The sequence below is a fragment of the Pseudonocardia yuanmonensis genome (assembly GCF_039542425.1).
Lineage (GTDB): Bacteria > Actinomycetota > Actinomycetes > Mycobacteriales > Pseudonocardiaceae > Pseudonocardia > Pseudonocardia yuanmonensis.
Window position 1 is genome coordinate 57,075 of the sequence record NZ_BAABIC010000003.1, and the last position, 48,755, is coordinate 105,829.

General features: G+C 73.8%; 49 protein-coding genes (1 of these 49 only partly in view). 16 read left to right on the top strand and 33 right to left on the bottom strand.

Going from position 1 to position 48,755, the window contains the following annotated elements; all coding sequences use genetic code 11:
* The 3 genes in view from ABD990_RS04935 to ABD990_RS04945 are tightly spaced (at most 36 nt apart) and all read right to left on the bottom strand, a layout consistent with a single transcriptional unit that may run on beyond the window.
* A protein-coding gene (locus ABD990_RS04935; RefSeq protein ID WP_345378638.1) for an ATP-binding cassette domain-containing protein crosses the window boundary here: on the bottom strand, nt 1–844 show its 5' end (the start). The gene continues 1,559 nt to the left of window position 1, outside the view; the window shows 844 of its 2,403 coding nt (coding positions 1–844); the start codon lies at nt 842–844; the stop codon falls past the left edge of the window.
* A gap of 36 nt (nt 845–880) precedes the next feature.
* Nucleotides 881–1,291, bottom strand: a complete 411-nt coding sequence (locus ABD990_RS04940) for a VOC family protein (RefSeq protein WP_345378639.1) — start codon at nt 1,289–1,291, stop codon at nt 881–883.
* Nucleotides 1,292–1,296: 5 nt separating this feature from the next.
* A complete protein-coding gene (locus ABD990_RS04945; protein ID WP_425569482.1) occupies nt 1,297–1,755 on the bottom strand; it encodes a helix-turn-helix transcriptional regulator in 459 nt (152 codons plus the stop codon).
* Nucleotides 1,756–1,835: 80 nt separating this feature from the next.
* Between ABD990_RS04945 and ABD990_RS04950 the strand changes: the two genes are divergently transcribed.
* A complete protein-coding gene (locus ABD990_RS04950; protein WP_345378643.1) occupies nt 1,836–2,201 on the top strand; it encodes a nitroreductase/quinone reductase family protein in 366 nt (121 codons plus the stop codon).
* Nucleotides 2,202–2,250: 49 nt separating this feature from the next.
* Here the strand turns inward: ABD990_RS04950 and ABD990_RS04955 are convergent, their stop codons facing one another.
* The 4 genes from ABD990_RS04955 to ABD990_RS04970 form a co-directional block, all read right to left on the bottom strand.
* Nucleotides 2,251–2,472, bottom strand: coding sequence for a DUF3072 domain-containing protein (locus tag ABD990_RS04955; RefSeq protein WP_345378644.1), 222 nt, complete (start codon nt 2,470–2,472; stop codon nt 2,251–2,253).
* Between the two features lie 61 nt (nt 2,473–2,533).
* Nucleotides 2,534–3,217, bottom strand: a complete 684-nt coding sequence (locus ABD990_RS04960; protein WP_345378645.1) for an HdeD family acid-resistance protein — start codon at nt 3,215–3,217, stop codon at nt 2,534–2,536.
* 72 nt (nt 3,218–3,289) lie between these two features.
* A complete protein-coding gene (gene bfr, locus ABD990_RS04965; RefSeq protein ID WP_345378646.1) occupies nt 3,290–3,775 on the bottom strand; it encodes a bacterioferritin in 486 nt (161 codons plus the stop codon).
* A gap of 129 nt (nt 3,776–3,904) precedes the next feature.
* Nucleotides 3,905–4,102, bottom strand: coding sequence for a (2Fe-2S)-binding protein (locus ABD990_RS04970; protein ID WP_345378648.1), 198 nt, complete (start codon nt 4,100–4,102; stop codon nt 3,905–3,907).
* A gap of 84 nt (nt 4,103–4,186) precedes the next feature.
* On the opposite strand from ABD990_RS04970, the gene ligD reads away from it, so the two are divergent.
* The 5 genes from ligD to ABD990_RS04995 all read left to right on the top strand — a co-directional run bounded on the left by ligD (nt 4,187) and on the right by ABD990_RS04995 (nt 10,698).
* On the top strand, nt 4,187–6,088 hold the full coding sequence (gene ligD / locus ABD990_RS04975; RefSeq protein ID WP_345378649.1) for a non-homologous end-joining DNA ligase: 1,902 nt from the start codon (nt 4,187–4,189) through the stop codon (nt 6,086–6,088).
* Between the two features lie 27 nt (nt 6,089–6,115).
* Nucleotides 6,116–6,889 carry a glycerophosphodiester phosphodiesterase family protein gene (locus tag ABD990_RS04980; protein WP_345378650.1) on the top strand — a complete coding sequence of 258 codons (774 nt, stop codon included), beginning with the start codon at nt 6,116–6,118 and terminating at the stop codon, nt 6,887–6,889.
* A gap of 26 nt (nt 6,890–6,915) precedes the next feature.
* Nucleotides 6,916–8,244 (top strand): MFS transporter, encoded by a 1,329-nt coding sequence (locus tag ABD990_RS04985; protein WP_345378651.1) that lies wholly within the window; start codon nt 6,916–6,918, stop codon nt 8,242–8,244.
* Between the two features lie 357 nt (nt 8,245–8,601).
* On the top strand, nt 8,602–8,943 hold the full coding sequence (locus ABD990_RS04990) for an RNA polymerase-binding protein RbpA (protein ID WP_345378652.1): 342 nt from the start codon (nt 8,602–8,604) through the stop codon (nt 8,941–8,943).
* A gap of 114 nt (nt 8,944–9,057) precedes the next feature.
* Nucleotides 9,058–10,698 carry a DUF885 domain-containing protein gene (locus tag ABD990_RS04995; RefSeq protein WP_345378653.1) on the top strand — a complete coding sequence of 547 codons (1,641 nt, stop codon included), beginning with the start codon at nt 9,058–9,060 and terminating at the stop codon, nt 10,696–10,698.
* Nucleotides 10,699–10,704: 6 nt separating this feature from the next.
* Here the strand turns inward: ABD990_RS04995 and ABD990_RS05000 are convergent, their stop codons facing one another.
* From ABD990_RS05000 to ABD990_RS05025, 6 genes are all read right to left on the bottom strand, one after another.
* The gene (locus tag ABD990_RS05000; protein ID WP_345378655.1) at nt 10,705–11,211 is read right to left on the bottom strand and encodes a phosphoribosyltransferase; all 507 of its coding nucleotides are present in this window, start codon (nt 11,209–11,211) and stop codon (nt 10,705–10,707) included.
* A gap of 24 nt (nt 11,212–11,235) precedes the next feature.
* Nucleotides 11,236–12,027, bottom strand: coding sequence for a polyprenol monophosphomannose synthase (locus tag ABD990_RS05005; RefSeq protein ID WP_345378656.1), 792 nt, complete (start codon nt 12,025–12,027; stop codon nt 11,236–11,238).
* The gene (gene lnt, locus ABD990_RS05010; protein ID WP_345378657.1) at nt 12,020–13,672 is read right to left on the bottom strand and encodes an apolipoprotein N-acyltransferase; all 1,653 of its coding nucleotides are present in this window, start codon (nt 13,670–13,672) and stop codon (nt 12,020–12,022) included. The genes ABD990_RS05005 and lnt overlap by 8 nt, the downstream gene beginning before the upstream one ends.
* A 34-nt stretch (nt 13,673–13,706) precedes the next feature.
* The gene (locus ABD990_RS05015) at nt 13,707–14,528 is read right to left on the bottom strand and encodes a PIG-L deacetylase family protein (RefSeq protein WP_345378658.1); all 822 of its coding nucleotides are present in this window, start codon (nt 14,526–14,528) and stop codon (nt 13,707–13,709) included.
* 185 nt (nt 14,529–14,713) lie between these two features.
* Nucleotides 14,714–16,210, bottom strand: coding sequence for an amidohydrolase (locus ABD990_RS05020; protein WP_345378659.1), 1,497 nt, complete (start codon nt 16,208–16,210; stop codon nt 14,714–14,716).
* A gap of 34 nt (nt 16,211–16,244) precedes the next feature.
* On the bottom strand, nt 16,245–16,433 hold the full coding sequence (locus ABD990_RS05025) for a PspC domain-containing protein (RefSeq protein WP_232868634.1): 189 nt from the start codon (nt 16,431–16,433) through the stop codon (nt 16,245–16,247).
* Nucleotides 16,434–16,725: 292 nt separating this feature from the next.
* Here ABD990_RS05025 and ABD990_RS05030 point away from each other — a divergent pair, with 292 nt between their 5' ends.
* Complete coding sequence (locus ABD990_RS05030; RefSeq protein WP_345378662.1) at nt 16,726–17,838, top strand: GDSL-type esterase/lipase family protein; 1,113 nt, start codon at nt 16,726–16,728, stop codon at nt 17,836–17,838.
* 20 nt (nt 17,839–17,858) lie between these two features.
* Here the strand turns inward: ABD990_RS05030 and ABD990_RS05035 are convergent, their stop codons facing one another.
* A complete protein-coding gene (locus ABD990_RS05035; protein ID WP_345378664.1) occupies nt 17,859–18,986 on the bottom strand; it encodes a M24 family metallopeptidase in 1,128 nt (375 codons plus the stop codon).
* A gap of 106 nt (nt 18,987–19,092) precedes the next feature.
* Between ABD990_RS05035 and ABD990_RS05040 the strand changes: the two genes are divergently transcribed.
* Nucleotides 19,093–20,043, top strand: a complete 951-nt coding sequence (locus tag ABD990_RS05040) for a 5'-3' exonuclease (RefSeq protein WP_345379035.1) — start codon at nt 19,093–19,095, stop codon at nt 20,041–20,043.
* A 57-nt stretch (nt 20,044–20,100) separates the two neighbouring features.
* Here ABD990_RS05040 and ABD990_RS05045 read toward each other — a convergent pair whose 3' ends face one another.
* The 8 genes from ABD990_RS05045 to ABD990_RS05080 all read right to left on the bottom strand — a co-directional run bounded on the left by ABD990_RS05045 (nt 20,101) and on the right by ABD990_RS05080 (nt 29,763).
* Nucleotides 20,101–21,426 (bottom strand): GNAT family N-acetyltransferase, encoded by a 1,326-nt coding sequence (locus tag ABD990_RS05045; protein ID WP_345378665.1) that lies wholly within the window; start codon nt 21,424–21,426, stop codon nt 20,101–20,103.
* Nucleotides 21,427–21,511: 85 nt separating this feature from the next.
* Nucleotides 21,512–22,456: a DUF4333 domain-containing protein gene (locus ABD990_RS05050; protein ID WP_345378666.1), complete on the bottom strand. Its 945-nt coding sequence runs from the start codon at nt 22,454–22,456 to the stop codon at nt 21,512–21,514.
* A 799-nt stretch (nt 22,457–23,255) separates the two neighbouring features.
* Nucleotides 23,256–26,021: a DEAD/DEAH box helicase gene (locus tag ABD990_RS05055; protein ID WP_345378668.1), complete on the bottom strand. Its 2,766-nt coding sequence runs from the start codon at nt 26,019–26,021 to the stop codon at nt 23,256–23,258.
* A gap of 101 nt (nt 26,022–26,122) precedes the next feature.
* Nucleotides 26,123–27,070: a twin-arginine translocase subunit TatC gene (gene tatC / locus ABD990_RS05060; RefSeq protein ID WP_345378669.1), complete on the bottom strand. Its 948-nt coding sequence runs from the start codon at nt 27,068–27,070 to the stop codon at nt 26,123–26,125.
* Between the two features lie 61 nt (nt 27,071–27,131).
* On the bottom strand, nt 27,132–27,443 hold the full coding sequence (tatA, locus tag ABD990_RS05065) for a Sec-independent protein translocase subunit TatA (protein ID WP_345378671.1): 312 nt from the start codon (nt 27,441–27,443) through the stop codon (nt 27,132–27,134).
* A 121-nt stretch (nt 27,444–27,564) separates the two neighbouring features.
* Nucleotides 27,565–27,750 carry a hypothetical protein gene (locus ABD990_RS05070; protein WP_345378673.1) on the bottom strand — a complete coding sequence of 62 codons (186 nt, stop codon included), beginning with the start codon at nt 27,748–27,750 and terminating at the stop codon, nt 27,565–27,567.
* Nucleotides 27,750–28,745 (bottom strand): helix-turn-helix transcriptional regulator, encoded by a 996-nt coding sequence (locus ABD990_RS05075; protein WP_345378674.1) that lies wholly within the window; start codon nt 28,743–28,745, stop codon nt 27,750–27,752. The genes ABD990_RS05070 and ABD990_RS05075 overlap by 1 nt, the downstream gene beginning before the upstream one ends.
* Nucleotides 28,746–28,773: 28 nt before the next feature.
* On the bottom strand, nt 28,774–29,763 hold the full coding sequence (locus tag ABD990_RS05080) for a helix-turn-helix transcriptional regulator (protein ID WP_345378675.1): 990 nt from the start codon (nt 29,761–29,763) through the stop codon (nt 28,774–28,776).
* Between the two features lie 182 nt (nt 29,764–29,945).
* Here ABD990_RS05080 and ABD990_RS05085 point away from each other — a divergent pair, with 182 nt between their 5' ends.
* Nucleotides 29,946–30,194 carry a hypothetical protein gene (locus tag ABD990_RS05085; protein WP_345378677.1) on the top strand — a complete coding sequence of 83 codons (249 nt, stop codon included), beginning with the start codon at nt 29,946–29,948 and terminating at the stop codon, nt 30,192–30,194.
* Between the two features lie 78 nt (nt 30,195–30,272).
* On the opposite strand, the gene pafA is transcribed toward ABD990_RS05085, so the two are convergent.
* Nucleotides 30,273–31,634: a Pup--protein ligase gene (gene pafA / locus ABD990_RS05090; protein WP_345378678.1), complete on the bottom strand. Its 1,362-nt coding sequence runs from the start codon at nt 31,632–31,634 to the stop codon at nt 30,273–30,275.
* Nucleotides 31,635–31,808: 174 nt separating this feature from the next.
* Here pafA and ABD990_RS05095 point away from each other — a divergent pair, with 174 nt between their 5' ends.
* From ABD990_RS05095 to ABD990_RS05110, 4 genes are all read left to right on the top strand, one after another.
* Nucleotides 31,809–33,254, top strand: a complete 1,446-nt coding sequence (locus ABD990_RS05095; protein WP_425569483.1) for a bifunctional phosphatase PAP2/diacylglycerol kinase family protein — start codon at nt 31,809–31,811, stop codon at nt 33,252–33,254.
* Nucleotides 33,255–33,352: 98 nt separating this feature from the next.
* The gene (locus ABD990_RS05100) at nt 33,353–34,120 is read left to right on the top strand and encodes a methyltransferase domain-containing protein (protein ID WP_345378681.1); all 768 of its coding nucleotides are present in this window, start codon (nt 33,353–33,355) and stop codon (nt 34,118–34,120) included.
* A gap of 77 nt (nt 34,121–34,197) precedes the next feature.
* Nucleotides 34,198–35,025, top strand: coding sequence for a formate dehydrogenase accessory sulfurtransferase FdhD (gene fdhD, locus ABD990_RS05105; RefSeq protein ID WP_345378682.1), 828 nt, complete (start codon nt 34,198–34,200; stop codon nt 35,023–35,025).
* Between the two features lie 26 nt (nt 35,026–35,051).
* Complete coding sequence (locus tag ABD990_RS05110) at nt 35,052–35,414, top strand: VOC family protein (RefSeq protein ID WP_345378683.1); 363 nt, start codon at nt 35,052–35,054, stop codon at nt 35,412–35,414.
* Nucleotides 35,415–35,463: 49 nt separating this feature from the next.
* Here the strand turns inward: ABD990_RS05110 and prcA are convergent, their stop codons facing one another.
* From prcA to fdhA, 5 genes are all read right to left on the bottom strand, one after another.
* Complete coding sequence (gene prcA / locus ABD990_RS05115; protein WP_345378685.1) at nt 35,464–36,294, bottom strand: proteasome subunit alpha; 831 nt, start codon at nt 36,292–36,294, stop codon at nt 35,464–35,466.
* A gap of 52 nt (nt 36,295–36,346) precedes the next feature.
* Complete coding sequence (prcB, locus tag ABD990_RS05120; RefSeq protein WP_345378686.1) at nt 36,347–37,285, bottom strand: proteasome subunit beta; 939 nt, start codon at nt 37,283–37,285, stop codon at nt 36,347–36,349.
* Nucleotides 37,286–37,396: 111 nt separating this feature from the next.
* Nucleotides 37,397–37,594 (bottom strand): ubiquitin-like protein Pup, encoded by a 198-nt coding sequence (locus ABD990_RS05125; protein WP_345378688.1) that lies wholly within the window; start codon nt 37,592–37,594, stop codon nt 37,397–37,399.
* A 168-nt stretch (nt 37,595–37,762) separates the two neighbouring features.
* Nucleotides 37,763–39,265 carry a depupylase/deamidase Dop gene (dop, locus tag ABD990_RS05130; protein ID WP_345379036.1) on the bottom strand — a complete coding sequence of 501 codons (1,503 nt, stop codon included), beginning with the start codon at nt 39,263–39,265 and terminating at the stop codon, nt 37,763–37,765.
* A 144-nt stretch (nt 39,266–39,409) separates the two neighbouring features.
* Nucleotides 39,410–40,624: a formaldehyde dehydrogenase, glutathione-independent gene (fdhA, locus tag ABD990_RS05135; RefSeq protein ID WP_345378690.1), complete on the bottom strand. Its 1,215-nt coding sequence runs from the start codon at nt 40,622–40,624 to the stop codon at nt 39,410–39,412.
* Nucleotides 40,625–40,676: 52 nt separating this feature from the next.
* Between fdhA and ABD990_RS05140 the strand changes: the two genes are divergently transcribed.
* Nucleotides 40,677–41,213, top strand: coding sequence for an NUDIX domain-containing protein (locus tag ABD990_RS05140; RefSeq protein ID WP_345378692.1), 537 nt, complete (start codon nt 40,677–40,679; stop codon nt 41,211–41,213).
* Between the two features lie 72 nt (nt 41,214–41,285).
* On the opposite strand, the gene lpdA is transcribed toward ABD990_RS05140, so the two are convergent.
* Both lpdA and ABD990_RS05150 read right to left on the bottom strand, forming a co-directional pair.
* Nucleotides 41,286–42,689 (bottom strand): dihydrolipoyl dehydrogenase, encoded by a 1,404-nt coding sequence (gene lpdA, locus ABD990_RS05145; RefSeq protein ID WP_345378693.1) that lies wholly within the window; start codon nt 42,687–42,689, stop codon nt 41,286–41,288.
* 88 nt (nt 42,690–42,777) lie between these two features.
* Nucleotides 42,778–43,314, bottom strand: a complete 537-nt coding sequence (locus tag ABD990_RS05150; protein WP_345378695.1) for a MarR family winged helix-turn-helix transcriptional regulator — start codon at nt 43,312–43,314, stop codon at nt 42,778–42,780.
* 92 nt (nt 43,315–43,406) lie between these two features.
* Between ABD990_RS05150 and ABD990_RS05155 the strand changes: the two genes are divergently transcribed.
* Entirely contained in the window at nt 43,407–43,967 is a 561-nt protein-coding gene (locus tag ABD990_RS05155) for a YceI family protein (protein WP_345378696.1), read from the top strand.
* 97 nt (nt 43,968–44,064) lie between these two features.
* Nucleotides 44,065–44,805: a helix-turn-helix domain-containing protein gene (locus ABD990_RS05160; protein ID WP_345378698.1), complete on the top strand. Its 741-nt coding sequence runs from the start codon at nt 44,065–44,067 to the stop codon at nt 44,803–44,805.
* Between the two features lie 111 nt (nt 44,806–44,916).
* On the opposite strand, the gene ABD990_RS05165 is transcribed toward ABD990_RS05160, so the two are convergent.
* The 3 genes from ABD990_RS05165 to ABD990_RS05175 form a co-directional block, all read right to left on the bottom strand.
* Nucleotides 44,917–45,333: a VOC family protein gene (locus ABD990_RS05165; RefSeq protein ID WP_345378700.1), complete on the bottom strand. Its 417-nt coding sequence runs from the start codon at nt 45,331–45,333 to the stop codon at nt 44,917–44,919.
* A gap of 191 nt (nt 45,334–45,524) precedes the next feature.
* A complete protein-coding gene (gene arc / locus ABD990_RS05170) occupies nt 45,525–47,282 on the bottom strand; it encodes a proteasome ATPase (protein WP_345379037.1) in 1,758 nt (585 codons plus the stop codon).
* A 215-nt stretch (nt 47,283–47,497) separates the two neighbouring features.
* Nucleotides 47,498–48,388 (bottom strand): tRNA (adenine-N1)-methyltransferase, encoded by an 891-nt coding sequence (locus ABD990_RS05175; protein WP_345379038.1) that lies wholly within the window; start codon nt 48,386–48,388, stop codon nt 47,498–47,500.
* Nucleotides 48,389–48,755 lie beyond the last annotated feature (367 nt).

Here is a 48,755-nt window from a genome sequence, read left to right on the forward strand (position 1 = left end):
TGGACAGGTACGACTTCTGGATCTGCGGGACCAGCCCCGCGTAGGTCAGGTTGATGCCCTCGACCTTGATCTTCGTGGGCTCCTTGTAGACCAGGTCGTGCAGCTCGCGCCTGCTGAACGTGTTGATCGGCTTGTCCGGGTCGAAGAAGCCGCAGCCGCGGTAGATGCGGCCGTACCAGCCCTCCATGCTGTAGCCCGGGATGGTGATGGCGCCCTCGTTGAGCGACTTGGTCTCGTCGTAGAGCGCCGTGAGGTCGATGTCGTTGACGGCGCCCCGGCCCTCGCAGCGCGGGCACATGCCGCCGGTGATGCTGAACTCGCGACGCTCCTTCACCTTCTGGCCGGCCTTCTCGACGGTCACCGCGCCCGCGCCGCTGATCGACGCGACGTTGAAGGAGAAGGCCTGGGGGGAGCCGATGTGCGGGTCGCCGAGCCGGCTGAACAGGATCCGCAGCATCGCGTTCGCGTCCGTGACCGTGCCGACCGTGGAGCGCGGGTTCGCCCCCATGCGCTCCTGGTCGACGATGATCGCGGTGGTCAGGCCCTCGAGGACGTCGACGTCCGGGCGCCCCAGCGTCGGCATGAAGCCCTGCACGAACGCGCTGTAGGTCTCGTTGATCAGCCGCTGCGACTCGGCGGCGATCGTGCCGAACACCAGCGAGCTCTTGCCCGATCCCGAGACGCCGGTGAACACCGTCAACCGGCGCTTCGGGATCTCGACGCTGACGTCCTTGAGGTTGTTCTCCCGCGCACCGTGCACGCGGATCAGGTCGTGGCTGTCGGCGGCGTGCAGCGCCGCCGGGAGTGACCCGGTGTCGCTGTCCGAGGTCGTGGTGATGCTCATCGTCGTCCCCCTGTGGCCGTCGGTCGATCGCCGAGGTCACTGCACCTCGAAGATGCGGATCATGTTGCCCGCGGGGTCGCGCAGGGCACAGTCCCGGACTCCCCACGGCTGGGCGGTCGGCTCCTGCACGACCTCCGCGTCGCCGGCCTGCAGCCGCTCGAAGGTGCCGTCGAGGTCCTTCGTGGCGAAGTTGATGGAGGCGTAGGTGCCCTTCGCCATCATCTCGGCGATGGTGCGGCGCTCCTCGTCGGTGACCCCGGGGTCGGCGGCCGGCGGGTGCAGCACGATGGAGGTGCCGGGCTGGTCCTTCGGGCCGACCGTCAGCCAGTGCAGCCCCTCGTACTCGACGTCGTTGCGGACCTCGAAGCCGAGCGTGTCGCGGTAGAAGGCCAGCGAGGCCTCGTGGTCGTCGTGCGGGAGGAAGGCCTGGTAGATCGTGATGTCCATGGCGATCACGCTAGGTGCGGCTCGGGGCTGCGTGCTTCTCGATTCCTGACCGGTCTGCTCACCTGCCGCGCCACGCACGGCGACATGCCCGCCAGCTCGCCCGTCGCCTCGCGCCGGTACACGCTGGGCGGCATCCCGACGAGCTCGGCGAAGCGGGTGCTGAAGGTGCCCAGCGACGAGCAGCCGACCGCGAAGCACACCTCGGTCACACTGAGGTCGCCGCGCCGCAGCAGCGCCATCGCCCGCTCGATGCGCCGGGTCATGAGGTAGGAGTACGGCGACTCGCCGTAGGCGCGCCGGAACTCCCGGCTGAGGTGCCCCGAGGACATGTGCACGCCGCGGGCCAGCGCCTCGACGTCCAGGGGCTGCGCGTACTCGCGGTCGATCCGGTCGCGGACACGGCGCAGCCGCGCGAGGTCGCGCAGGCGCTGGGCCTCGGAGGTGGTGCCTGCCACGCCGGTGATCGTGCCACGGGTCCCGACCGAAGTGCATCGACGTTCCCCGGCCTGGAAGGACCTCAGCTCCGCGGGCCTACGGTGATCGCGTGCGCGCTCCGCTGTTCACCCGTAAGGCCGTCCACTGCGTCAACGCCGGGGTCGCGGCACTGGCGGCCTCGCCGTGCCTGGGCCGCGTCGTGGGCCGCGGCATCGTGATGATCAGCTACGTCGGGCGCCGCTCCGGCCGGACCTTCCGCACCCCCGTGAGCTACCGGCGCTCCGGCGACGAGCTCGTCGTCGGCGTCCAGTTCCCGGACGCCAAGACGTGGTGGCGCAACTTCGTCGGCGACGGGGGCCGGATCACCCTCGAGCTCGACGGCGGCGAGCGGACCGGGCACGCGGTCGCCACCCGGGACGGCCGCCGCGTGACCGTGCGGGTCCGGCTCGACCCGCCCGGGAACGGGCCGAGCTGAGCCGGGCCGAGGCCCCGGCCGGCCCGGGCGCTGCCGGGTTGCGGCCGGGTTACTGCCCGCGGCCCGTGGCGGCCTGCAGCTCGTCGATGCGCTTCGAGGCCTCGGCCTTGGTCAGGCCGTCCAGGTCCGGCAGCTCCTGGCCGGCCTGCTGAGCCAGCGTCTCCAGGTAGGAGCGCTGCGGACCGGTGATCGGCTCGTCGCCGGTCGTCCAGTCCTCCGGGTCCTTCGCCGCCGGGGTGGTGGTCTGGTCCAGGGTGTCGCGATCGGTCATGCTTCGAACATATCTTCGATCCCGCTCCCCCGCGACTCGGGACGGGACGGGTGCTCCGGCGCTACGCCAGGCCCGCCGAGGAGCGGGTACCCGGCGCACCCTTGGCGATCGCACGGATGCGGAAGGCCCACCCGATCAGGATCACGCCGCCGATCAGCGCGAAGATGCCCACGAGCCAGATCAGCGCGAGGATCCCCGTGGCCGGCCAGACGAGCAGCGCGAGACCGAAGAGGATGTTCACGATGCCGGCGACGAGCGTCCAGCCCCAGGCGTGCGCCCCCGCCCGTCGCGCCGTCAAGGCCTCGGCGATCTCCGCGACGCCCATGACGATCGCCCAGAAGGCGATGACGAACAGCAGCGCCAGCGCCGTGACGCCCGGCCAGACGAGCGCGACCAGGCCGGCCAGCACGGACAGGACGCCCTGCACGACCGGCCACACCCAGTGCGCCGCCGTCCTCCGGGCGCGGATCCCCATCACCACGGCCACGACGCCGTCGAGGATCGCGTAGAAGCCGAACAGGAACACCAGGGTCAGCAGGGCGATCCCCGGACTCACCAGCGCGATGATCCCGAACAGCGCGATCAGGACGCCGCGCAGCAGCACCATCCACCAGACGGCGCCGGCGAAGGCCCGGACCGCGTCGGCCGGGCGCTGCCCGGGACCGCCCGCCCGGGGTTCCGCGCGATGCCCGGCCCGGTCCGCGGCCCTGTCGTCGGCACTGTCGGCGCTGAGGTTCTCGGTCATGACACGGTCCCCCTCGGTGTCGCGGGTGGACACCCCCGCGACCTTCGTACTCCTCGCGAGGGGAACGCGGAATCAGCCGGGTGTCGGAGGCTGGTCGACCAGCTGGGCGAGGTAGAGCTGCTCGCCGAGGCGGTCCATGAGCTCGAGGTTCGTCTCGATGTAGTCGATGTGGTGCTCCTCGTCGGCGAGGATCTCCTCGAACAGGTTCGCCGTGGTGATGTCGCCCTTGGAGCGGCACATCGCGATGCCCGGCCGGAGCCGCTGCACGACCTCCAGCTCGATGGACAGGTCCGACTGCAGCATCTCGCGGACGTTCGTGCCGATGCGCAGCTGGAACAGCCGCTGGTAGTTCGGCAGGCCCTCGAGGAACAGGATCCGGTCGGTGATCCGCTCGGCGTGCCGCATCTCGTCGATGGACTCGCTGCGGGTGTAGGCGGCGAGCTTGGTCAGACCCCAGTTCTGCTGCATCTTCGCGTGCAGGAAGTACTGGTTGATCGCGGTCAGCTCGCTGGTCAGCTGCTCGTTGAGCAGCGAGATGATCTCCGGGTCGCCGCGCATGGCATCGTCCTGTCGTCCGGCGTGATGGGCGCCACGAAAGGTAGTGCGTCCGGGACCCACGGAGCCACGAAGGACGGACTGTGCGACGGCAAGGCTTACCTGGGCGAACGTCCCTGCGGGACCCGCTGGTCAGGCGGTGAGCGGCAGCTCCGACATCACCGACGGGGCGAGCTCGGCGGCGAGCAGGACGTCGATCGTGTCGAGGCACGTGCCACAGCCCGTGCCCGCCTCGCAGGCGTCGCCGATCTCGTCGACCGTGCGGGCGCCCTCGCCGATGCAGTTGCGCAGCTCGACGTCCGTCACGGCGTAGCAGATGCAGACGTACATTCAGCCCAGCCTTCCGTCAGGTAAGGCTATGCTCGCAAATCGTCGCACCCCGTGACAAGGCCTGCACAGGACTAACCTGACGCCGTGCCGCTCGACGAGTACCGCCGCAAGCGCGATCGCGGGCGCACCCCGGAGCCCGTACCGGAGAGCGACCCCGCGCGGACGGGGCCGGGCGACCGCTTCGTGATCCAGGAGCACCACGCCCGCGCCCTGCACTGGGACCTGCGCCTGGAGCGGGACGGGGTCCTCGCCTCGTGGGCCGTGCCGAAGGGCCTGCCGGTCGACACCGAGACCCTGCGGCTGGCCGTGCGCACCGAGGACCACCCGCTGGAGTACCTGGAGTTCTCCGGTGAGATCCCGCGCGGCGAGTACGGCGGCGGGTCCATGACGATCTGGGACCACGGCCGCTACGAGGCCGAGAAGTGGTCCGACCGCGAGGTCGCGTTCACCCTGCACGGCGAGCGCGCCCGTGGGAAGTACGTGCTGGTCAAGAGCAACCGGGAGCGCCGGGACGGGTGGCTGCTGAAGCGGTCCGACCGCACCGACCGCACTCCCCTCCCCCATGACACCGCGCCGATGCACGGGCAGCCGGGCGAGTTGCCGTCCGATCCCGAGGACTGGCTGCTGCAGGTCCGGTTCGGCGGTCGCCGGGTGATCGTCGAGATCGACGGCGGGCGGGTCCGGCCGACCGCGGACGGCGAGGAGGTCCCGGCGAAGACGCTCGGCGAGCTCGGCCCGGCCGTGGGGGCCACGGCGCTGCTGCTCGACGCCGAGCTGACCCGCGGCGGCGAGCTGTGGATCTCCGACCTGCTCTTCCTCGACGGCCGGGACACCTGCGGACTGGGCTTCGCGGACCGGCACGCCCTGCTCGAGGAGCTGCCGGCGCTGTCCGGCCCGCACTGGCGGCTCGCCCCGGTCTACCCCGCCGACACCGGTCGCGCCGTGCTCGACGCCGTGCGCGGGCAGGGGCTGCCGGGTGTCGTCGCCAAGCGGAAGGACTCGCCCTACCTGCCCGGGAAGCGGTCCGGCACCTGGGTGGAGGTGGGTGAGGTGGGCGAGTCCGACGAGCAGAAGCCGCGGCGCACGCACGGGAAGGCCGGCGTCGGCCGCGCGAAGCTCACCAACCCCCACAAGATCCTCTACCCCCTCACCGGCACCACGAAGGCCGACGTCCTGGCGCACTACCGCGCGGTCGCGCCGGTGATGCTGCCCCACCTCGCGGGCCGCCCGGTCACGCTGGTCCGCTGGCCCGACGGCGTCGAGAAGCCGTCGTTCTTCGAGAAGGACGTGTCGCGGCACGCGCCGGACTGGATCCGCACCGAGCGGGTCGGGACGCCCGGCGGGCGCTCGGAGTCCGCCGACTTCCCCGTCCTCGAGAGCGAGGAGGGGCTGGCCTGGGCGGCGAACCTGGCCGCCCTCGAGCTGCACGTGCCGCAGTGGCGGGTCGGGCCGCGCGGCGGCCGGCAGACCCCGGACCTGGTCGTCTTCGACCTCGACCCCGGCGAGGGGACCACGATCGTCGAGTGCTGCCGGGTCGCGCTGCGGATCGCCGAGGTCCTCGCCGAGGACGCCCTCGAGGCGTGGCCCCGGACGTCGGGCGGCAAGGGACTGCAGCTCTACCTGCCGGTCACGGTCAGCCGCGCGGAGCAGACGATCGAGTTCGCCAAGGCCGTGGCCGAGCGGCTGGCCGACGAGTCCCCCCGCACCGTCACGTCGGTGATGGCGAAGGCGCGCCGGCGCGGCAAGGTCTTCGTGGACTGGAGCCAGAACAACACCGCCAAGACCACGATCGGCAGCTACTCGCTGCGCGGCCGGGCCCGCCCCACGGTCGCCACCCCGGTCACCTGGGACGAGGTGCGGGCCTGCCGGAGGCCGGACGATCTCGTCTTCACCCTCGACGACCTGCCGGCCCGCCTCGACGAGCACGGTGACCTGCTCGAACCACTCCTGTTCACCGAACGGCAACGCCTTCCGCGTCGCGCGTGATCGCGTCCGGATGAGAGGGTGCCGGGCGTGACGGACCGGCACCCGTACCTCGACGGGCCCTACCCGCGCCGGTACGCCCACCGCGGCTGGCACATCGGCGAGCTCGCGGGTTGCGAGAACACCCTCGCCGGCTTCGAGCTCGCGGTCGCGATGGGCTTCTCCTACATCGAGATGGACGTGCACGCCTCCGTGGACGGGGTGCCGATGGTCCACCACGACCTCAGGCTCGACCGCACCACGGACGGCAACGGCCTGCTCTCCCGCCTGCCCGCGGCGGTGATCGAGGACGCCCGGGTGGCGGGACGCGAGCCGGTGCCGCGGCTGGAGGCGGTGCTGTCGGCGCTGCCGGAGACGCGGTTCACGATCGAGCTCAAGTCCGACGCCGTCGTGCTGCCCACCCTCGCCGTTCTGGAGCGGCTCGACGCCTGGGACCGGGTGTGCCTGGGCGCCTACCACGAGGGCCGGCTCCGGAGGGCCCGCGCGGCCGGGCCCCGGCTGTTCACGTCGATGGGGTTCGAGGCGGTCCTCGGCCTGCGGGCCCGGGCCTGGCTCGACGCCACGCCGTCCGCCCGGTCGACCCTCGAGCCGGTCCTCCCCCGGGTCCGCGGGAGCCTCGCCCAGATCCCGCGGCAATTCGGTCCGCTCACGGTGGTGGACGACCGGCTGCTCGCCCGCGCCCACGGGGCCGGTCTCGAGGTGCACGTCTGGACGGTCGACGACCCGGCGGAGATGCGCGAGCTGCTCGGCATGGGCGTCGACGGGCTGCTCTCCGACCGGCCGGACCTCCTGATCGCCCTGTGACCCGCGGCGGGCTCTAGGCTGCCGCGGTGAGCAGCGAGGCCGCCCCCGCGGACCGGACCGGAGACGGGCGGGCGGGAGGTCCACCGGCGCGCAGGCAGGTCCTCGCCTGGGCGTTCTGGGACTGGGGCTCGTCGGCCTACAACACGATCACGCTCACCTTCGTCTTCTCCGTGTACCTGACGGACACGGTGGGCCGGGACCTGCCCGGCGACGTCGACGCCAACAGCTGGCTCGGCTACGCCATCGGCGCCGCCGGCCTGGTGATCGCGCTGCTGGCGCCGGTGGTCGGGCAGAGCGCCGACCGGGCCGGCCGACGCCTGCGCTCCACGGCGATCTGGACCGCCGCCACCGTCGCGTCGATGGCGCTGCTGTTCCTGGTGCGGGACGACTGGCACTACCTCTGGCTGGGTCTGCTGCTGCTCGCCCTCGGCTCGATCTTCTTCGAGCTCGCCGAGGTCTCCTACAACGCCGTGCTCCGGCAGATCTCCACACCCGCCACGATCGGCCGCGTCTCCGGCTTCGGCTGGTCCATGGGGTACTTCGGCGGGATCGTGCTGCTCCTGGCGGTGTACGTGCTGTTCATCGCCGGCGAGGGCGGCGCGCTCGGGGTGAGCACCGAGGGCGGGCTCAACGTCCGGGTCGTCGCGCTCGTCGCCGCGGCCTGGTTCGCGCTGTCCGCGATCCCGCTGTTCCTCGCGGTGCCCGAGGCGCCGCCCGCCGTCGACCGCCCGGCCCGGCTCGGGGTCGCCGCGAGCTACCGCAAGCTCGTCACCGACCTTCGGGATCTACACCGCACGAGCCCGCACACCGTCTACTTCCTGGGCGCCAGCGCGCTCTTCCGGGACGGCCTCGCCGCGGTGTTCACGTTCGGCGCGGTCATCGCGGTGAGCGTGTACGGGCTGAGCTCGGGCGACGTGCTGATCTTCGGCGTGGCCGCGAACGTCGTGTCCGCGCTGGGCGCGCTCGCCGGCGGGTCGCTCGACGACCGGATCGGGCCGAAGGCGGTGATCGCCGGCTCGCTGATCGGGCTGCTCGCGTGCGGCGTGGTGCTGCTGTTCCTGTCCGGCCCGACGGCGTTCTGGGTGTGCGGACTGGGGCTGTGCCTGTTCGTGGGCCCCGCGCAGTCCTCGTCGCGCACCTACCTGGCCCGGCTCACGCCGCCCGGCCAGGAGGGCCAGATGTTCGGCCTCTACGCCACCACGGGACGCGCGGTGTCCTTCCTTGCGCCCACCCTGGTCGGCTTCTTCACCTACGCGTTCGGCTCCGACCGGGCCGGCACGGTCGGGATCCTCGTGGTGCTCGCGGCCGGACTGCTCGCGCTCTGGCCGGTCCGCCGGCCCGAGACCTCCGCCTGAACCGGCGGAATCCTCGGACGCCCGACCGTTCGTGCTGCAAGCACCCCCACCTGCGCATATTCTGATGCATGAGGTGGCCGGGTAACGGGAAGCCACCCTTGTGTAAACACTCAGCGCCGTGCCGGTGAGCTAAGTCACAGAAGGCTGACACGTCACATTCGCGTGTGGCAGCGCGCCTGATGGGCCACACTCTGAGTCCGGGACAGGAGCGGGTGGCCGACGGTCTGGTGACGGTCGGCGCGGCCCGCGGAATGCTTCCCCCCGGGAATGCAGGTCTGCATCGCAGACGTTACACCGGGTGGCGACGACGTGACCGTCGAGGGGTGCCCCCCTCGGCCGAAGACGGGAGGATGACGCATGGCCGACCGCGTGCTCCGTGGCAGCCGGCTCGGGGCTGTCAGCTACGAGACCGACCGGAATCACGACCTGGCGCCGCGGCAGCTGGTCCGCTACGTGTCTCCCTCGGGCCACGAGTTCGAGGTGCCCTTCGCGAACGACGCCGAGGCCCCGGCGACCTGGGAGTCGCCGCAGGGTGGCGTCGGCCGCCGGGTCGACGGCGCCCAGCCGGAGCAGAAGAAGACCAAGCCGCCGCGCACCCACTGGGACATGCTGCTGGAGCGCCGCTCCATCCCGGAGCTGGAGGAGCTGCTCAACGAGCGCCTCGACCTGCTCCGCGAGCGCCGCGCCGAGATCGCCTGACCCTCCCGAACGGGTCATCCGCGAACGGCGGACGCGCCGCAGCAACCACGAAGCCGGGCCACCTCCCGTGGGGCCCGGCTTCGTCGCGTCCGGGGGCGGGCAGATGATGACCTCATGTCCGACCGCACGATCCGGGACCTGGCCGACTCCCACGTCGCCGCGCACGCCGAGCTCGACCCGCTGCTCGCGACCTCACTGGGCCTGCCCACCGGCCAGGACCGCCTCCCCGACCTCTCCCCCGCCGGCGAGGAGGCGCTCGACGCCCTCGACCGGGACACCCGCGCCCGCCTCGACGCCGCCGGCGAGCCGGAGACCGACACCGAACGCCGCTGCGCCCGGCTGCTCCGCGAACGCCTCAACGCCGCGCAGGCCACCCGGGCCCTCGGCGAACACCTCCGCAACGTCCAGATCCTCTTCGGGCCGGTCCAGCACCTGCGCACCACGCTCACCCTGATGCCCAGCGGCACGGCCGAGGAGCGCTCGGACCTCGCCGCGCGCCTCGCCGCCGTCCCCGCCGCGTTCGCGGGCTACGCCGAGAGCCTGCGTGCCGGTGCCGCCCGCGGGCTGACGGCCGCGCCCCGCCAGGTCGATGCCGTCGTCGACCAGTTCGGCGACTGGCTCGCGGCCGACTGGTTCACCGCCTTCGCGGCGGACGCCGGCCTCCCGGAGGTCAGCGCGGACCCCGCCACCGCCGCCCTCGCCACGCTGCGGGAGTTCCTCGTCCGCGACTACCGCCCGCGCACCGAGGGCGTGCCCGACGCCGTCGGCGAGGAGCGCTACCGGGCCGCCGTGCGCCGCTGGACCGGCGCCGACCTCGACCCCCGCGAGGCCTACGACTGGGCGTGGTCGGAGTTCCACCGGATCCTCGACGAGCAGCGGGTCGAGGCCGCGAGGATCCTGCCCGGCGCCACGCCGCGCGCGGCGATGGCGCACCTCGAGACGCACGGCGAGATCGTCGAGGGCGTCGAGGCGGTCCGCACCCGGCTGCAGGGGATCATGGACGACACGATGGCCGCCCTGCAGGGCACGCACGTCGACCTCGCGCCCGAGCTGCTGCGGGTCGAGGCCATGATCGCGCCCGCGGGCAGCGCCGCCGCGCCGTACTACACGCAGCCCTCGCTCGACTTCGCCCGGCCCGGCCGCACCTGGCTGCCCACCCTCGGCCGCGACCGCTTCCCGATGTGGGACCTGGTGAGCACCTGGTACCACGAGGGCGTGCCGGGCCATCACCTGCAGCTCGGCCAGTGGGCCCTCTGCGCGGGCAAGCTATCCACCTTCCAGGCCTCGGCCGGGATGATCAGCGGGAACCTCGAGGGCTGGGCGCTCTACGCCGAGCGGCTGATGGACGAGCTGGGCTTCCTCACCGATCCCGGCGAGCGGCTCGGCTATCTCGACGCCCAGATGATGCGCGCCATCCGGGTGATCATCGACATCGGCATGCACCTCGAGCTGACGGTGCCCGCGGACTCCCCGCTCCACGCGGGACTGACCTGGACCCCGGAGCTCGCCCGCGACTTCTTCGGCACCTACTGCGGGCGGGACTCCGCGTTCCTCGACAGCGAGCTGCTGCGCTACCTCGGCGGGCCGGGGCAGGCGATCAGCTACAAGCTCGGCGAGCGGGCGTGGCTGGCCGGGCGGGACGCAGCGAGGCGAGCGCGGGGTGCGGACTTCGACCTCAAGGCCTGGCACATGGCCGCGCTGTCGCAGGGCTCGCTGGGCCTCGACGACCTGGAGCAGGAGCTGGCCGCCCTCTAGGCACCCTCAGGCGTCGAGCACGTCGGCCTGGACGACCGGGGGCAGTGTCGACCAGGGGAAGTTGATCCAGAGCGGGGTGCGCCGCCAGACGTACTCGCAGCGCACCTCGCTCTGCGGCTTCTCGTAGACGACCGCGCACCGGACGTCCGCGACGTGCTCGCCGCAGAAGTCCCGGACCAGCTTCAGGGTGGCGCCGGTGTCGGCCACGTCGTCCGCCACCAGGACCCGCGCCCCGGACAGGTCGACGACGTTGGGCACCGGTGGCAGCATGACCGGCAGCGCCAGCCGCTCCCCCACCCCGGTGTAGAACTCCACGTTCATCACGTGCAGGTTCTTGACGTTCAGCGCGTAGCCGAGCGCCCCCGCCACGAACAGGCCCCCGCGCGCGATGGACAGGATGATGTCCGGCCGATAGCCGCTCTCGGCGACCTGCTCGGCCAGCTCGCGGGAGGCCGTGCCGAACAGCTCCCAGGTCAGCGTCTCGCGCTCGGCGTTCGTCACGGCCTCGGTCATGCCGCGCAGCCTAACGAGCGATGATCAGGCGCGAACCGACCCGTCGCCCGCGGCGGTGTCCCGCCCGCCCCGGGCCGGGAGCAGCCGGCGGAACCGGTGCTCGAAGCCCCACCGCGCGACGTTCACGAACGCCTCGACCATCACGGCGGCGTCCATCTTCGACGAGCCGATCTGCCGCTCGGTGAAGGTGATCGGCACCTCGACCACGCGGAACCCGGCCTGCAGCGCCCGCCACGCAAGGTCGATCTGGAAGCAGTAGCCCTGCGAGATCACCGAGTCGAGGTCGAGCTGCTCGAGCACCTGCCGCCGGTACACCCGGTAGCCGGCGGTGATGTCGCGGACATGCGCGCCGAGCGCGATCCGCGCGTACAGGTTGGCGCCGCGGGAGAGCCACTCCCGGTGGGCCGGCCAGTTCACGACCTCGCCGCCGGGCACGTAGCGGGAGCCGAGGACCAGGTCGGCGCCCGGGCCCTCCTCCAGCGCGGCCAGCAGGGCGGGCAGGTCCTCGGGGGCGTGCGAGCCGTCCGCGTCCATCTCGACGACGACCTGGTGCTCGCCGCTGAGCGCGTGCCGGAAGCCGGCGAGGTAGGCGGCACCGAGCCCGTTCTTGCCCTCGCGGTGCAGCACGCGCACCCGCGGGTCCTTGGCCGCCATCTCCTCGGCGAGCTCGCCCGTGCCGTCCGGGCTGGCGTCGTCGACGACCAGGATGTCCGCGTCGGGCACGGCCGCGTTGAGCCGCGCGACGACCCGGCCGAGGTTCTCCCGCTCCTCGTAGGTCGGGATGACCACCAGGACCGGTCCCGGGGGCTCAGCCATCGACGTCCTCTCCTGCCCGGGGGGCGTCCGCGGGCCCCGTGCGGGGCCCCGCCCCCTCCTGCGCGGCGGCCGCACCCCGGCGTGCCCGCCTCCCGGTGAGCAGCGCGGCGCCGATCGCCATGACTCCCACTGCGGTCAGCACCCACTCCGGCACGGACCGCAGCCGAGTGGCCAGCGTAGTCGTGTCCTCCAGCGACTCGACAGCGACCAGGGTGCCGGGCACGAACTGCCCGGTACTGCCGGTCACGGCGCCCTCCGGGGTGATCGTCGCGCTGACGCCCGAGGTCGTCGCGACGACGACCGGGCGGTCGTGCTCGACGGCCCGGACCCGGGACATCGCGAGCTGCTGGTAGGTCATCTCCGACAGGCCGAAGGTGGCGTTGTTGCTGGGGACGGCGAGCATCGTGGCACCCGCCGAGACGCTCTCCGCCACCAGGTCGTCGAAGGCGATCTCCCAGCAGATCGCGATGCCGATGTCGGCGCCACCAGCCTCCAGCACGCCCGGGCCGGGACCGGGCACGAAATTGCCCGCCCGGTCGACGTAGCTGGAGAAGAGCCGGAAGAACGACCGCCACGGCATGTACTCGCCGAAGGGCTGGATGCGCCGCTTGTCGTTGCGCGCGACCGGGCCCCGCACCGGGTCCCAGACCAGGATCGTGTTGCTCGCCGTCCGGTCCTGGTTCACCAGCACGGAGCCGACCAGGATCGGCGCCTTGACGGCGGCGGCGGCCTCGGAGATCACGGCGGCGGCGTCGGCGTTGCGGAAAGGGTCGATGTCCGAGGAGTTCTCCGGCCAGATCACGACGTCCGGCTGCGGCTGCCGGCCGGCCGCGACCTCCGCGGCGAGCTGCTCGGTGACCCGCACGTGGTTGTCCAGCACGGCGCGGCGCTGGGCGTTGAAGTCCAGCCCGAGCCGCGGCACGTTGCCCTGGACCGCGGCGACGGTGACGGACCTCGACGGGCCGTTCACGGTGGGCGGGACCGATCCGGCGACCGGGCCGGCCATCAGGGCGACCACGAGCAGGACGGCCGGGACGAGCGCCGCGCGCAGCTCGCGGCGGGCCAGCCGGCGGACCGTCTCGCCGAGCGCGAGCCCGGCCAGCACGGTCACGAACGACAGCAACGGCACGCCACCGACGGACGCCGCGGGCAGGAAGAGACCCTCGGGCTGGCCGAACCCGACCCGCCCCCAGGGCAGCCCGCCGAACGGGACCCGGCTGCGCAGCGCCTCGGCCGCGACCCACACGGCGGCGCCCCAGAGCGGCGCGGCCGGCAGCCGGGAGGTCACCGCGACGCCCGCGCCGGCCAGGCCGAACGCGAGCGCCTCGAACAGGCACAGGGCCAGCCACGGCAGCGCCCCGACGAAGCTGCCGGTCCAGCTCAGCAGCGGGACCAGGAAGCCGAGGCCGAACAGGAAGCCGAGCAGGAACCCGCGGCGGGCGCGGACGCCGCGCAGCACCACCCCGAGCACCGCGAACACCGGCGGCGCGAGCCACCACAGCTCACGCGGCGGGAAGCTCAGGTAGAGCACCACACCGGCGGCGACCGCCGGCAGCGCCCGGGCCAGCAACCGCAGCCACCGGGCGGACCGCGGACCCCGGGAGGCGGACCCCGCCTGCGCGGGGTCGAGGGTCGGTGCGGCCACGGGGAGAGCCTACGGCGCGCCCTCGCCGGAGCTGCTAGAGGAGGTCGAGGACGCCGGGCCGGGCCGCGGGACCGGTGCGGCGGAACCACTCGCGGCCGTAGGCGGCGGCGAAGTCCTGCTCCGGGAGCTCGGCCGGATCGACCTGGCTGGCGTGCGCGAGGATCGCGGCCCGCTTGACCGCGAGATGCCGCGCGTCGCCGGCGACCGTCAGGGCGATCTCGCCGCCCTCCCGGCCGAAGGGCACCGCCGCGGCGCGGGCGGCGCCGTGGACGAGGTGGCCGTCCGGGCCGAGACCCTGCCGGTCGACCGTCGCGAGGTAGGCGTCGGCGCCGGTCAGCTCGGCGGCGATGGTGCCGACCACGCCGGCCATCCGGTGGTCGGGGTGGCCGTAGACGCCCAGCTCGTCGTCGGCGAGCAGGGTGCCGGCGCCCTCGTCGTCGACGATCTCGGCGAGGCGGCTGGCCAGGGCGAGCGGCTCGGCGCCGGCGAGCGCGCGGGCGTGGCTGCTGTCCGGGCCGCCGGGCAGCCCGGAGTCGCGGCGGCCGAGCAGCACCAGGCGCGCGACGCCGAGGAGCTCGGCGGCGTGCTCGAGCTCGGCCAGCCGGCGCTGCCGCACGGTCTCGCCGGGGCGCAGCGGGAGCCGGGACCCGCCCAGCTCACCCCCGGTGGCCATGACGAGCACGACGCGGGCGCCGGCGTCGGCCAGCCGGCGCAGCGTGATGCCGGTGAAGATCGCCTCGTCGTCCGGGTGCGGGTGCAGGGCGACGACGGTGTGTCCCCGCAGGTCGGGCTCGGGGAGCGCCGGGACGGCGGAGACGAGGGGCGTGGCGGGAGCAGGGGCCGCGGGAGCGGTCATGGAGGTGATCGCAGTCTGTGCGGGCCGCGGGGGTGCGGCGGGCGGACGGTACCGGGGGTGTCAGCGGCAACAGCGACAACACCCCGGACAGCAGCGACCCACGAGGGGGCGGCGGCCGGTCCGGTCGATCACGCGGAACAGGATGCCAGAGCGGTCCGCCCGGGGGGAAGCGGGGGCGCCCCACGTCACTCCGCGGGGTCGCCCCCGGCGTCGTGCAGGACGTGCCCCTCGCGCACGGTCCGCAGGCAGCGGGTGCCGTCCCAGAGCGCGTAGGAGGCGGGGCCGCCGCTCTCAGGCACCGGGGTGCCCGCGCCGCCGGCCGCGTGCCGGCCGCCCGCGGTGTGGGCGGCCAGGGCGGTGGCCTCGTCGACCGACGACGAGGGGGTGCGGTGGGCGGCCGCGGCCCGGACCGTGGCCCACGGGTCCAGCGGCGTGACCGGCGAGTCGGAGCCGAGGGCGAGCACGACACCGGCCTCGTCGAGCGTGCGGAAGGGGTTCATCCCGCGGGCCCGGTCGGCCCCGAGCCGCGCCGCGTACATGCCGTCGGGGCCGCCCCAGGCCGCGTCGAACAGGGGCTGGACGCTGGCGACCACGCCGAGCGCGGCCAGCCGGGCCGCCTGCCCGGCGTCGACCATCTCCAGGTGCTCCAGCCGGTGCCGGGCGGCCCGGACCGCGGCCGGCGAGGTCCGGCGGGCGGCCTCCTCGAGCGCGGCGACGGCGTCCTCGACGGCGGCCTCGCCGATCACGTGGAAGCCCCCCTGGATCCCGGCGCGGGTGCAGGCGGCGAGGTGCGCGGCCAGGACGTCGGGATCGAGGTAGCGGTTGCCTGTCCAGCCCGGGGCGTCGCGGTACGGGGTGTGCAGGGCGGCCGTGCGGGAGCCCAGCGAGCCATCGACGAACAGGTCCCCGGCCAGGCCGCGCGCGCCGGTCTCGGCCCGCAGCGCGCGGGCGGCGTCCCGGGTGTCGACGGCCTCGCCCCAGTAGCCGACGACGTGCACGCCGTGCCCGCCCGCGAGCAGGTCCGCGAGATCCGCCCGGCCGGAGATCTCCGGGCCGGCACACTCGTGCACCTCCGCCACGCCGCGGGACGCCGCGTGGTCGAGGAAGGCGCGCTGGGCCGAGCGGCGCTGCGCGGGGTCCAGGGCGGCCAGCGCGGCGCGACGGACGTGGTGGTGGGCGTCGGCGCTCAGCGGACCCGTCGGGCTCCACCCCGCGGTTCCCACGGCGCCCGGTGCCCGGTCGACCAGGGCGGTGGAGGCCAGGGCGGAGTGGACGTCGATGCGGCTCAGGTAGACGGCCCGGCCGGCGGCGGCGCGATCGAGCTCCGCCCGGCTCGGCGGTGGGCCGGACCAGCGGTCCTCCTCCCAGCCGTGACCCCACACGACGCCGGCGGACGGGGTCGTGCCCGCGGCCGCCGCCACGGCGGCCAGGACCCCGGCCGCGGTCGCGCAGCGGGTGAGGTCCAGGCCGTCGAGCAGCAGACCGGACGCCGTGGTGTGCACGTGCGCGTCGACGAACGGCGAGGTCAGCAGGACCCCGTCGAGATCCTCGACACGCGCGTCGCCTCGGCCGCGGGCCCGCTCGGCCGCGCCGGTCCAGGTGACCCGCCCGGCCTCGGTCTCGATGGCGACGGGACCGGGCCGGCCGGGCAGCCGTAGGCCGGTGAGCAGGGTGCGGGACACGGTCCGGGTGTCTACCGCACCCCGGGCCGGTCGATCAGTACGGGGCCTTCGGCATCAGGATCCACAGCACGATGTAGATCACGAACTGCGGGCCCGGGAGCAGGCAGGACAGCAGGAAGATCAGCCGGACCACGAACGGGCTGAGGCCGAAGCGCTGCGCCAGGCCGGCGCAGACGCCGGCGATGACGGCGCCGTTGCGGGGGCGGGTGAGGGTGGTTGCCATGGTGTCGTCGAGCTCCTCGATCCGTCGGCGGCGGTTCTCGCCGCCCTGCACCTCACGATGCCGCGTCCGCGGGGTGGGTGCGTCCGGACAACGCCCGGAGAAGGACCGGGGTTCCCCCCGAGGGGCGACCTAGCAGACCTCCCCGACACTTCCGGCCCTCCGCGCGCGGCTGTCCACACGGGTGCTCCCCGCCCGGCCCGGGGCCGCGGTGGGGCGTGCCGGAAAGCGGAGTTGTCCACAGCGGAGCGGCGACGGCCCCTGGGGCGGGGCCTGCGCTCCTACCGTCCGCCGCGTGCCGACTCGCCTGCTCCCCGCCCCGTCCCGCCGCCGTGCCCTCCCGGTCGCCTTCCCGGTCGCGCTCGCCCTCCCGGTCGCCTTCCCGGTCGCGCTCGCCCTCCTGGTCGTGCTCGCCTCGATCGGGTCGGCTCCCCCGGCCGTCGCCGGGGTGCCACCCGGTCCCCCGCCCGACCCGCGGCCGACCGCCGTCGTCGCGCTGGGCGACAGCGCGGCCTCCGGAGAGGGTGCCGGCGGTTACGAGGCGGGGACGCGCGGCGAGGGCGGGAACTGGTGCCACCGCTCCCCCGCCGCCTACGTGCACCGCAGCGCGCTGGCCGAGGTCGGCGTGAACCTCGCGTGCTCGGGGGCCGGTGCCGGCCACGTCGCGTTCGGCGCGGCGGTGCACCACACCGAGGGGTCGCAGGCCCGGCGGCTGGTGGAGGTCGCACGACGGCACCGCGTGCTCGCGGTGACCCTGCAGGTCGGGGCGAACGACGAGCCGGACCTGTCCGGCGTCGCCGTCGCCTGCATCCGGGCCTTCCTCGACCTGCGCGAGCCGGGGTGCCGCACGACCCTCGGCCCCGGCTGGGCCGGCCGGCTCGCGGCGGTCGAGCCCCGGATCGAGGCGGCGGCCCGGGACGTCCGGAGCGCGATGACCGAGGCGGGTTACGCGCCGGCCGACTACGCGTTCGTCCTGCTCTCCTACGCCGCGCCGGGCAGCGAGGCCATGCCCGTGTGGCACGGCGTCCAGGGGTGCCCCTACTCACGGCCCGACGCCGGGTGGGCGCGCACCGTCGCGTTCCCCCGGCTCGCCGCCACCATCGCCGCGGTGGCCGAGCGGGTGGGTGCGCGCTTCCTGGACCTCACCCGGCTCGCCGAGGGCCGGGAGGCGTGCACGGGCCCGTTGCGGGACGAGTGGCAGCGCCGGCTGACCGTCGACCCGCGGACGCTGGTGCAGGGCGCGCTCGACACCGCCGGCAGGCACCTGTTCCAGGAGTCCTTCCACCCGACCGCGGCCGCGCACACCGCGATCGCCGGCTGCCTCCGCGAGTTCGTCGGCGGCGGCGCGGCGCGTGCGGCGTGCGTGCCCGGGCGCGACGGTGCGGCGCACCCGGAGGTGGCGGCGTGAGCGGGGTGAACGGGGTGGCCCTAGAGGATCACGAGGTCCCGCGGCCCGTTGTTCAGCCGCTCGGCACCGGACTCGCTCACCACCACGATGTCCTCGATGCGGGCGCCCCACTCCCCGTCGAGGTAGATGCCGGGCTCCACGCTGAAGGCCATGCCGGGCTCGAGGGTGAGCGCGTTGCCGCCGACGATGTAGGGCTCCTCGTGGACGTCGAGCCCGATGCCGTGGCCCGTGCGGTGCACGAACCGCGGGCCGAAGCCGGCCTCGGTGATCGGGGCGCGGGCGGCCTCGTCGACCGCCTCCGCCGTGACGCCCGGACGCACGGCCCGCACCGAGCGCTCCTGCGCCTCCTGCAGCACGGCGTAGGTCTCGCGCACCTGCGCCGGCGGCTCCGCCCCGACCGCGTACGTACGGGTGCAGTCCGAGTTGTAGCCGGTGGCGAGCGGGCCGCCGATGTCGACGACCACGACATCGCCCGGCTCGATCACCCGGTCGGACACGTCGTGGTGCGGGCTCGCGCCGTTCGGCCCCGACCCGACGATCACGAAGGCGGCCTCGGTGTGCCCCTCGGCGACGATGGCGGCCTCGATGTCCGCGCCGACCTGCGCCTCGGTGCGGCCGGGCTTGAGGAGCTCGGCCATCCGGGCGTGCACGCGGTCGATCGCGGCACCGGCGAGCCGGAGCTGCTCGACCTCCGCGGCGTCCTTGCGCATCCGCAGCTCGCGCAGCACGGGCCCGGCGAGCGTCTGCCGCACGTCCGGGAACGCGTCCCGCAGGCCGAACACGTGCCGCGCCGGCATCCCGTCGGCCACGGCCATCCGGGTGGGGCCGCCCGCGAGGTCGGAGACGAGCAGGTACGGGTCCTCGCCGTCCGTCCAGGTGAGGACCTCCACGCCGAGCGCCTCCAGGGTGGGGACGTCGAACCCGGGCGCCTCCAGGCGCGGCACGACCAGCGCCGGCGGGGCGCGGTGGCCCGCGGCCGGGAGCACGAGGCAGGTCAGCCGCTCGTGGGACTCGCCCGCGTGGTCGACCAGGTACCGCAGGTCCGTGCCGGGGGTCACGAGGAGGACGTCGGTGCCCTGCTCGGCGGCGACCTCGCCGGCGCGGCGCAGCCGGTCGGCGAGCAGCTCGGTGGGGACGGCGTGGCTCATGGGGCGAGCTTAGGGCGCTCACGCTGCGCGTCGCCGCTGCCTGGCATGCTGGCTCACCGTGACGGCACCCCAGAAGTCCGCGCTCCAGGCGCCGGCCGGCTCGCTGATGCTGCTCGACGCCGCGAGCATGTACTTCCGCGCCTTCTACGGCGTGCCCGAGTCGATCACGGCGCCGGACGGGACCCCGGTCAACGCGGTCCGCGGGTTCACCGACATGATCGCCCGACTGGTCGCCGAGCACCGCCCCGCGCGGCTGGTCGCCTGCCTGGACCTCGACTGGCGGCCGGCCTTCCGGGTCGAGGCGCTGCCCTCGTACAAGGCGCACCGGATCGAGGGCTCCACACCGGGCAGCGGGCCGGACACCGCACCCGCGGGGATCCCCGAGGAGGTGCCGGACACCCTCGCGCCGCAGGTCCCGGTCATCCTCGACGTGCTCGCCGCGGCCGGCATCGCCACCGGCGGGGCCGAGGGCCACGAGGCCGACGACGTGATCGGCACGCTGGCCCACCGCGAGTCCGCCGACCCCGTGGTGGGGGTCAGCGGCGACCGTGACCTCATGCAGATCGTCCGCGAGGACCCGACGCCGGTGCGGCTGCTCTACGTGGGCCGCGGCCTGGCCAAGGCCGAGCTCCTCGGGCCCGCCGAGGTCGCCGAGAAGTACGGCGTGCCACGGGACCGCGCCGGTGAGGCCTACGCCGAGATGGCGATGCTGCGCGGCGACCCCTCCGACGGGCTGCCCGGCGTCCCCGGAGTGGGCGCGAAGACGGCAGCGACGCTGGTCGGGAAGTTCGGCTCGTGGGGCGAGCTGGTCGCGGCGGTCGGGGACCCCGGCGACACCCGGCTCGCGGCGAACGTCCGGAGCAAGCTGGCGAAGGCGGCGGAGTACCTGGCCGTCGTCGAGCCGGTCGTGCGGGTGGTGCAGGACGCGCCCGTGGAGCTCTCGCGGCCCGATACCCTGCCCGACTCCCCCGCCGACGCCGGGGCGCTCGCGGCGCTGGCGGAGCGCTGGGGCCTGGGCGGGTCCGTGGACCGGCTGGTCGCGGCGCTCAAGGGCTGACACCCGGTCCCGAGCCGTCCTCCGTCGAGGCCGCCCCGCACCGGGCCGGTCGCGGGATCAGAAGAAGGTCCCGCACCACGGCACCTCGCTCGTCGTGAAGAGGCGGTCGGCGCGGGGGACGGCAGCTCGGTCGTGCGCACTCCACCAGCCGCTCGCGACCAGCTCGGACGGGCGCCGGTCGCCGAGGTAGGCCATGGCGAGGCCCGCGACGTCGCACTCGAGGTCGGCCGGGCCGTCCCCGGCCGGCGCGGGATCGGCGCCGTCGCTGTCGCCGATCGCGGAGGCAGCCCGATCGCCGATCACGTGCACGCCGTCGTTCGCCGGGAAGAGGGCGTCGTGCACGCGGATGCGGAGCGGCTCTTGCCCGCTCTCGCCCCAGGTGCGGGCGGCGAGCGCGGCGGGCACGTCGAGCAGGCGGAGCCAGGTCTCGTCGCCGACGCCGGTCGTGCGGCAGTGGCGCGGGTCGTCGAGGAGCAGGTCCACCGGCTCGTCCCACGGCCGCAGGTGGGCGGAGACGGCGCGGAGGAGGTCGACGCCCAGCAGGAAGCGCCACAGGCCGGCGGTGGCCTGCGGGGTCGCGGCGTGCAGGTCGTGGAGCTCGAGGACGTTCTCGCCGAAGTCCGTGCCCTCCTGGCGCACGGTCCACAGGGCGAAGCCGTCGTCGCCGTCCGGTCCGGTGTGCACCGCGATCCCCCGTGCCGCGTCGGCGGCGGGGCGGCGCAGCGTGAGGGCCCACCAGCCGTCGTCGCGGACGATCGGGCCCGGGCGCGTGGTCCCGGTCAGAATCCGGGCGTAGATCGGCGGCAGGAGCGTGGCGGCCTCGTCGGGATGGACCAGCCGGACCTCCCCGGCGGCCGGGGCGCCGGGGCGGAAGCGGGCCCCGGCGGTCACCCTCAGGTTCCGTCCGCGGCTCGCGACGCCGTAGCCGAAGCGGCCGTAGATGCGCGCCTCGCTGGCCCGCAGGGTTGCGGTGACCTCGCCGCGGTCGGCCGCGTCGGACAGCTGCTCCCGCATGAGCGCGGTGAGCAGGCCGCGGCGCGTCCGGTCGGCCCGGACGCCGACGCGGGTGACGGCCGCCATCGGTACCCGTGCACCGCCGGGCACCGTGAGTGCGGAACCGAAGCTGGTGGCGGTCCCGGCCAGGGTGCCGGCGGGCAGGTCCACGCCGAAGGTGCGGCCCGGGGCGTAGGAGAGCCGGGTGACGGCCCAGCGGTCGTCGTCGACCGGGCCGCCGGCGTGCAGGGCGGCGCCGAAGAGCGCGTGTGCCGTCCGGAGCTCGCCGGGCTCCAGCACCCGCACCTCGGGGCCGGGGCGGGCGGCGGCGCCCGCCGTCGGGGGTGTGGCGGTCCGGGGCTCGCGGGACTGGGTACCGGTCGTGCTCACGGTCCCCGATCCTCCGGCTCCCGAGCGCCTCCTGTCACCCGGAATCCGCCGCGGGCGGGGTCCCGCCTGCCGTCCCGCCCCGGGATCAGACCCGACCGACCTGGTAGGTGCCCTGGTCGTCGAGGACCGTGACCGGAACCTCGACGTTCTCGCCGTCGACGTTGGCCGAGCACGTGAAGGTCGTACCCGCCTCCACCCGCTGGCCCTCCGGGCAGCTCACGGCGGTGGCGTCCAGGCCGTAGTCCTCGGTGAGGATCTGCGTGACGCCGGCCTGCAGCGCCTGCTGGTCGAACTCCTCGGTCACCAGGAAGCCCGGCACCCAGAACGCGGTCACCGCGAGCACGGCCAGCACCACGACCACGGCCGCGGCCGCGGCGATCAGCGTCTTCCGCCCGCCCGACCGTCCCCGGCGGCGCGAGGCGCGGCTCCTGTCCCCCGGCAGGGTCGAGGTCGCGGAGCCGGCACCGGCGAGTCCCGCGCCCGCCGGGTCCCAGCCACCGTCGGGGGCCGGGTGCGCGGCGGTGCGGTCGCCCTCGGGGTCCCAGTTCTGCGCCGTGCGGTCGTCCGGCGCCCAGGCCGCGGTGCCCTCCGGGTCCCAGCCCGAGCCGTCGCCCTGGCCGCCGGAGCTCCAGCCGGATCCGCCGCCCGCGCTCCACTCCGAACCGCCGCGCTGCGCATCGCCGCTCCAGGCGGAACTGCCGGTCCCCGACGCCTCGCCGCTCGCGGACGGCCGGTCGTGGGTCGGGATTCGGCCGGGACGTGCCTCGTCGCCGTGCTCGACGGCCGGGGAGCCGTAAGCCGGGGTGGGCGGATCGGCCTCCGGGGTGCGGGTGAAGTCCCAGCCGGAACGCCCGGGGTGCGGCACGGTGCGCGACGCGGAGTCGGCGCCGTGCTCGCCGCCGACGTCCCCGCCCTGCTCGCGCGCGCTCCCGCCGCCGGTCGACGGATCGGGCCCGGCCGTGTCTCCCTGGCCGCCGGCGGCCCGGTGGCCCCGGTCCGTCTCGCGGTGCGGGTCCCGTGGGGTGCTCATCGCCGACCTTCCGTCCGTCCTGCGTTCCGTGCTCGAGTGCTGCTCGCCGTGCTCGCCCGTTCCGTGTCGTTCGCGGGCCGCGTTCCCTTCGAGCGGGGCCCGTCCCCGCGCCCCGGCAGCGCGACCCGGGCCGCCCGGGCAACGATCCAAGCACACCCCGGCGCGCCGCTGCGGCCGGTCGGCCCCCGCACCGCCCGCTCCCACCGTGGGTGCACAGGCCACTACCCCTGATCCACGCCCCTCTGCTCCATTCGGAGCTCCAGACGCAACTCCGACCGCCGCTCGGATCTCCCCTCGGGCCGCTTCACGCTCACGCCTCCGACCGCACAGTCAGGGTCGCCGGACGGGGCACACCACGGCCACGTACGGCCGATAACGGTCCCGAACAGCGATCACCCAGCACCGGCACCCACGCCGCTCCGTCATGATCGCCACCTGGGCCCCATCCCGGCCACACCCGGCCCGCAACATCCCGAGCGGCGATCACCAGCGACGGCTTCCACGACCGCTCCGCCATGAGCACCACCTGGGCCCCATCCCGGCCACACCCGGCCCGCAACGGTCCCGAACGGCGATCACCAGCGCCGGCACCCGCGATCGCGGAGCCGTGATCGTCGCCTGGGCCCCATCCCGGCCACATGTGGCCGGAACCGGTCCCGGACAGCGATCATCATCAACGCTGCAACGCAGCCGGACGTCCCGGTGATCCCACCTGCGGTGCAGGACGGCCGTCAGGTACCGCGGGTGGTGATCTTTCCTCCGCCGGAGCCCAGAGCAGCCGCGCAGGACCGCGGCACGCTCAGCCGACGCCCGCGGCCACGACCCCCCGCCGGACCTCCCGGGCGGCCCTGTGGGCGGTGCGGCCCACCCCGTCCGTCTTCCCGGCGACCGAGGCGATCTGCTCGAGCAGGTCCAGCACCTGCCGGGCCCAGCGCACGAAGTCGCCCGCCGAGAGCTCCTGCCCGTTGCGCTCGGCCGCCTCGAGTACCTGGGCGAGCGACTCGCCGCGCGCCCACCGGTGCATCGGCCAGGCGAAGCCGAGGTCCGGCTCGCGGGTGCGGTCGATCTTGTGCCGGCGCTCGTCCTGCTCCAGCTCCGCCCAGATCCGCACGCTGTCGGCGAGCGCGTCCGTGACGGCACCCTGCGGCACCCGCGGCACCGGGGCGTTGTCCCGGCGCGACTCGTAGACCAGCGCCGACACCACCGCGGCCAGCTCGGCGGGATCGAGCGAGTCCCACACCCCGTGGCGCAGGCACTCCGCGGCGAGCAGGTCCGACTCGCCCCACAGCCGGGACAGCCGGCGCCCGTGGTCGGTGACCGTCTCGCCGTCGAGGTAGCCGCGCTCGGTGAGCAGCGCGCGGATCCGGTCGAAGCCGCGGGCGAGCGAGTGCGTGGTCGCGCGGACCTTCTGTCGCAGCTGCTCGGTCTCGCGCTCGAGCCGGGCGTGCCGCTCGCCCCAGCGGGCGTGGGCCTCGCGGTCGTCGCAGCCGTGGCACGGGTGGGCCCGCAGCGCGCGGCGCAGGGCGGCGAGCTCGGGATCGTCCACGGTGCTGCTGCCGCGTCGCCGCCGCTCCGGGGTGGGCGCCACGATGCCCGTGTTGCGCAAGGACGACGCGAGGTCCCGTCGCACCCGGGGCGAGCGGTGGTCGACGCGCTTGGGCAGCCGCATCCGGCCGAGGGCCGTGACCGCCGCCGGGAAGTCCGCGGCCGAGAGCCGCCCGGCCCACCGGTCCTCGGTGAGCACCAGCGGCCGCGGGTCCTCGTGGTCGGCGGGCGGGTCGAGGACGACCGCGAGCCCGGCCCGGCGCCCGCCCGGCACGGCGATGACGTCCCCCGGCCGCAACGTCCGCAGCGAGTCGGTGACCTCGGTGCGCCGCTCGGCCGAGCCCTGCCGGCGCAGCATCTTCTCCCGGTCGGACACCTGCCGGCGCAGCCGCGCGTACTCGCCGAAGTCCCCGAGGTGGCACCGCATGGACTCGGCGTAACCCCGCAGCGCCTCGGTGTTCCGCTCGATCCGCCGGGACAGCCCGACGACCGACCGGTCCGCCTGGAACTGCCCGAAGGACTGCTCCAGCAGCTCCCGGCCCTGCTCGATGCCGAGCCGCTCGACCAGGTTGATCGTCATGTTGTAGTCGGCGCGGAAGGAGCTGCGCAGCGGGTAGGTGCGGGTGGACGCCAGCCCGGCGACGTGCTCGGGATCGACCCCCGGCTGCCAGATGACGACGGCGTGCCCCTCGATGTCGATCCCGCGCCGCCCGGCACGCCCGGTGAGCTGGGTGTACTCGCCGGGGGTGAGGTCGACGTGGGCCTCGCCGTTGTACTTGACCAGGCGCTCCAGCACGACCGTGCGGGCCGGCATGTTGATCCCGAGCGCCAGGGTCTCGGTGGCGAACACGCACCGGACGAGCCCCTCGACGAACAGCTCCTCGACGGTCTCCTTGAACGCCGGCAGCATGCCGGCGTGGTGCGCCGCGATCCCGCGCTCGAGCGCCTCGCGCCACTCCCAGTAGCCGAGCACGCCCAGGTCGGCCTGCGGCAGGTCCCCCGTGTGCTTCTCGACGATCCGCCGGATCTCGGTGACCTCGGCCTCGGCCGTGAGCCGCAGCCCGGCGCGCACGCACTGCGCCACGGCGGCGTCGCACCCCGCCCGGCTGAACACGAAGGTGATCGCCGGCAGCAGGGCCGCCCGGTCCAGCCGGTCGATGACCGTCACCCGCGAGGCCGGCCGGATCCCGCCCCGCGACCGTGGCGGCCCGCCCCGGCCGGGCCCCGACGAGCGGCCGCGCCGGCCCTCGGTCACCCAGGTCGCCATGTTGTCCTGACGGGTGAGCTCGCGCGTCTGCCGCAGCAGCTCGGGATCGACGGCGAGCTCGCCGGCCCGCTCCGCGAACAGGTCGTAGAGCCGGTTGCCGACCATCATGTGCTGCCACAGCGGCACCGGCCGCACCTCGTCGACGACGACGGCCGTGTCGCCGCGCACGGCGACCAGCCAGTCCCCGAACTCCTCGGCGTTGCTCACCGTGGCCGACAGGCTGACGATCGCGACGTGCTCGGGCAGCTGGAGGATGACCTCCTCCCAGACCGCGCCGCGGAACCGGTCGGCGAGGTAGTGCACCTCGTCCATCACCACGTAGCCGAGCTGGTCCAGCGACCGCGAGCCCGCGTAGATCATGTTCCGCAGGACCTCGGTGGTCATCACGACCACTTGCGCGTCCCCGTTCACGCTGGTGTCGCCGGTGAGCAGGCCGACGGCGGCGGCGCCGTGGCGCTCGACGAGGTCGGCGTACTTCTGGTTCGACAGCGCCTTGATCGGCGTGGTGTAGAAGCACTTCAGGCCCTGCGCGAGGGCGAGGTGCACGGCGAACTCGCCGACGACGGTCTTCCCCGCGCCGGTCGGCGCGCAGACGAGTACGCCGTGCCCGTCCTCGAGCGCCTCGCACGCCTCGCGCTGGAACCCGTCGAGGCCGAAGGGGAGGGACCCGGCGAACTCGCTCAGCCGCGGATGCGCGGCGCGGGCCCGGGCCGCGGCGTACGCCTCGGCCGGGGCCGGTGTGCTGCTGGCCACCCGACCAGGCTGTCACACCTCACCGACACTCCGCCGTCGGACGGCCGCGTTACCCCGCTCACGGGGCAACGCGGGACGGGCCGCGCGGCCCAGGAGCCGGCTCAGGTGACGTCGTCGACGTTGCGGGCGCTCGGCTCCGCACGGCTGACAGGCGCCGGCGGCGGGACGGGCGCCGGCTCCTCGATCCGGCCGGGCCCGTCGACGTGGCTGGGCCCCTCGACGTGGCTGGGGGTCGTGTCGATCGGGGACGGGGCGTCCGGGTCCCAGTCGTCCCAGCCCTCGGCCTTGCGCTGCTTCGCCTTGCGCCTGTCGTGCACCCGCGCGATCTGGATGGCGAGCTCGAACAGCAGCGTGAGCGCCGCGGCGAGCGCGGTCATCGAGATCGGGTCCTGCCCCGGCGTGGCGATCGCGGCGAACGCGAAGAGGCCGAAGATGATCCCGCGCCGCGACCTGCGCAGCCGCTCGTAGCTCAGGATCCCGACCTGGTTGAGCATCACCACGAGCAGCGGGATCTCGAAGCTCACGCCGAAGATCAGCAGCAGCGCGATGACGAAGCCGAAGTAGCTCTCGCCGGTCAGCGCGGTGGTCTGGACCTCGCTGCCGATCGTCAGCAGGAAGGACAGGCCCTGCGAGACCACGAAGTAGGCGAGCACCGCGCCGGCGACGAACAGCACGGCCGCCGTGCTGACGAAGATCAGCGCGAACTTGCGCTCCTTCGGGTACAGCCCGGGCACGATGAACGCCCACAACTGGTACAGCCACACCGGGCAGGCCATCACGATGCCGGCCACCGCGCCGACCTTCAGCCGCAGCATGAACTGGTCGAAGGGCCCGGTGCCGAGCAGGGTGCAGGACCCGTCGGCGGTGAACACGGCCCGCGAGGAGGCGGGCAGCGAGCAGTACGGCTCCTTGAGCAGGGCGCCCAGGCTGGGTGCGCCGAAGAACCCGACCTCGAACCAGATGTAGCCGACGATCGTGGTGAGCGCGATCGCCAGCAGCGAGATCCCGAGACGGTTGCGCAGCTCGTAGAGGTGCTCGACGAGCGTCATCGTACCGTCGGGGTTCTTCGGCCTCCGGCGGCGGCTGAGCTTCACCACGTCGAGCGGGGCCCTACTGCTGGTGCTCGCGCTGCTCCGCCGGCTGCTCGGCCGGCCGCGCCGACGCCTCCGAGCCGGTGGTGCTCGTGGCACCGGTGCTCCCCGTGGTGCCCTGCTGGGCCTGCGCCGGCGGCAGCTGGGCAGGGGGCTGCTGCGTCGCCGGCTCCTCGGCGTTGCCGTCGTTCTTCATGCCCTTCATCTCGCCCTTGAAGATGCGGGCGGACTGGCCCACGGAGCGGGCCATGTCGGGCAGCTTCTTGGCGCCGAACAGCAGGAGCACCACCACCACGAGGATGACGATCTCCCACCCGCCGAGACTCGGCATGAGCAGTCCTTTCGACGGAACCGGTTCACCCCGGATACTACGCACCGGGCGCCCCGGGTCCGAGCAGCCGGTCGGGGGCCGATCCGCTCGAACGATCACCCCGACGATCTCCCGGAAGGCCTCAGCGACGGGTGCGCAGCTCCGCGGCCGCCGACCGCAGCGGGACGACGGCCTGCCCGGTGCGCCGGCGCTCCCGCTGAGCGGTGTGCACGAACCGACGCACGTGGGCGAGGCAGACCACGGCCACCGCCAGCAGCAGGACGATCCCGAGCGCGCCCAGCAGCGCCGGCACCCAGTAGAACCCCATCACGCCCCTTCCCCGTCCCGCCCGTTCCCCGGCTCCGTGTCCGCCGTGTCCGCCGCCGCCAGCGCCGCCCGCGCCCGCTCGGCCACCGCGGCGCCCAGTTCCGGGGGCTCCACCACCCGCGCGCCGCCGCCCAGGCCCAGCACCAGCCGCACCAGCCACGCCGGATCGGCGTACCGGAGCAGGACGCGCGCCGCACCGGACCCGTCGGCGTGCTCCACGACCTCGTCGACCGGGTAGTACTCGGCGATCCAGCGGGCCTCGCGGGCCACCTCGAGCACGGCGGTGCGGTGCTCCTCGCTGGGCGAGAACAGCCCCCGCGACACGTCGTGCGGCTCGGCGTCCGACGGCGGGGCGCTCGGCTCGGCGAGCTCGACGACCTCCTCGACCCGGTCCAGCCGGAACAGCCGCACGCCCTCGGCGCGCCGGCACCAGGCCTCCAGGTACCCGCGGCCCTCGACGAGCAGCAGCCGCATCGGGTCGACGGTCCGGCGCGACACCGCGTCCCGCCCTGCTGTGTAGTAGACGATCTGCAGCGCCCGCTCGCGGTCGAGGGCGCCGCGGACCGCGGCCGCGGTGGCCTCCTCCTCGCGGGTGAGGTCGACGGCGACGGTGGCCACCCCGCCGTCGCCCACGGCCCGCTCGATCTTCGCCGTGGCCCGGCGGACGGCGGCGGTGTCGACGACGCCCGGCGCCTCGCCGAGCGTCCGCAGCGCGACCAGCAGCGCGGTGGCCTCCGCCGTGGTCAGCCGCAGCGGGCGGCGCATCCCGGCGTCCTCGGTGACCGTCACCGTGTCCCCGGAGAAGGACAGGTCGACGAGGTCGCCCGGCCCGTAGCCCGGCAGCCCGCACATCCACAGCAGCTCGAGGTCCCGGCGCAGCTGGCGCGGGGTGATGTCGAAGTCCGCGGCGGCCTCGGCGATCGGGATCCCGGGCCGGGCCAGCAGGTACGGGACCAGCGACAGCAGCCGCGGCAGCCGTTCGGCCACGCCGCTCATCTCCCGATCCCCGCTCGCCGCGCCCCGCTCACCGGACCCGCTCCCCCGCGTGCGCGGCCAGCGCGCCCTCCCACAGCCGCCGGACGTGCGCGGCGAGCCCCGGTGGGTCCAGCACGACGACGTCCGGGCCCGCGCCGGCCAGCCACCTCGCCACCGTGCGCTCGCTGCGCAGCTCGATCTCCAGCTCGTCGCCCGCCCGGCCGCCGAGCTCCCGCGGGCCGAGCACGGTGCCGAGCCGGCGCAGCCCGTGCGCGTGCCCCTCGGCGACCCACACCCGCGCCACCCCCACCACCGGTCCGGTGTCGACCGTCCGCCGGATCGACTCCATGAGGTTCGTGTCGGGCGGCACCGTCACCTCGCCGGGGTCGCCGACGGTCTTGATCGGCTCGAGGATCCGGGACAGCCGGAAGGAGCGGACGTCCGCCCGGTCCCGGTCGTGCCCCACGAGGTACCAGCGGCCGCGCCAGGACACCACGCCCCACGGCTCGACGGTCCGCCGCGCGATCTCGCCGGTCGGCCCACCGCGCCGGTGGTCGAACGTGACGACCTGGCCCGCCTGCACGGCGGCGAGCAGCGCCCCGAACACGGGCTCGGCGGCCCGCACCCGCGGCTGCACCGAGCCCCGGCTCTCGTCCACCTCGACCCCGGCGGCCCGCAGTTTGCGGAGCGCTCCGTGCGCGGCGCCGGACAGCTCGGGCGAGTCCCACAGCGACCCCGCCAGCGCGACGGCGGCGGCCTCCTCGGCGTCGAGGTCGATCTCCCCGAGCTCGTAGTCGCCCCGGGCGATCCGGTAGCCCTCCACGGTGTCGAACGCCGAGGTGCGCCCGGTCTCCAGCGGCACGCCCAGCTCGCGCAGCTCGGTCTTGTCCCGCTCGAACATCCGGAAGAACGCCTCGTCGCTCGTCGCGTCGGCGTAGCCGGGCACGGTCGCGCGGATCCGCTCGGCGGTCAGGAACTGCCGTGTCGAGAGCAGGCAGAGCACCAGGTTGACCAGGCGCTCGGCACGGGCGGAGGACACGGGGGCAGCATACGACCAACCGTTCGAACGCCGTGGGCACCCGGAGAACTCGGCACGTCGGACCGCGGTCCGCCGCCGCGGAACCGGTGTCTCAGGAAGCGACACCGCGCAGCCTTGACCCCGCGATCACCGCGGCAGAGGCTTCCCGTGACGCACCGCACAGCGCGAGGAGGCCCACCGCGATGACGCACGACGCCGGCCAGCCGGAGACCTTCAACCCGTGGAGCGTCGTGAACCTGGTGTTCCACCATCTCGCCGACCAGGGCCTGCACCCCGTGCTCGGCGAGACCGGCGACCCGAAGCAGGCCGCCGAGGCGCTCCTGCACGCCCTGGGCATCCAGCCCGCGCCCGACCACGCCGGTCCCGCCGCCGGCCCGATCCAGGACGAGCTGCTCGCGCTGCGCCGGAAGATGATGCCGGGCATCGAGTAGCCCCGGACGGCCACGGACGCGGACGGCCCCGCCGCCCGAGGGCGACGGGGCCGTCCGTGCGACAGGACCCGGGGGGACTCAGAGGGACTGGATCAGCCGGTCCACCCGCTCGTCGACCGACCGGAACGGGTCCTTGCAGAGCACGGTCCGCTGCGCCTGGTCGTTGAGCTTGAGGTGCACCCAGTCGACGGTGAAGTCGCGGCCCGCGGCCTGGGCGGCGGCGATGAAGTCGCCGCGCAGCTTGGCCCGCGTGCTCTGCGGCGGGGTGTCCTTGGCGACCTCGATCTCGCCGTCGTCCGTGACCCGCTCGACCAGGCCCTTGCGCTGCAGCATGTCGAACAGGCCCCGGCCGCGCCGGATGTCGTGGTAGGCCAGGTCCAGCTGCGCGATCCGGGCGCTCGACAGGTCCAGGTCGTGCTTGGCCCGGTACCGCTCCACCAGCCGGTACTTGATCGCCCAGTCGATCTCCCTGTCGATCAGGGAGAAGTTCTGCGTCTCGACCGCGTCGAGCGTGCGGCCCCACAGCTCCACGACCCGCTCCAGCGTGCGGTCCTCGCTGCCGCGCTGGCGCAGGTGCTCGACGGCCCGGGCGTGGTACTCGCGCTGGATGTCCAGCGCGCTGGCCTCGCGCCCGCCCGCCAGCCGCACGGTGCGCCGGCCGGTGAGGTCGTGGCTGATCTCGCGGATCGCGCGGATCGGGTTGTCCAGGGTGAAGTCCCGGAACTGGACGCCGGCCTCGATCATCTCCAGCACCAGGTGCGTGGTGCCGACCTTGAGCAGGGTGGTGGTCTCGGCCATGTTCGAGTCGCCGACGATCACGTGCAGCCGGCGGTAGCGCTCCGCGTCCGCGTGCGGCTCGTCCCGCGTGTTGATGATCGGGCGTGAGCGGGTGGTGGCGCTGGAGACGCCCTCCCAGATGTGCTCGGCCCGCTGCGACAGGCAGTAGACGGCGCCCCGCGGGGTCTGCAGCACCTTGCCCGCGCCGCAGATCAGCTGACGGGTGACCAGGAAGGGCAGCAGCACGTCGGCGATCCGGGCGAACTCGCCCTGCCGCGCCACCAGGTAGTTCTCGTGGCAGCCGTAGGAGTTGCCCGCGGAGTCGGTGTTGTTCTTGAACAGGTAGATGTCGCCGCCGATGCCCTCGTCGACGAGCCGGCGCTCGGCGTCGACCAGCAGGTCCTCGAGGATCCGCTCGCCCGCCTTGTCGTGCGCGACCAGCCCCGTGAGGGTGTCGCACTCGGCCGTGGCGTACTCGGGGTGCGAGCCGACGTCGAGGTAGAGCCGGGCACCGTTGCGCAGGAAGACGTTCGAGGACCTGCCCCAGGACACGACGCGCCGGAACAGGTACCGCGCGACCTCGTCCGGGGACAGCCGGCGCTGTCCGTGGAAGGTGCACGTGACCCCGAACTCGGTCTCGACCCCGAAGATCCGACGCTGCATGCCTTCCAGCGTAAGCGCAGGAGGCCCCATAAGGTCACGCCTGTGACCGACTGGTTCCGGCGAGTCGCCCTGAAATCCCGCCGCCTCGACCAGGGGCTGGCGGCCGTCAGCGACCTGGACCGGGCGGTGACGGCCGCGGTGTCGGCACGCCCGCACACCCGGTTCGACCACGTGATGCGCCGGCTGTCCGCCGCGGCCAACCACAGCGCGCTGTGGGTGGTGATCGCGGGCGTGCTCGCGGTGCGCCGCGGGGCCGGCCGGAAGGCGGCCGCGCGCGGTCTGCTCGCCATCGCGTGCTCCTCGGCCACGGCCAACGGCGTCCTCAAACCCCTCCTCCCCCGGCGCCGTCCGGCCGCGGCCGAGCTCCCGGCCTACCGCACGCTGCGCAACCCGCCCACCTCGTCGTCCTTCCCGTCGGGGCACGCGGCCTCGGCGGCCGCCTTCGCCACGGCCGTCACGCTGGAGAACCCGAAGGTCGCGCCCGTGGTCGTCCCGCTCGCCGCGGCCGTCGCCTACTCGCGCGTGCACGTCGGCGTCCACTGGGCCTCCGACGTGGCGGTGGGGGCCGCCGTCGGCTCCGGGATGGCGCTGGGCACCCAGCGCTGGTGGCCTGCCCGCCGCACGGACGAGGCCCGGGCCCGGCCGGTGGACAGCGTCCCGGAGCTGCCGCAGGGCGAGGGCCTGGTCATCGTGGTCAACCCGCACTCCGGTCCGCCCGACCAGGACCTCACCGAGGACGTCCGCGAGGCGCTGCCCGCCGCGCACCTGCTGCGCGTGACCCGGGGCAAGGACCTCGGCGAGCAGCTCGACGAGGCCGTCGCCGAGCGCGGCGACTGGGTGCGGGCCCTCGGGGTCGCGGGTGGGGACGGCACGGTCGCCGCCGCCGCGGCGGCGGCCGACCGGCACCACCTGCCCCTGGTCGTGGTGCCGGCGGGGACGCTCAACCACTTCGCCCGCGACGTCGGCGTCTACGACCTGCAGGAGGCGGTCGACGCCACCCAGGCCGGCGAGGCCGTGGCCGTCGACCTCGCCCTGGTCGAGGCGCACCCCGGGATCGGCGACGAGCCGGCGGACCCCGAGGTCATCCGCACCCGCTACTTCCTCAACACCGCCAGCGTGGGCTCCTACCCGGAGCTGGTCCGGCTGCGGGAGAAGTGGCAGCCCCGGTGGGGCAAGTGGCCGGCCTTCGCGGCGGCCCTGGTCACCGTGTTGCACCGCTCGGAGAAGGTGCGGGTCAAGGTCGGCGACCGGTGGCACCTCGTGTGGTTCATCTTCGTCGGCAACGGGCCCTACCACCCGCGCGGCATGGTGCCCGCCTGGCGGCCGACGCTGGACTCCGGACTGCTCGACGTCCGGTGGCTCCGGGCGGACGTCCCGTTCTCCCGGCTGCGGGTGGTCGCCGCCCTGATCCTCGGCGCGCTCGGGCACAGCCGCGTCTACACCCAGCTCGAGACCCCGGAGCTCGACGTCGAGCTGGCCGTGCCGAGCGAGCTCGCGACGGACGGCGAGGTGGTCGCGGAGGCCGGCCGGTACACCTTCCGGGTCGCCAAGAACCCGATCCCGGTCTACCGCCGCGACGAGCAGCGCTGGACCGGGCGGGACCGGCCCTTCCAGGGCTGATCCGCGGCACGCCCCGTCCCCGGGGAGCCGCGGGCGGGGCCGGTAATGCCGGGCTCGACTGGTCCGACCCCACCCCGACACGACCCCCGGGAGGACCGATGACGCTCGCGTTCGACGAGGAAGGCGCCCGGGAGATCGAGCGGGTCTACTCGACCCCCGACATCGTGCGGCAGCGGGACGAGGTGCTGGCCCTGCTCGCGCCGCGACCCGGCGAGCGGATCCTCGACGTCGGCTCCGGGCCCGGGTTCCTGCTGGAGTCCCTCGCCGCCGCGGTGGGGCCGGAGGGCACCGTCCACGGCATCGACCCCAGCCCGGCGATGAACGCCCTGGCGGCGCGGCGGGCGGGCGCGCTGCCCGCCGTGACCCTCACCCTGGGCGGCGCGGAGTCCCTCCCCTACCCGGACGACGCCGTCGACGCCGTCGTCTCCACCCAGGTCTACGAGTACGTCGCGGACATCCGGCGCGCCTTCGCCGAGCTCCGCCGGGTCGTCCGCCCGGGCGGGCGCGTGCTGTTGCTCGACACCGACTGGGACTCGGTGGTGTGGCACGTCGCGGACCGGGACCGGCACGCCCGCGTCATGGCGGCGTGGGAGGAGCACCTCGTGCACCCGCACCTGCCCACGGTGTGGGCCCGGCTCCTGGAGGGGGCCGGGTTCCGGGTCACCGCGCAGGTCGCGATCCCCATCCTCAACCCGCGCCTCGACGAGGACACCTACAGCGCCCTCATCGCCCGCACCATCGCGACCTACGTCGCGGACCGCCGGGGCGTGACGGCCGAGGACGGCCGGGCGTGGCTGGCCGACGTCCGCGGCGGCGACTACTTCTTCAGCATGAACCGCTTCTGCATCCTCGCGTCGGCCGACTGAGTCCGGCGGGCCGGCGCGTGACCCCGCTCGCACGTTCCGGCACGGCGCCGGACCGCGCGGCTCCGTACGCTGATCGCATGGGGAGGCTCACCGCGCGACGGCCCGTGCTGCGGATCGCGGCGGACGGCTCGCAGCGCCGCCGACCGGACACCCTGGCCGTCGAGGAGCCGCTCGAGCTGCGGGTCGACGGGGCGCCGCTGACCGTCACCATGCGCACCCCGGGACACGACGTCGAGCTCGCGCACGGCTTCCTGCTCACCGAGGGCGTCATCGGTGCGGCGTCGGACCTGGTCACCGCCCGGTACTGCGACTCCGTCGACGCCGAGGGCCGCAACACCTACAACGTCCTCGACGTCGCCCTCGCCCCGGGCGTCGAGCCGCCGGACACCTCGGTGGAGCGGAACTTCTACACGACCTCCTCCTGCGGGGTCTGCGGGAAGGCCTCGCTCGACGCCGTGAAGCTCAAGTCCCGCTTCTCCCCCGCCGCCGACGCGGTGCGCGTGCCGTGGGAGGTGCTCGGGTCGCTGCCGGACCGGCTGCGTTCGGCCCAGAAGGTCTTCGACTCCACCGGCGGGCTGCACGCGGCCGGGCTGTTCGCGCCGGACGGGTCGCTGCTGGTCACGCGCGAGGACGTCGGCCGGCACAACGCCGTCGACAAGGTGCTCGGGCACGCGCTGCTCGAGGGCCGGGTCCCGGCCGCCGGGACGGTGCTGCAGGTGTCCGGGCGCGCGTCGTTCGAGCTGGTGCAGAAGGCCGTGATGGCCGGGGTGCCGGTGCTGGCCGCGGTGTCCGCGCCGTCGTCGCTGGCCGTGGAGCTGGCCGACGAGGCCGGGCTCACCCTCGTCGGGTTCCTCCGCGGCGGGGCGGGCAACGTCTACACCCACCCCGAACGCGTCGCCCCGTAGCGGGATCCGGCCCTACGCTCGGCGCCATGCGCGTCGAGGAGCTGGACCACGTCGTCCTGGTCACCGCGGACCCCGAGCGGCTGATCGGCTGGTACCGGGAGACCCTGGGGCTCGCGCCCGAACGGCTCGAGGAGTGGCGGCGCGGGGAGGTGCCGTTCGCGTCCCTGCGCGTGTCGCCCGGGACGATCATCGACGTCCAGCGCGGCGAGCGGACGGGCACGAACGTGGGGCACTTCGCCCTGGTCGTGACGGACGCCGACCTGGCCGCGCTGGCCGCCGAGCACGGAGTGGCCGGCCCGAAGGAGCTGTTCGGGGCGCGGGGCCAGGGCCGCGGCATCTACCTGACCGACCCCGACGGCAACGGCGTGGAGCTGCGCACCTACTCCTGAGGACGCCGCGCGCCGGCCCACGCGGGGTGGACCGGCGCGCAGGGTCGGGTCAGTTCAGCGAGGGCGGCGTGCCCGGGCCGCCCGACGTGCCGTTCTCCGGCAGCACGCCGCCGGCGGCCGGGGTGTCGTCCCCGCCGCGGACCTCCGGCTCGTCCGCGGACCCGCCGCGGTTCGCGGCGGGCAGCAGGTTGCGCAGCACGGGGCCCTTGATCCGGCGGAAGGCGCGGCCCTGTCGGGTGCGGTCCAGCACGGCCACCTCGAGGGCCTTCTCGCCCAGTACGCGCGGCTCGGTGCCGTTGCCCGGTCCGGCGCCGGGGACCTGCAGGCCCTCCAACGCGGCCGCGAGCGCCTGGCCGAGGTCGTGGCCGGCGTCGTAGACGTCCTTGAGCTTGGCCGAGATCGGCTCGGTGGTGCCCCCCATCACCACGTACTGCGGCTCGTCCGTGATCGAGCCGTCGTAGGTGATCCGGTACAGCTGGTCGCCGTCCTGGGTCTCCCCCACCTCGGCCACGCAGATCTCGGCCTCGTAGGGCTTCTGCTGCTCCACGAACGCCGCGCCGATGAACTGCGCGTAGGTGTTGGCCAGCCAGCGGCTGGTGACGTCCCGCCGGTCGTAGGAGAACCCGCGGGAGTCGGCGAGCCGGATGCCGGCGGTGCGCAGCCCCTCGAACTCGTTGTACCGGCCGACGGCGGCGAACCCGATCCGGTCGTAGATCTCGGAGACCTTGTTGAGCGCGGTGGAGTGGTTCTCGGCGACGAACAGCACGCCGCCGGAGAAGGTCAGGACCACGACGCTGCGGCCGCGGGAGATGCCCTTGCGGGCGAGCTCCGAACGGTCGCGGAGCAGCTGGTCGACGGAGGAGTAGAAGGGCATCGTCATCGGGGGACGCTCCTGAGTCTCATCGTGCTGGCCGGGTGCGAGCGGGGGGCGCTCAGCCGCCCGGGTTCTCCGCCCGGTCCGCCACGATCCGGTCGACGATCCCGGCGATCTCCTCCTCGGAGCGCCGCACGGCGCCCTCGGGGCCCGTGATGCTGACGACGACCGGGTAGATCTTCCGCACCAGGTCCGGCCCGCCGGTGGCGGTGTCGTCGTCCGCGGCGTCGTACAGCGCCTCGACCGCGCTGCGCAGCGTGGTCTGCAGGTCCGCCGACGTCCGGTGGATCTTCTTCAGTGCGGACTTGGCGAACACCGACCCGGAGCCGACGGCGTGGTAGCCCAGCCACTCGTCGTAGCGCCCGCCGGTGGGGTCGTAGGTGACGATGCGGCCGGCCTTGGCCGGGTCCGGCTCCTCCGTGTCGTAGCCCGCGAACAGCGGCACCACCACGAACCCCTGCATGGCCGCGCCGAGGTTGCCGCGGATCATCCCCGCCAGCCGGTTGGCCTTGCCGTCCAGCGACATGGCCACGCCCTCGATCTTCTCGTAGTGCTCGAGCTCGACCGAGTACAGCCGGATCATCTCGATCGCGATGCCTGCGGAGCCGGCGATGCCGACCGCGGAGTGCGAGTCCGTGATGAAGATCTTCTCGATGTCCCGCTGGGCGATCACGTTGCCCGCGGTGGCGCGCCGGTCGCCGGCGATGACGACGCCCTCGGCGAACTGCAGCGCGACGATCGTGGTCCCGTGCGGCACGCCCAGCGACTCGGGGGTGGCGGACCGAGCCTCGGTGCGCGGCGCGTCGAACATCCGGCCGGGGAGCAGGTGCGGCTGGGTGGCCGCGACGTAGTTGGCGAACGACGTCTCGCCCAGCGCGGCGAAGGCGGCGTGGTGGCCGAGCCCGGCGAGCCCGTCACGACCGGGCTCGGGGGAACCGGGGGACGGGCGACCGAACGAGCCTCCAGCGGGCCCGGGGATGCCCTCGCGGAACTCCATGGTGGGGTGTGTGCCTCTCCTCGTCGGGGTGTCGCTCACGGATGGGGCCGGATAGACCGAACGACGGGCCGGACCCCTCCGGGGCCCGACCCGCCGGCGGCACGGGTGCGGCTACTCGCCGCCCTTCTGCACGTACGCGCGGACGAAGTCCTCGGCGTTCTCCTCGAGGACGTCGTCGATCTCGTCGAGGATCGTGTCGACGTCCTCGCCCAGCTTCTCCCGGCGCTCCTGGCCGGCTGCCGAGGCGTCGCCGCTCTCGTCGTCGTCGCCGCCGCCACCGCCCTGACGCTTCGTCTGCTCCTGGGACATGACGTCTCCTCCTCGCGTCCGATCCCGGGCGACCCGCCACCGTCGTGGCAGGCAGACCCCGGGGTCCGATGGGTCCAGCCTACTTGGCGGGACCCGCGACCGCCCACGGTTCGCGGGTTGCGAACTGATGTCCCGCCCGTCGGGTGCGACCCGCCGGGCGGGTCGGCCTCACCCGTTGGTGAGGGCCTTCACCAGCTCCTCGGCCGTCCGCGAGCCCTCGATCAGCTCGCCGACGTGCCGGCGCGTGCCGCGCAGCGGCTCCAGCGTGGGGATGCGGACCAGCGACTCCCGGCCCAGGTCGAAGATGACCGAGTCCCAGGACGCCGCCGCGACCTCCGCGGGGTAGCGCTCCAGACAGCGGCCGCGGAAGAAGGCGCGGGTGTCCTCCGGCGGGTTCCGGATCGCGCGCTCGACCTCCTCCTCGGTGACCAGGCGCTTCATCGACCCGCGGGTGACCAGCCGGTTGTAGAGGCCCTTGGCCATGCGGACGTCCGTGTACTGCAGGTCGACCAGGCCGAGCCGGCCCGAGCTCCACTGCAGGTTGTCCCGCTCCCGGTAACCGTTGAGCAGCCGCAGCTTGGCCGTCCAGTCGAGCCGGTCCGCCGTCCGCATCGGGTCCTCGGAGAGGTCCTCGAGGATCTCGCCCCAGAGCCGGAGCACCTCGGCGGTGTCCGGGTCGATGTCGGCGCCCTGGGCGTTCTCGACGTGCTTGACGGCCTTCTCGTGGTAGGCCCACTGCAGCTCGACGGCCGTGAGCGAGCGCCCGTCCGTCAGCTCCACCTTCTGCTGCAGCGACGGGTCGTGGCTGATCTGGTGGACGGCGCGCACCGGTTCGGCCAGGCGCAGCTCGTCGAACCGGACGCCGTTCTCGATCATGTCGAGGACCAGCGCGGTGGTGCCGACCTTGAGCAGCGTGGAGTACTCGCTCATGTTGGCGTCGCCGATGATCACGTGCAGCCGGCGGTACTTGTCGGCGTCGGCGTGCGGCTCGTCGCGGGTGTTGATGATGCCGCGCTTGAGCGTGGTCTCCAGGCCGACCTCGACCTCGATGTAGTCGGCGCGCTGAGAGATCTGGTAGCCCTCGGCGTCCCCCTGGGCGCCGATGCCCACCCGGCCGGCACCCGTGATGACCTGGCGGGACACGAAGAACGGGGTGAGCCCGCCGACGATCGCCGGGAACGTGGTCTGCCGGGCCATGAGGTAGTTCTCGTGCGAGCCGTAGCTCGCACCCTTGCCGTCGACGTTGTTCTTGTAGAGCTGGATCCGCGGCGCGCCGGGCACGGTGGCGGCCCGCACCGCGGCCTCCTCCATGATCCGCTCCCCCGCCTTGTCCCAGATGACGACGTCGCGCGGGGTCAGCACCTCGGGCGTGGAGAACTCCGGGTGCGCGTGGTCGACGTAGAGCCGGGCGCCGTTGGTGAGGATGACGTTGGCCGCGCCGAGGTCGTCGAGCTCCGAGTCGTTGCTCGAGCTGGACAGGGTGGGCGACGACAGGTCGAACCCCCGGGCGTCGCGCAGCGGCGACTCGACCTCGTAGTCCCAGCGGGCGCGGCGGTTGCGCGGGATGTCCTGCGCGGCCGCGTACGCCAGCACGATCTGCGTGGAGGTGATGACGGGGTTGGCCGTCGGGTCGCCGGGCACGGAGATGCCGTACTCGACCTCGGTGCCCATGATGCGGCGGGCGGTCACGAACGGACCTCGCGGGAGTGCATCCCCAGAGCCTAACCCGCCCGACGGCCGCGACGGCGGTCGCCGGGCGGGTCGGCCGGCCCCGTGGTCACCCGGAGCGGGTCACCGACCGGGACGTCCGGCGGCTCACGCGGCAGGGACCATGCCGTGCGGGTCCAGCACATACTTGCGGGCCGCGCCACGGTCGAACTCCTGGTACCCGCGCGGGGCGTCCTCGAGCGGGATGACCGTGGCGTTGACGGCGTCGGCGATGTGCGCCTTGTCGTGCAGGATCGCCATCATCAGCTTGCGGTTGTAGCGCAGCACCGGGCACTGGCCGGTCACGAAGCTGTGGCTCTTGGCCCAGCCGAGGCCCAGCCGCACCTTCAGCGTGCCCTCCTTGGCGTCCGGGTCCGCCGCGCCCGGGTCGCCAGTGACGTACAGGCCCGGGATGCCGAGGCTCCCGCCGGCCCGGGTGATGCTCATGATGTCGTTGAGCACCTGGGCGGGCTTCTCCTCGCCGCCGCCGTGCCCGGTGGCCTCGAAACCCACGGCGTCGACGGCGCAGTCGACCTCGTTGGTCCTGAGGATCTGGTCGATCTGCTCCTCGAGGGTCGCCGACTGCCCGATGTCCACGGTCTCGCACCCGAAGGAGCGCGCCTGCTCAAGGCGCTCCTTGTTGAGGTCCCCGACGATCACCACGGCGGCGCCCAGCAGGTGTGCGGAGTAGGCGGCGGCCAGCCCCACCGGCCCTGCCCCGGCCACGTAGACGGTCATGCCCGTCGTCACCCCGGCGGAGACGGCGCCGTGGTAACCAGTCGGGAAGATGTCCGAGAGCATCGTCAGGTCGCGGATCTTCGCCAGCGCCTGGTCGCGGTCCGGGAACTTCATCAGGTTGAAGTCGGCGAAGGGCACCATGACGTAGTCCGCCTGCCCGCCCTCCCAGCCGCCCATGTCGACGTAGCCGTACGCCGAGCCGGCCCGGGCGGGGTTGACGTTCACGCAGATGCCCGTCGCGCCCTCGCGACAGTTGCGACAGCGGCCGCAGGCGATGTTGAACGGCACCGTGACGATGTCCCCGACGTCGAGGAACTGGACGTCGTTACCCTTCTCGATGATCTCCCCGGTGATCTCGTGGCCCAGGGTCTGCCCGGGCGGCGCGGTGGTGCGGCCGCGGACCATGTGCTGGTCCGACCCGCAGATGTTGGTCGAGACGTTCTTGAGGATCACCGCGTGCGGCGCCTCGCGGCTCATGCCCTTGGCCTGCGCGACGTCGGCGGGGACCTCCAGCTTCGGCATGTCGTGGTCCTCGACCTCGACACGGCCGGGCTCCTTGTAGACGACGATCCTGTTTCCACCCATGGACCCCTCCCTACTCTGCTGTGGTCAAGGTCACAACAGGACCATGGTCCCCATGAGTACCGGGGAGGAGCTGATCGCGGTCTTCGACGCGGCCGGGAACGTCGTCGGCGCGGCCCCGCGCGCGGAGGTCTACGCCCGGTCGCTGTGGCACGGCAGCGCCGGGGTGATCCTGCGCAGTGGTGACGGCCGGCGGGTCTACGTGCACCGCCGGGCGGACGACAAGCTCGTGATGCCGGGACTGTGGGACTGCGTGGCCGGCGGGGTGGTGGACCCCGGCGAGACCCCGCCGGAGACGGCGGCCCGCGAGCTGGCCGAGGAGCTCGGCGTCCGGGGGGTGCCCCTGCGGCTGCTGCTGGCGGCGGCGTGGGAGTCCGGCCCGGGGCCCGGACTCGGCGGTCCCGAGGGACTGCGCTGCCACCTCTTCGGCTACGAGGCCTTCTCCGACGGCCCGGTCCGGCACCAGGCGTCGGAGGTGGCGGAGGGCGGGTGGATGACCACCGCCGAGCTCGCGGCGCTGCTCGCCGACCCGGCCCGCCCCTTCGCGCCGGACAGCCGGATCCTCGCCGAGCACTTCCTCGGCACCCTGTGAGCCCGCCCCGGACGCACGAACGGCACTGTCGTTCACTCCTGATGAGCGACAGTGCCGTTCGTGCGGTCGGGATCAGAAGTTGATCATGTGGCCGGCCAGGCCGTGGATCGCCTCCTGCAACGCTTCCGACAGGGTCGGGTGCGCGTGCACGTTGCGGGCCAGCTCGGTGGCGGTGAGGTCCCACCGCTGCGCCAGCGTGAGCTCGGGCAGCAGCTCGGTGACCTCCGGGCCGATCAGGTGGCCGCCGAGCAGCTCGCCGTAGGTGTCGTCCGCGATCAGCTTGACGAACCCGCCCGGCTCGGCGAGGCCCTGGGCCTTGCCGTTCGCGGTGAACGGGAACTGCGCGACCTTGACCTTCCAGCCGCGCTCGTCGGCCATCTCGCGGGCCTGCGCCTCGGTGTAGCCAAAGCTCGCGACCTGGGGCTGGCAGAAGGTGGCCCGCGGCATCATCGCGTAGTCGAGCTCCTGGGTCTCGGCGCCCGCGATGGTCTCCGCGGCGACGACGCCCTGGGCCTCGCCGACGTGGGCGAGCATCAGCTTCGCGGTGACGTCCCCGATCGCGAAGATGTGCGGCACCGAGGTCCGCATGTAGTCGTCGATCTTGATCGCGCCGCGCTCGGTCAGCTCGACGCCCGTCTTCTCCAGGCCGTAGCCCTCGACCCGCGGCTGGAAGCCGATGGCCTGGATGACCTTGTCGGCCTTGAGGTCCTTCGAGCCCTTGGCGTCGGACACGGTGACGGTGACCTGGTCGCCCGAGTCGTCGATCTTCTCGACCTTCGTGCTGGTCAGGACGTCGACACCGAGCTTCTTGTAGCGCTTGCCGAGCTCCTTCGACACGTCCGCGTCCTCGAGCGGGAGGAGGCGGTCGAGGAACTCGACGATGGTGACCTTCACGCCGTAGTTCGCCAGGACGTAGGCGAACTCGACGCCGATCGCGCCGGCGCCGGCGATGATCACGCTGCCCGGGAGCTCACGCGTGGTGATCTGCTCCTCGTAGGTCACGACCCGGTCCGAGAGCGAGGTGCCCGGCAGCAGCTTCGTGATGGCGCCCGTGGCGATGATGCAGTTCTCGAACTCGACCGTCTCCGTGCCGCCGTCGGACAGCGCGACCTCGATGGTGTTCGGGTCGGTGAAGGTCCCGCGCCCGGTGAACTCGGTGATCTTGTTCTTCTTCATCAGGAAGTGCACGCCCTTGACCCGGCCGTCCGCGACCTGCCGGCTGCGGTCGAAGGCCGCGCCGTAGTCGAAGGAGACGTCGCCGCTGATGCCGAAGGTCTTCTGCTCCTTCGTCACCAGGTGCGCCAGCTCGGCGTTGCGGAGCAGGGCCTTCGACGGGATGCAGCCGACGTTCAGGCAGACGCCGCCCCAGTACTTCTCCTCGATGACGGCCACGCTCTTGCCGAGCTGCGCAGCGCGGATCGCTGCCACGTAACCACCGGGACCGGCACCGAGTACGACGACGTCGAAGCGAGACATGCCACCAGCCTAGGACGCCGGGGCCGCGCAGGTCGGGCCCGGTCCGCCCGGGCGGGGCCGGTGCGACCCACGGCACGTCCGGTGACGATCACCCGGCCTCCGGACAGGCCTCCTCCTCCGCCTGCGTCGGGGTCGGGCAGCCCGTGTCGTCCCCGGCGGGCCAGACCGGGCGGTCGGTCAGGTGCGCGACGAGCGTCTCGCTGACGTCCCGCAGCGCCGCGGCCTGGGCGGGGGTCAGGGCGTCGAACAGCAGGGACCGGACCGTCTCGACGTGCCCGGGTGCCGCGGCCTGCAGCGCGGCCAGGCCGGCGTCGGTGAGCCGGGCCCAGGCGCCCCGCCGGTCCGTCTCGCACGCCGTGCGCTCGACCCAGCCCGCCTCCTCCAGGCGCGCGACCGCGTGCGAGAGCCGGCTCCGGGACGACAGCGACGTGTCGGCGAGCCTGCTCATCCGCAGGGTGCGGTCCGGCGCCTCGGACAGCCGCACCAGGATCTCGTAGTAGCCGTGCGGCATCCGCGCCTCGTTCTGCAGCTGGCGCTCGACGCGCTCGAACAGCAGGCGCTGGGCCGTCAGGAAGGCCCGCCAGGTGCGCTGCTCCTCGTCGTCGAGCCAGCGGGTGTGCGCCACGTCACTTCTCCTATGGTTGAACACTCAACTCAACAGCACTATGGTCGCTCTCAACACCTGAGAGTTCAACCAAATCTTCCCCGGAGGACGTCATGACCGCAGCAACCACCCAGATCCCCGGCTACGTCGTGGGCACGTGGGACATCGACCAGGTCCACTCGGACGTCTCCTTCTCCGTGCGCCACATGATGGTCAGCAAGGTCAAGGGTCGCATCGCGCAGTTCGGCGGCACCATCACCACCGCCGAGCGCTTCGAGGACTCGAAGGTCGAGGCCACCCTGGACGCCACGTCGATCGACACGAACAACGAGCAGCGCGACGGGCACATCAAGTCCGCCGACTTCTTCCAGACCGAGAAGTACCCGGAGTGGACCTTCGTCTCCACCGGGATCGAGGCCGACGGCTCGGACTACAAGCTGAACGGCGACCTCACCATCAAGGGCGTCACCAGGCCGGTGTCGCTGTACCTGGAGATCGGCGGCTTCGGCCCCGACGCCTACGGCGGCACCCGCGCCGGCTTCACCGCCACCACCACCATCAACCGCAACGACTTCGGCGTCGACATCTCGCTGCCGATGGACGGCGGCGGCGTGGTCGTCGGCGAGAAGGTCCAGCTGGCCCTCGAGATCGAGGCCGTGCTCCGCACCGCCTGAGTGCTCGCTGCGGAAGGCCCGTCCACCGGTGAGGTGGGCGGGCCTCCGCCGTTCTCGGGTCCGATTCCTGTCGGGGGGCCGGGGTAGCGTCGCGGCCGTGAGCTACCGGGAGCTGGCCCCGCCCGCGCCGCTGCGCGGGCTGGTCGAGTGCCTGTGGAGCTCGGCACCCATCGGGCCCGGCCGCGTGCTGCCGGACGGCTGCATGGACCTGCTGGTCGACGAGGCCGGCACCCTCACGGTCGCCGGGCCGGACACGGCCGCCTTCGTCACGGGCTGGCGGGCCGGCGCCCGCAACAGCGGCCTGCGGTTCCACCCGGGCGTGCTGCCGCGGCTGCTCGGGGTGCCGGCCGCGGAGGTGCGCGGGATCCGGGTCGCGCTGACCGAGGTCTCCCCCGCGGCGGCCCGGATCGCAGGCCGCGCGCTCGAGCGTCGATCGCCCGGGACCTCGAGCCCGCCCGGCCCGCCGGCTGCCGGCACGCTGTTCCGGCTCGTCGCGGCACTCGCGGCCGAGGAGTCGGCGCGGGAGACCGCGCCGTGGAGCCTGCTCGCCCTGGGCCGGGTCACCGCGCGGCTCGGTGCGGGGGCGGCCGTCGGCGAGGTGGCCGGGGAGCTGGGCTGGTCGACCCGCTCCCTCACCCGGCACTGCAGCGCCGTGTACGGCTACGGCCCCGCCGTCCTGCGCCGGGTGCTCCGCTTCCGCGCGGCCACCACCCTGCTGGGCGCGGGTCTGCCGCCGGCCGAGGTGGCGGCGCGGACCGGCTACGCCGACCAGCCGCACCTCTCCCGCGAGGTCCGCGCCCTGGCCGGCGTCCCCGCAAGCTCGCTCCGCCCCTCCTGACCCTCGGCACACTCCGCCGATCACGGCGATCCCTTGATCGTCAGGAGCTGAGGGCTCGATCTGTGCGCAGAAAGAACCCTCAGCTCCTGGTGATCACGTGCGCGTGCCGGGTCAGGTCGTGGGCAGGGCCGCGAAGAGGTCGACGTGGGTGCCGTCGGGGTCGTGGACGGTGGCGTAGCGCTGACCCCAGAAGGCGTCGAAGGGTTCGCGCTCCGAGGGGGCGCCGGCGGAGGTGAGGGCGGCGTGGGCGGCGTCGACGTCCGCGGGCGTGCCGTAGCCGAAGGCCAGCGCGAGCCGCCCCTCCCCCGTCGGCGGCGTCCAGTCGGCGGTGAAGCTCGCGATCGTGGCCTCGGTGTCGAAGGCCAGGCGGTTCCCGCCGGGCAGCGCCAGCTCGACGTGCGGCTGGTCCTCCGCCCCGTCGGGCACGTCCAGGCCGAGTGTCCGGTAGAAGGCCAGCGCCTTCGCCAGGTCGGCGGTCACGATCTCGAAGACGGTGGTGCTCGGTCGGGTGGTCGGTCGAAGTGCCATGGGCTCACGCTACGAACGCGCCCGGCCCGCCGTCGTGAACGAATCGGCCAACCCGACGTCGAGCGGGACGTCAGGGCTGTTCCGCCACGCACGAACAGCCCTGAGGTCCCGCTCACCGCGACGTCAGGGCGACCGGGAACGGCGGAGGCCCCGCCCGGCGGACCGGGCGGGGCCTCGTGCGCACTGCTCGTCTACAGGTACTGGCCGGTGTTCGACGCGGTGTCGATCGCGCGGCCGGTGGCCTCGTTCTTGCCGGTGACCAGCGTGCGGATGTAGACGATCCGCTCGCCCTTCTTGCCCGAGATGCGGGCCCAGTCGTCCGGGTTGGTGGTGTTGGGCAGGTCCTCGTTCTCGGCGAACTCGTCGACGATCGCGGACAGCAGGTGCGCGACCCGCACGCCGCGCTGCCCGGTCTCGAGTACCGACTTGATCGCGGACTTCTTCGCCCGGTCGACGATGTTCTGGATCATCGCACCGGAGTTGAAGTCCTTGAAGTACAGGGTCTCCTTGTCACCGTTGGCGTAGGTGACCTCGAGGAACCTGTTGTCCTCGGACTCGTCGTACATGCGCTCGACGACGCGCTGGATCATCGCGTCCACGCAGGCCTTGCGGTTGCCGCCGAACTCCGCCAGGTCCTCCTCGTGGACCGGCAGCGTGTTGGTGATGTACTTCGAGAAGATGTCCTGCGCCGCCTCGGCGTCCGGCCGCTCGATCTTGATCTTCACGTCCAGGCGGCCAGGCCGCAGGATCGCGGGGTCGATCATGTCCTCGCGGTTCGACGCGCCGATGACGATGACGTTCTCGAGGCCCTCGACACCGTCGATCTCCGCCAGCAGCTGCGGCACGATCGTCGTCTCGACGTCCGACGACACGCCGGAGCCACGGGTCCGGAAGATCGAGTCCATCTCGTCGAAGAACACGATCACCGGGGTGCCGGCCGAGGCCTTCTCCCGCGCCCGCTGGAAGATCAGCCGGATGTGCCGCTCGGTCTCGCCGACGAACTTGTTGAGCAGCTCCGGGCCCTTGATGTTGAGGAAGAACGCCCGGCCCTCGTTCGGGTCGTCCCCGCGCTGGGCCGCGATCTTCTTGGCCAGCGAGTTGGCGACGGCCTTGGCGATGAGCGTCTTGCCGCACCCGGGAGGGCCGTAGAGCAGCACGCCCTTGGGCGGGCGCAGCTCGTACTCGGTGAACAGCTCGGCGTGCAGGAACGGGAGCTCGACCGCGTCCCGGATCTGCTCGATCTGCCGGAACAGACCACCGATGTCCTCGTAGCCGACGTCCGGGACCTCCTCCAGCACGAGGTCCTCGACCTCGGCCTTCGGGACCCGCTCGTAGGCGTAGCCGGCCTTGGTGTCGACCAGCAGGGAGTCGCCCGGCTTGAGCGGCACGAAGTTCGGGTCCGCCTCGTCGAACAGCGGGGCGGCGAGCCACACCACCCGCTCCTCGTCCGCGTGCCCCACGACCAGGGCGCGGCCGGCCAGGCCGTCCTTCGGCTCGGTGAGGACCTCGCGCAGGCCGCAGACCTCGCCGATCTTCTCCCAGTCGCCGGCCTCGACGACGGTGAGCGCCTCGTTCAGCCGCACGGACTGCCCGCTGCGCAGGGTGTCCAGCTCCACCGCCGGGGAGACCGCGACGCGCATGCGCCGGCCGGAGGTGAAGACGTCGACGGTGTTGTCCTCGTAGGAGGTGAGGTAGACGCCGTAGCCGCTCGGGGGCTGGGCCAGGCGGTCGACCTCCTCACGGAGGGCGACGAGCTGGCTGCGCGCCTCCTTGAGGGTCTCGGTGAGCTTCTCGTTGCGCGCGCTGAGCTGGGAGAGCCTGCTGGCGGACTCGGCGAGCCGCTGCTCGAGCAATCGCGCGTGCCGGGGGGATTCGGTCAGCTTGCGCCGCAGCATCGCGACTTCTTCCTCGAGGTAGCGGATCTGTGCCGCTGCCTCCGCCGGGGACAGGGCCCCGCCGTCGCCTGGCTGGTAGTTGCCGGGACCGTCGTCGTAGGGGTTCACGGCATCCTCCCTCCGTGTTCCGTTTCCATACGGTACCCGTAGACGTCGCCCACGGCGGTGAGGCGATCTGGTGATCCGTCACTCACGCGGACGGCACCTTGACGCCACCGGGGTGTCTGGTTCCCGTAATCGAGCGGTTCACACAGCTCGACCGAACGCCCTCAGCGACTGCTCGGTCTGCGCTGCGGGCGGGGCGGGACCACGCCGTCGGCGAGTCGGCGGGCGGTCACCAGGAACGCCGTGTGACCGATCATGCGGTGCTCGGGCCGGACGGCCAGCCCGACGACGTGCCACGGCCTGATCAGGGATTCCCACGCCTGCGGCTCGGTCCAGCACTGCATCTCGCGCAGCTTCTCGACCAGCGTCGAGAGCTGTGTCGTGGTCGCGACGTAGCCCACGAGGACGCCGCCCGGGATGAGGGCGTCACGCACCGTATCCAGCTGTTCCCACGGCGCGAGCATGTCCAGGACCGCGCGGTCGACGGGCTCGGCGCGGCCGTCGTGGGTGGAGAGATCACCGACGCGCAAGCTCCAGTTGGGTGGCGTGTCGCCGAAGAACCGTCGCACGTTGCGATCGGCGTGTTCGGCGTGGTCGGGGCGGATCTCGTACGAGACCACCGAACCGGTGGGGCCCACGGCCTGGACGAGCGAACAGGTCAGCGCGCCCGACCCGGCGCCGGCCTCCAGCACCCGCGCGCCCGGGAAGATGTCGCCCCACACGAGGATCTGCGCGGCGTCCTTCGGGTAGATCACGGCGGCGCCGCGGGGCATCGACAGGACGTAGTCGGCGAGCAGCGGCCGCAGCGCGAGGTACGGCGTGTTGGCCGCCGAGTGGACGACCGATCCCTCGGGCTTGCCGATCAGGTCGTCGTGCGCCAGGGCGCCGCGGTGGGTGTGGTAGCTGCCGCCGGCCTCCAGGACGACCGTGTACTTACGGCCCTTGGGGTCGGTGAGCTGGACGCGGTCGCCCTCGCGGAAGGGGCCGCCGCGGGCGCGGAAGCCGGTGGTCTCCTCCGCGGCCGGCGCGGTCCCGGCATCCACTCCGGCGTGCATCCCGGCATCGACACCGACACCTGCGTCGACGGGCTCCTCGCGGGCGGCCCCGTCGGCGTGGTCGGCGGGGTCCGGCGCGCCGAGGTCGGCGCCGGGGCCGGTGCCGGCGTCGGTGCCGGAGTCGGTGATGACACCGGAGGCGGCGCGGAGGTCGGAGTCGGGCACGGGGCGCAACGCTACTTCCCCGGCCCCCGGCGCCTCCGCCCGGCTGCGGGCGCCGTCCGGGTCGCCCGGGACTGTCGGTGGGCTCGCCTAGCCTGACGGGTGTGATCGAGCAGGCGGGCGACCCCGCGACCGTGCCCGGCCCCGGGCTGCCCACCGGGCCGGGTGACCCGGGACCGGCCGGGGGGAGGCTCGCGGACACCGG

Bases quoted from the DNA above. Each gene is read 5' to 3' on its own strand.
- ABD990_RS04940 (WP_345378639.1), bottom strand. From the start codon at position 1,291: ATGGACATCACGATCTACCAGGCCTTCCTCCCGCACGACGACCACGAG.
- ABD990_RS04955 (WP_345378644.1), bottom strand. From the start codon at position 2,472: ATGACCGATCGCGACACCCTGGACCAGACCACCACCCCGGCGGCGAAG.
- ABD990_RS04960 (WP_345378645.1), bottom strand. From the start codon at position 3,217: ATGACCGAGAACCTCAGCGCCGACAGTGCCGACGACAGGGCCGCGGAC.
- bfr (WP_345378646.1), bottom strand. From the start codon at position 3,775: ATGCGCGGCGACCCGGAGATCATCTCGCTGCTCAACGAGCAGCTGACC.
- ABD990_RS04970 (WP_345378648.1), bottom strand. From the start codon at position 4,102: ATGTACGTCTGCATCTGCTACGCCGTGACGGACGTCGAGCTGCGCAAC.
- ABD990_RS04990 (WP_345378652.1), top strand. From the start codon at position 8,602: ATGGCCGACCGCGTGCTCCGTGGCAGCCGGCTCGGGGCTGTCAGCTAC.
- ABD990_RS04995 (WP_345378653.1), top strand. From the start codon at position 9,058: ATGTCCGACCGCACGATCCGGGACCTGGCCGACTCCCACGTCGCCGCG.
- ABD990_RS05000 (WP_345378655.1), bottom strand. From the start codon at position 11,211: ATGACCGAGGCCGTGACGAACGCCGAGCGCGAGACGCTGACCTGGGAG.
- ABD990_RS05005 (WP_345378656.1), bottom strand. From the start codon at position 12,027: ATGGCTGAGCCCCCGGGACCGGTCCTGGTGGTCATCCCGACCTACGAG.
- ABD990_RS05015 (WP_345378658.1), bottom strand. From the start codon at position 14,528: ATGACCGCTCCCGCGGCCCCTGCTCCCGCCACGCCCCTCGTCTCCGCC.
- ABD990_RS05025 (WP_232868634.1), bottom strand. From the start codon at position 16,433: ATGGCAACCACCCTCACCCGCCCCCGCAACGGCGCCGTCATCGCCGGC.
- ABD990_RS05035 (WP_345378664.1), bottom strand. From the start codon at position 18,986: ATGAGCCACGCCGTCCCCACCGAGCTGCTCGCCGACCGGCTGCGCCGC.
- ABD990_RS05040 (WP_345379035.1), top strand. From the start codon at position 19,093: ATGCTGCTCGACGCCGCGAGCATGTACTTCCGCGCCTTCTACGGCGTG.
- ABD990_RS05050 (WP_345378666.1), bottom strand. From the start codon at position 22,456: ATGAGCACCCCACGGGACCCGCACCGCGAGACGGACCGGGGCCACCGG.
- tatC (WP_345378669.1), bottom strand. From the start codon at position 27,070: ATGACGCTCGTCGAGCACCTCTACGAGCTGCGCAACCGTCTCGGGATC.
- tatA (WP_345378671.1), bottom strand. From the start codon at position 27,443: ATGCCGAGTCTCGGCGGGTGGGAGATCGTCATCCTCGTGGTGGTGGTG.
- ABD990_RS05070 (WP_345378673.1), bottom strand. From the start codon at position 27,750: ATGGGGTTCTACTGGGTGCCGGCGCTGCTGGGCGCGCTCGGGATCGTC.
- ABD990_RS05075 (WP_345378674.1), bottom strand. From the start codon at position 28,745: ATGAGCGGCGTGGCCGAACGGCTGCCGCGGCTGCTGTCGCTGGTCCCG.
- ABD990_RS05085 (WP_345378677.1), top strand. From the start codon at position 29,946: ATGACGCACGACGCCGGCCAGCCGGAGACCTTCAACCCGTGGAGCGTC.
- pafA (WP_345378678.1), bottom strand. From the start codon at position 31,634: ATGCAGCGTCGGATCTTCGGGGTCGAGACCGAGTTCGGGGTCACGTGC.
- ABD990_RS05095 (WP_425569483.1), top strand. From the start codon at position 31,809: ATGCGCCGGCTGTCCGCCGCGGCCAACCACAGCGCGCTGTGGGTGGTG.
- ABD990_RS05100 (WP_345378681.1), top strand. From the start codon at position 33,353: ATGACGCTCGCGTTCGACGAGGAAGGCGCCCGGGAGATCGAGCGGGTC.
- fdhD (WP_345378682.1), top strand. From the start codon at position 34,198: ATGGGGAGGCTCACCGCGCGACGGCCCGTGCTGCGGATCGCGGCGGAC.
- ABD990_RS05110 (WP_345378683.1), top strand. From the start codon at position 35,052: ATGCGCGTCGAGGAGCTGGACCACGTCGTCCTGGTCACCGCGGACCCC.
- prcA (WP_345378685.1), bottom strand. From the start codon at position 36,294: ATGACGATGCCCTTCTACTCCTCCGTCGACCAGCTGCTCCGCGACCGT.
- prcB (WP_345378686.1), bottom strand. From the start codon at position 37,285: ATGGAGTTCCGCGAGGGCATCCCCGGGCCCGCTGGAGGCTCGTTCGGT.
- ABD990_RS05125 (WP_345378688.1), bottom strand. From the start codon at position 37,594: ATGTCCCAGGAGCAGACGAAGCGTCAGGGCGGTGGCGGCGGCGACGAC.
- dop (WP_345379036.1), bottom strand. From the start codon at position 39,265: ATGGGCACCGAGGTCGAGTACGGCATCTCCGTGCCCGGCGACCCGACG.
- fdhA (WP_345378690.1), bottom strand. From the start codon at position 40,624: ATGGGTGGAAACAGGATCGTCGTCTACAAGGAGCCCGGCCGTGTCGAG.
- ABD990_RS05140 (WP_345378692.1), top strand. From the start codon at position 40,677: ATGAGTACCGGGGAGGAGCTGATCGCGGTCTTCGACGCGGCCGGGAAC.
- lpdA (WP_345378693.1), bottom strand. From the start codon at position 42,689: ATGTCTCGCTTCGACGTCGTCGTACTCGGTGCCGGTCCCGGTGGTTAC.
- ABD990_RS05155 (WP_345378696.1), top strand. From the start codon at position 43,407: ATGACCGCAGCAACCACCCAGATCCCCGGCTACGTCGTGGGCACGTGG.
- ABD990_RS05165 (WP_345378700.1), bottom strand. From the start codon at position 45,333: ATGGCACTTCGACCGACCACCCGACCGAGCACCACCGTCTTCGAGATC.
- ABD990_RS05175 (WP_345379038.1), bottom strand. From the start codon at position 48,388: ATGCACGCCGGAGTGGATGCCGGGACCGCGCCGGCCGCGGAGGAGACC.